Annotated in this window: 53 protein-coding genes (2 of these 53 cut by a window edge); 15 read left to right on the top strand and 38 right to left on the bottom strand. The window is 66.0% G+C overall.

The genetic code is table 11. The annotated features are described in order from the left end of the window. Both F595_RS13575 and F595_RS0109085 read right to left on the bottom strand, forming a co-directional pair. Positions 1–394, bottom strand: the 5' portion of a protein-coding gene (locus tag F595_RS13575; RefSeq protein ID WP_156873850.1) for an ATP-binding cassette domain-containing protein. 389 nt of this gene lie to the left of the window's left edge; the window shows 394 of its 783 coding nt (coding positions 1–394); the start codon lies at positions 392–394; its stop codon lies off the left edge, out of view. Continuing rightward, positions 391–1,326 carry a FecCD family ABC transporter permease gene (locus tag F595_RS0109085; RefSeq protein WP_022956555.1) on the bottom strand — a complete coding sequence of 312 codons (936 nt, stop codon included), beginning with the start codon at positions 1,324–1,326 and terminating at the stop codon, positions 391–393. Before F595_RS0109085 ends, F595_RS13575 begins: the two co-directional genes overlap by 4 nt. A gap of 223 nt (positions 1,327–1,549) precedes the next feature. Between F595_RS0109085 and F595_RS13570 the strand changes: the two genes are divergently transcribed. Then, positions 1,550–2,758 carry a patatin-like phospholipase family protein gene (locus tag F595_RS13570; protein ID WP_022956554.1) on the top strand — a complete coding sequence of 403 codons (1,209 nt, stop codon included), beginning with the start codon at positions 1,550–1,552 and terminating at the stop codon, positions 2,756–2,758. A gap of 4 nt (positions 2,759–2,762) precedes the next feature. Here the strand turns inward: F595_RS13570 and tesB are convergent, their stop codons facing one another. After that, positions 2,763–3,632 (bottom strand): acyl-CoA thioesterase II, encoded by an 870-nt coding sequence (gene tesB, locus F595_RS0109075; protein WP_022956553.1) that lies wholly within the window; start codon positions 3,630–3,632, stop codon positions 2,763–2,765. A 158-nt stretch (positions 3,633–3,790) separates the two neighbouring features. On the opposite strand from tesB, the gene plsB reads away from it, so the two are divergent. After that, positions 3,791–6,319, top strand: a complete 2,529-nt coding sequence (gene plsB / locus F595_RS13565; protein WP_022956552.1) for a glycerol-3-phosphate 1-O-acyltransferase PlsB — start codon at positions 3,791–3,793, stop codon at positions 6,317–6,319. 1 nt (position 6,320) lies between these two features. Continuing rightward, a complete protein-coding gene (locus tag F595_RS0109065; RefSeq protein ID WP_022956551.1) occupies positions 6,321–6,725 on the top strand; it encodes a hypothetical protein in 405 nt (134 codons plus the stop codon). On the opposite strand, the gene F595_RS13560 is transcribed toward F595_RS0109065, so the two are convergent. The 14 genes from F595_RS13560 to F595_RS0108990 form a co-directional block, all read right to left on the bottom strand. Further along, entirely contained in the window at positions 6,689–7,543 is an 855-nt protein-coding gene (locus tag F595_RS13560) for a class I SAM-dependent methyltransferase (protein ID WP_022956550.1), read from the bottom strand. The genes F595_RS0109065 and F595_RS13560 overlap by 37 nt on opposite strands. Positions 7,544–7,547: 4 nt before the next feature. Further along, on the bottom strand, positions 7,548–8,372 hold the full coding sequence (locus F595_RS0109055) for an undecaprenyl-diphosphate phosphatase (RefSeq protein WP_022956549.1): 825 nt from the start codon (positions 8,370–8,372) through the stop codon (positions 7,548–7,550). 37 nt (positions 8,373–8,409) lie between these two features. Then, positions 8,410–8,874 carry an acyl-CoA thioesterase gene (locus F595_RS13555; protein ID WP_022956548.1) on the bottom strand — a complete coding sequence of 155 codons (465 nt, stop codon included), beginning with the start codon at positions 8,872–8,874 and terminating at the stop codon, positions 8,410–8,412. A 2-nt stretch (positions 8,875–8,876) separates the two neighbouring features. Then, positions 8,877–9,605 carry a tRNA (adenosine(37)-N6)-threonylcarbamoyltransferase complex dimerization subunit type 1 TsaB gene (tsaB, locus tag F595_RS0109045; protein WP_022956547.1) on the bottom strand — a complete coding sequence of 243 codons (729 nt, stop codon included), beginning with the start codon at positions 9,603–9,605 and terminating at the stop codon, positions 8,877–8,879. Next, entirely contained in the window at positions 9,602–11,599 is a 1,998-nt protein-coding gene (locus tag F595_RS0109040) for an ATP-dependent DNA helicase (protein WP_022956546.1), read from the bottom strand. The genes tsaB and F595_RS0109040 overlap by 4 nt, the downstream gene beginning before the upstream one ends. A 113-nt stretch (positions 11,600–11,712) precedes the next feature. Next, positions 11,713–12,036: a YdbL family protein gene (locus F595_RS0109035; RefSeq protein WP_022956545.1), complete on the bottom strand. Its 324-nt coding sequence runs from the start codon at positions 12,034–12,036 to the stop codon at positions 11,713–11,715. Between the two features lie 11 nt (positions 12,037–12,047). Then, positions 12,048–12,224 carry a YnbE family lipoprotein gene (locus tag F595_RS0109030; RefSeq protein ID WP_022956544.1) on the bottom strand — a complete coding sequence of 59 codons (177 nt, stop codon included), beginning with the start codon at positions 12,222–12,224 and terminating at the stop codon, positions 12,048–12,050. A 12-nt stretch (positions 12,225–12,236) separates the two neighbouring features. Beyond that, on the bottom strand, positions 12,237–14,873 hold the full coding sequence (locus F595_RS0109025) for a YdbH domain-containing protein (RefSeq protein ID WP_022956543.1): 2,637 nt from the start codon (positions 14,871–14,873) through the stop codon (positions 12,237–12,239). Further along, complete coding sequence (gene hemH, locus F595_RS0109015) at positions 14,870–15,880, bottom strand: ferrochelatase (protein WP_022956542.1); 1,011 nt, start codon at positions 15,878–15,880, stop codon at positions 14,870–14,872. The genes F595_RS0109025 and hemH overlap by 4 nt, the downstream gene beginning before the upstream one ends. Before the next feature lie 173 nt (positions 15,881–16,053). After that, complete coding sequence (adk, locus tag F595_RS0109010) at positions 16,054–16,701, bottom strand: adenylate kinase (protein ID WP_022956541.1); 648 nt, start codon at positions 16,699–16,701, stop codon at positions 16,054–16,056. 92 nt (positions 16,702–16,793) lie between these two features. Continuing rightward, positions 16,794–18,089, bottom strand: coding sequence for a c-type cytochrome biogenesis protein CcmI (gene ccmI / locus F595_RS0109005; RefSeq protein ID WP_084682910.1), 1,296 nt, complete (start codon positions 18,087–18,089; stop codon positions 16,794–16,796). Next, positions 18,086–18,553, bottom strand: a complete 468-nt coding sequence (locus F595_RS0109000; RefSeq protein WP_022956539.1) for a cytochrome c-type biogenesis protein — start codon at positions 18,551–18,553, stop codon at positions 18,086–18,088. The genes ccmI and F595_RS0109000 overlap by 4 nt, the downstream gene beginning before the upstream one ends. Before the next feature lie 2 nt (positions 18,554–18,555). Further along, positions 18,556–19,110, bottom strand: coding sequence for a DsbE family thiol:disulfide interchange protein (locus F595_RS0108995; RefSeq protein ID WP_026913431.1), 555 nt, complete (start codon positions 19,108–19,110; stop codon positions 18,556–18,558). A gap of 11 nt (positions 19,111–19,121) precedes the next feature. Further along, positions 19,122–21,071, bottom strand: coding sequence for a heme lyase CcmF/NrfE family subunit (locus tag F595_RS0108990; RefSeq protein WP_022956537.1), 1,950 nt, complete (start codon positions 21,069–21,071; stop codon positions 19,122–19,124). Positions 21,072–21,287: 216 nt separating this feature from the next. Between F595_RS0108990 and fabB the strand changes: the two genes are divergently transcribed. The 3 genes from fabB (at position 21,288) to F595_RS0108975 (ending at position 25,265) form a co-directional block, all read left to right on the top strand. Further along, positions 21,288–22,502, top strand: a complete 1,215-nt coding sequence (gene fabB / locus F595_RS0108985; RefSeq protein ID WP_022956536.1) for a beta-ketoacyl-ACP synthase I — start codon at positions 21,288–21,290, stop codon at positions 22,500–22,502. 111 nt (positions 22,503–22,613) lie between these two features. Beyond that, a complete protein-coding gene (locus tag F595_RS0108980) occupies positions 22,614–24,134 on the top strand; it encodes a flavin-containing monooxygenase (RefSeq protein ID WP_022956535.1) in 1,521 nt (506 codons plus the stop codon). Between the two features lie 156 nt (positions 24,135–24,290). Next, positions 24,291–25,265 carry a sulfite exporter TauE/SafE family protein gene (locus F595_RS0108975; protein WP_022956534.1) on the top strand — a complete coding sequence of 325 codons (975 nt, stop codon included), beginning with the start codon at positions 24,291–24,293 and terminating at the stop codon, positions 25,263–25,265. A 6-nt stretch (positions 25,266–25,271) separates the two neighbouring features. Here the strand turns inward: F595_RS0108975 and F595_RS0108970 are convergent, their stop codons facing one another. The 19 genes from F595_RS0108970 to rpsB form a co-directional block, all read right to left on the bottom strand. Continuing rightward, positions 25,272–25,532, bottom strand: coding sequence for a DUF3565 domain-containing protein (locus F595_RS0108970; RefSeq protein ID WP_022956533.1), 261 nt, complete (start codon positions 25,530–25,532; stop codon positions 25,272–25,274). Beyond that, positions 25,529–26,884: a tRNA lysidine(34) synthetase TilS gene (tilS, locus tag F595_RS13550; RefSeq protein ID WP_022956532.1), complete on the bottom strand. Its 1,356-nt coding sequence runs from the start codon at positions 26,882–26,884 to the stop codon at positions 25,529–25,531. The genes F595_RS0108970 and tilS overlap by 4 nt, the downstream gene beginning before the upstream one ends. Beyond that, entirely contained in the window at positions 26,881–27,843 is a 963-nt protein-coding gene (locus tag F595_RS0108960; RefSeq protein WP_022956531.1) for an acetyl-CoA carboxylase carboxyltransferase subunit alpha, read from the bottom strand. Before F595_RS0108960 ends, tilS begins: the two co-directional genes overlap by 4 nt. An 85-nt stretch (positions 27,844–27,928) precedes the next feature. After that, positions 27,929–31,390, bottom strand: a complete 3,462-nt coding sequence (dnaE, locus tag F595_RS0108955) for a DNA polymerase III subunit alpha (RefSeq protein WP_022956530.1) — start codon at positions 31,388–31,390, stop codon at positions 27,929–27,931. Between the two features lie 7 nt (positions 31,391–31,397). Beyond that, positions 31,398–32,027 carry a ribonuclease HII gene (gene rnhB / locus F595_RS0108950; protein ID WP_022956529.1) on the bottom strand — a complete coding sequence of 210 codons (630 nt, stop codon included), beginning with the start codon at positions 32,025–32,027 and terminating at the stop codon, positions 31,398–31,400. 9 nt (positions 32,028–32,036) lie between these two features. Further along, positions 32,037–33,239 (bottom strand): lipid-A-disaccharide synthase, encoded by a 1,203-nt coding sequence (lpxB, locus tag F595_RS0108945; RefSeq protein WP_022956528.1) that lies wholly within the window; start codon positions 33,237–33,239, stop codon positions 32,037–32,039. Positions 33,240–33,247: 8 nt separating this feature from the next. Then, complete coding sequence (gene lpxA, locus F595_RS0108940; RefSeq protein WP_022956527.1) at positions 33,248–34,024, bottom strand: acyl-ACP--UDP-N-acetylglucosamine O-acyltransferase; 777 nt, start codon at positions 34,022–34,024, stop codon at positions 33,248–33,250. Next, entirely contained in the window at positions 34,021–34,458 is a 438-nt protein-coding gene (gene fabZ, locus F595_RS0108935; protein ID WP_022956526.1) for a 3-hydroxyacyl-ACP dehydratase FabZ, read from the bottom strand. Before fabZ ends, lpxA begins: the two co-directional genes overlap by 4 nt. A 46-nt stretch (positions 34,459–34,504) precedes the next feature. Beyond that, the gene (gene lpxD / locus F595_RS0108930; protein WP_022956525.1) at positions 34,505–35,557 is read right to left on the bottom strand and encodes a UDP-3-O-(3-hydroxymyristoyl)glucosamine N-acyltransferase; all 1,053 of its coding nucleotides are present in this window, start codon (positions 35,555–35,557) and stop codon (positions 34,505–34,507) included. Between the two features lie 10 nt (positions 35,558–35,567). After that, entirely contained in the window at positions 35,568–36,092 is a 525-nt protein-coding gene (locus F595_RS13545; RefSeq protein ID WP_169447002.1) for an OmpH family outer membrane protein, read from the bottom strand. 5 nt (positions 36,093–36,097) lie between these two features. Beyond that, a complete protein-coding gene (gene bamA, locus F595_RS0108920; protein WP_022956523.1) occupies positions 36,098–38,440 on the bottom strand; it encodes an outer membrane protein assembly factor BamA in 2,343 nt (780 codons plus the stop codon). A gap of 14 nt (positions 38,441–38,454) precedes the next feature. After that, on the bottom strand, positions 38,455–39,819 hold the full coding sequence (gene rseP / locus F595_RS0108915; protein WP_022956522.1) for an RIP metalloprotease RseP: 1,365 nt from the start codon (positions 39,817–39,819) through the stop codon (positions 38,455–38,457). 18 nt (positions 39,820–39,837) lie between these two features. After that, complete coding sequence (gene ispC / locus F595_RS0108910; RefSeq protein WP_026913426.1) at positions 39,838–41,019, bottom strand: 1-deoxy-D-xylulose-5-phosphate reductoisomerase; 1,182 nt, start codon at positions 41,017–41,019, stop codon at positions 39,838–39,840. A gap of 7 nt (positions 41,020–41,026) precedes the next feature. Beyond that, a complete protein-coding gene (locus tag F595_RS0108905) occupies positions 41,027–41,833 on the bottom strand; it encodes a phosphatidate cytidylyltransferase (RefSeq protein WP_022956520.1) in 807 nt (268 codons plus the stop codon). After that, positions 41,826–42,605: a polyprenyl diphosphate synthase gene (gene uppS, locus F595_RS0108900; protein WP_026913425.1), complete on the bottom strand. Its 780-nt coding sequence runs from the start codon at positions 42,603–42,605 to the stop codon at positions 41,826–41,828. The genes F595_RS0108905 and uppS overlap by 8 nt, the downstream gene beginning before the upstream one ends. Positions 42,606–42,610: 5 nt before the next feature. Next, complete coding sequence (gene frr / locus F595_RS0108895; protein WP_022956518.1) at positions 42,611–43,165, bottom strand: ribosome recycling factor; 555 nt, start codon at positions 43,163–43,165, stop codon at positions 42,611–42,613. Between the two features lie 27 nt (positions 43,166–43,192). Continuing rightward, positions 43,193–43,915, bottom strand: a complete 723-nt coding sequence (pyrH, locus tag F595_RS0108890) for a UMP kinase (protein WP_022956517.1) — start codon at positions 43,913–43,915, stop codon at positions 43,193–43,195. A 134-nt stretch (positions 43,916–44,049) separates the two neighbouring features. Next, entirely contained in the window at positions 44,050–44,931 is an 882-nt protein-coding gene (gene tsf, locus F595_RS0108885) for a translation elongation factor Ts (RefSeq protein WP_022956516.1), read from the bottom strand. Between the two features lie 131 nt (positions 44,932–45,062). Further along, the gene (gene rpsB / locus F595_RS13540) at positions 45,063–45,809 is read right to left on the bottom strand and encodes a 30S ribosomal protein S2 (RefSeq protein WP_022956515.1); all 747 of its coding nucleotides are present in this window, start codon (positions 45,807–45,809) and stop codon (positions 45,063–45,065) included. A 207-nt stretch (positions 45,810–46,016) separates the two neighbouring features. On the opposite strand from rpsB, the gene map reads away from it, so the two are divergent. The 8 genes from map to F595_RS0108840 all read left to right on the top strand — a co-directional run bounded on the left by map (position 46,017) and on the right by F595_RS0108840 (position 55,825). Next, positions 46,017–46,811 (top strand): type I methionyl aminopeptidase, encoded by a 795-nt coding sequence (map, locus tag F595_RS0108875; RefSeq protein ID WP_022956514.1) that lies wholly within the window; start codon positions 46,017–46,019, stop codon positions 46,809–46,811. Beyond that, a complete protein-coding gene (gene glnD / locus F595_RS0108870) occupies positions 46,808–49,423 on the top strand; it encodes a [protein-PII] uridylyltransferase (RefSeq protein ID WP_022956513.1) in 2,616 nt (871 codons plus the stop codon). Before map ends, glnD begins: the two co-directional genes overlap by 4 nt. Before the next feature lie 4 nt (positions 49,424–49,427). Beyond that, positions 49,428–50,633: a succinyldiaminopimelate transaminase gene (dapC, locus tag F595_RS0108865; RefSeq protein WP_022956512.1), complete on the top strand. Its 1,206-nt coding sequence runs from the start codon at positions 49,428–49,430 to the stop codon at positions 50,631–50,633. Positions 50,634–50,669: 36 nt separating this feature from the next. Further along, complete coding sequence (gene dapD / locus F595_RS0108860) at positions 50,670–51,494, top strand: 2,3,4,5-tetrahydropyridine-2,6-dicarboxylate N-succinyltransferase (RefSeq protein WP_022956511.1); 825 nt, start codon at positions 50,670–50,672, stop codon at positions 51,492–51,494. A 33-nt stretch (positions 51,495–51,527) separates the two neighbouring features. Then, positions 51,528–52,442 carry a sulfate adenylyltransferase subunit CysD gene (gene cysD, locus F595_RS0108855; protein WP_022956510.1) on the top strand — a complete coding sequence of 305 codons (915 nt, stop codon included), beginning with the start codon at positions 51,528–51,530 and terminating at the stop codon, positions 52,440–52,442. Positions 52,443–52,476: 34 nt separating this feature from the next. Beyond that, complete coding sequence (gene cysN / locus F595_RS0108850; protein ID WP_022956509.1) at positions 52,477–54,135, top strand: sulfate adenylyltransferase subunit CysN; 1,659 nt, start codon at positions 52,477–52,479, stop codon at positions 54,133–54,135. 2 nt (positions 54,136–54,137) lie between these two features. After that, positions 54,138–54,476 carry an ArsC/Spx/MgsR family protein gene (locus tag F595_RS0108845; RefSeq protein ID WP_022956508.1) on the top strand — a complete coding sequence of 113 codons (339 nt, stop codon included), beginning with the start codon at positions 54,138–54,140 and terminating at the stop codon, positions 54,474–54,476. Between the two features lie 131 nt (positions 54,477–54,607). Then, on the top strand, positions 54,608–55,825 hold the full coding sequence (locus tag F595_RS0108840; protein WP_022956507.1) for an iron-containing alcohol dehydrogenase: 1,218 nt from the start codon (positions 54,608–54,610) through the stop codon (positions 55,823–55,825). A gap of 98 nt (positions 55,826–55,923) precedes the next feature. On the opposite strand, the gene F595_RS13535 is transcribed toward F595_RS0108840, so the two are convergent. After that, positions 55,924–56,472, bottom strand: coding sequence for a TIGR00645 family protein (locus tag F595_RS13535; RefSeq protein WP_022956506.1), 549 nt, complete (start codon positions 56,470–56,472; stop codon positions 55,924–55,926). A gap of 83 nt (positions 56,473–56,555) precedes the next feature. On the opposite strand from F595_RS13535, the gene F595_RS0108830 reads away from it, so the two are divergent. Further along, positions 56,556–57,257 (top strand): SIMPL domain-containing protein, encoded by a 702-nt coding sequence (locus F595_RS0108830; RefSeq protein ID WP_022956505.1) that lies wholly within the window; start codon positions 56,556–56,558, stop codon positions 57,255–57,257. 2 nt (positions 57,258–57,259) lie between these two features. Here F595_RS0108830 and pdxJ read toward each other — a convergent pair whose 3' ends face one another. Further along, positions 57,260–57,476 carry the 3' portion of a pyridoxine 5'-phosphate synthase gene (gene pdxJ, locus F595_RS0108825; RefSeq protein WP_022956504.1) on the bottom strand. The gene runs 521 nt beyond the window's last position, so 217 of the gene's 738 nt are visible here — the last part of the coding sequence; the start codon falls outside the window, past its right edge; its stop codon occupies positions 57,260–57,262.

Genomic DNA, 57,476 nt, shown 5'->3' with positions numbered 1-57,476 from the left:
GCGACAGCAGCCTGCCCAGCTCCCAGTCCGCCACCACGCGCTCGAAGGCCGTGACCAGCCGGGGATGTCGCCCGGACCACGGGAAGGACGCCAGACAAAGCATGTCGTGCACGCTGAGCTGCCCGCTGACCTCGTGCTGCTGTGACAGCACGGCACGCTGGCGTGCCCAGTCGGGGTCATGCCAGAGCGGCAGCGGCTGCCCCATCCAGCGCCATGTCGCTGTGCGCGGCGTGCCCGCGGGATGACCGGCGCAATGACGCAGAAAGGTGGACTTGCCGGCGCCGTTGGGACCCAGCACCACCCAGCGCTCGCCCGGCCGCAGCAGCAGTTCCGGCAGCTGACACAGGGCCTCGCCCTGCAGCCCCTGCAGCGCCTGTGCCGGGATATGCATCATGAGCGCCACCGACGCTGCAGCAGGAACAGGAAGGCCGGCCCGCCCAGCAAGGCCGTGACCACACCCACCGGCAGCTCCAGCGGTGCCATCAGGCGTTGCGCCAGGGTATCGGCGAACAGCGCCAGCAGTGCGCCAATCCAGACCGTCACCGGCATCAGCACGGCATGGCGCTGCCCCACCAGGCGGGCGGCCAGATGCGGCGCCATCAGACCGATGAAGGCCACGCTGCCGGCCTGCGCCACCACCAGCGCCACCAGCACGGCGCTGGCCCAGATGACTTGGCGCCGGAACCTCGGCACCGGCAGGCCGAGATGGCCGGCATCGCGCTCGCCGAGCAGCCAGAGGTCAAAGGCGCTGGCACGACGCAGGCCCCAGAGCAGCAGCAGAATGACCAGCCCCAGTGTCGGCAGCAGGCTGTGCCAGTCGGCGTAGGAGAAGCTGCCCATGAGCCAGAAGCTGCCGGCACGCAGGGTGACATCGGCAGACAGCATGAGCAGCAGCTGGGTGGTCGCGGCCATCACCGCATTCAGGGCAATGCCGGCCAGCAGCAATGATTCCGGCTCTAGCCGGTAATGTCGGGCCAGCGCCAGCACCAGTGCCAGTGCCAGCATGGCGCCGGCGAAGGCGCCCAGAGGCAGCGCCCAGACCCAGCCCTGCAGCAGCACGAGGGTCAGTACGGCCATCAGGCTGGCACCCGAGGTCACGCCGAGCAGGCCGGGTTCGACCAGACCATGACGAAACAGCGTTTGCAGCCACAGTCCGGCCAGGGCCAGGGCGGCGCCGGAGACCAGCGCCAGCACCACGCGCGGCAGCCTGAGCTCGAGCAGGATGGTGCGGCCCATCTCGCCATCGGGCAGCGTCACCACCAGGGCCCACCAGGCCAGCAGCGCCGTCGCCAGCACACTCAGCGGAACCGCCTGCCTCTGCCACATTCCAGCCGCACTCATGTTGCCTGCATCCCCTGATCAGGACTCAGGATAGGAGGCCGTCACCATCGCGTCCAGCGACACGGGTACAGGCCGTTACAGGCTGCACAAAAACTGCACAGCCATACGTCAGACGCTCACTTGTCAGCGACAGGAAACAGGTAGACAGTTTAATCAAGCCTGTCGCAGCAGGACTGCGGCATCGTGGTTGCACGCTGGGAGACTGGTCATGCTCGAGCCGCACGCACACTCGCAGGAACCCCATCCGGAGCATGGCAGCACCGCCCTGATCCTGTCCGGTGGCGGCGCACGTGCCGCCTACCAGGTCGGTGCCCTGCAAGCCATCGCCGACATGATGCCCACCGCCTGCGGCAATCCCTTTCCCATCATCTGCGGCACCTCTGCCGGGGCGCTCAATGCCACCGCGCTGGCCGTGCATGCCGCCTGCTTCAGCGAGGGCGTGGACCGCCTGCGCAGCGTCTGGGCCGGCTTCGACAGCTCGCAGGTCTATCGCACCGACTGGCCAGGCGTGCTCTCCAGTGCCCTGCGCTGGCTCAGCAACCTCGCGCTGGGCATGTTCAACAAGACCCGTCCGGTGTCCCTGCTCGACAACAGCCCGCTGCAGCAGCTGCTCAGCCAGACCCTGGACCTCAAGCGCCTGCCCGCCTCCATCCACGCCGGCCACCTGCGCGCCCTGTGCCTGACCATGTGCAGCTATACGCGAGGCGACTCGGTCAGCTTCTTCCAGGGTGCCGACAATCTCGAGGAATGGTCGCGCTCGCGCCGGCGCGGGGAACGCTGCGAACTCGGCGTGCCGCACCTGATGGCCTCGGCAGCGATTCCGCTGCTGTTTCCGGCGGTGAACATCGATGGCGAATACTACGGTGACGGCGCCCTGCGCCAGCTTGCACCGATCAGCCCGGCACTGCATCTGGGGGCGCGACGGGTGCTGGTCATCGGCGCCGGCTCCAATCAGGGCGGCCAGCCGCGACGGGCGACCCCGGGCTACCCCAGCCTGGCGCAGATCATCGGCCACATCATGACCAGTTCCTTTGTCGACAGCCTAGAGATGGACCTGGAGCGCATGCACCGCATCAACCGCACGCTCAGCCTGCTCGAACGCGAAGGCCACCAGCATGCGCAGCTGAAACCGGTGAAGTCGCTGGTGCTGATGCCCGAAGCCACCGAGATCGAGGAGCTCGCGGCGCGTCATGCCCACACCCTGCCACGCTCGATCAGCTATTTCGTGCGCGGCTCGGGCATGTTCAAGAAGGCCGGTTCCAACCTGCTCAGCTACCTGCTTTTCGAGTCCCCCTACACCCAGGCCCTGATGGACCTGGGCTACCGCGAGGCCAAGGCGCGCGAGGTCGAGCTGCGCGACTTCCTGCGGCCGGAGCTGGCGCCGCCCAGCAACATCATCTCCTTCCGCAAAGCCTGAGCCGTCAGGCCTTGCGAGGACGCTGACGCATCAGGCCTTCCTGCGCCGTCGATGCCACCAGCACGCCGTCCCGAGTATGGATCAGGCCGCGATTGAGGCCCTTGGCCGACGACGCCGACGGGGCATCCATGCTGTACAGCAGCCAGTCGTCGATGCGGAAGGGACGGTGGAACCACATGGCATGGTCGATGCTGGCGCACTGCATCCAGGGCTGAAAGAAATGCGCCTTGTGCGGCAGCATGGCGGTGCCCATGAAGGCGAAATCGGAGGCGAAGGCAAGCACGCACTGGTGCAGGAAAGGGTCGTCCGGCAGCCGGTCCTGGGCGCGCATCCAGTGCGCCCGGAACGGTTCGCGCGCTTCCAGGTTCATTGGATCGAGCGGGTCGACAGGGCGCAGCTCGATGGGCCGCTCCATCTCCAGGTAATGCCGCTGCGATTCGGGCAGCTGCAGGGCGAGGCGGCGACGCAGATCAAGCTCGCTTTCCAGGGTCTCCGGGGCCGGCGCCTCGGGCATGGGGAACTGGTGATCGAAGCCATCCTCGGCGACGGCAAACGAAGCCATCATGGTGAAGATGATCTCGCCGTGCTGCACCGCCTTGACCGTGCGCGTGGTGAAGCTGCGACCGTCACGCACACGCTCGACGCTGTACACGATGGGCGCCTCGGGATCACCAGGCCGCAGGAAATAGGCGTGCAGCGAGTGCGCCAGGTGCCCGTTCTCGACAGTGCGACCGGCCGCCACCAGGGCCTGGCCCAGCACCTGGCCGCCAAAGGCGTTCTTGCCGAAATAGTTGTAGCTCTGGCCACGGAACAGATTCACTTCCAGCGGCTCCAGATCGAGCAACGCCAGCAACTCCTTGATCACCCCGGTCATGCGAACTCCTCATGAGATACCGTCGGTGCAATCTCACCGATGGAAGACTGCACGGCAATTGTCAGCCTTTTGTTACACTCCGCTCAACCCGACCGGCCACGGACCAGCTGTCCGCCTTGAGGTCGCTGTCGGTCACTTGTCTGCTTCAGGATATTCATATGCTTCGCTGGCTTGGGTTGGACAGTATCTTCCGCGCGATCTCCCGTCGTCTCATGTATCTCTGGGTTCGCACCCAGGTCCTGCCCAACGACCTCACGCTGCTGGGCATAGATCCCGACAAGCCCATTTGCTACGTGCTGCAGAACCGCCTGCTGTCGAACGTGCTGGTGCTGGACACCGAAGCCGGCAAGCTCGGCCTGCACCGTCCGCTGAGCTCGATGCGCAGCTTCGGTCTGCGCGAGAAGCACTCCCTGCTCTGCCTTACCCGCGGCGAACAGCCCGGACCGCTGTCCCGGCCACGCCACCAGCACTCGCCTCGCCTCGCGGCGCTGATCGAGGCCGTATACGCCGATCCGACACTGGACGTGCAGCTGGTACCGGTGACCATCCTCTGGGGGCGCTCGCCGGAAACCCAGAACAGCTGGTTCAAGGCCCTGTTCGCCGACTCCTGGGCCACCCCCACCCTGCTGCGCCAGATCATCACCATTATCGTGCATGGCCGCCAGACCATGATGCGCATCAACGCGCCGCTGTCGCTGCGCCAGTTCTGCCAGCCCGACACCGATCACGAGCGCGTGCTGCGCAAGGTCTCGCGCGTGCTGCGCGTGCACTTCCGTCGTGAACGCACCGCCGCCATCGGTCCGGACATGTCGCACCGTCGCACCCTGCTCAACGAGATCATTCGTGCAGATGTCGTGCAGGAAAACATCGCCCGCGAGGTCGCGGAGCGCGGCATCAGCCGCGAGAAGGCCGAAGCCCGTGCCCGCCTCTATGCCAACGAGATCGCCTCCGACTACTCCTACCCGGTGGTCAATGCCCTGCGCATCTTCCTGAACTGGCTGTGGACCCGCCTCTACAACGGCGTCACCGTGCACCACTTCGAAGGCGTCGAGACCCTGGCCAAGGATCACGAAGTCATCTACGTGCCCAGCCACCGCAGCCACATCGACTACCTGCTGCTGTCCTACGTGATCTTCACGCGCGGCCTGATGCCGCCGCACATCGCCGCTGGCGCCAACCTCAACATGCCGGTGGTGGGTGGCATCCTGCGTCGTGGCGGCGCCTTCTTCCTGCGCCGCACCTTCAAGGACAACTTCCTCTACGGCGCCGTGTTCAACGAGTACCTGCACCAGATCATGAGCCGCGGCTTTCCCATCGAGTATTTCGTCGAAGGGGGGCGCAGCCGCACCGGACGCCTGCTCTCGGCCAAGCTCGGCATGATCAACATGACCCTGCGCAGCCACCTGCGCGACAACCACCGCCCGCTGGTGTTCATTCCCACCTACATCGGCTACGAGAAGCTGATGGAGGGCAGCACCTACATCGGCGAACTGCAGGGCAAGCCCAAGGAGAAGGAGAACCTGTTCGCACTGGTGATGTCGATTCGCAAGCTGCAGAAGGTCTTCGGCAAGGTCAATCTGAGCTTCGGCGAGCCGATCTACCTGAACCAGGTGCTCGACGAGCATCTGCCGGGCTGGCGCGAAGACCCGCAGGCCGACGAGCGTCCGGAGTTCATCCGCACCTCGCTGCATCTGGGCCGCACCATCAGCACCCGCATCAATGCCACCGCCGACGTCAACCCGATCAACCTGCTCAGCCTGGTGCTGCTGTCGACGCCCAAGCACGCCATCGACGAAGAGCAGCTCGGCGAACAGCTGATGATCTGCAAGTCGCTGCTGGCCGGGGTGCCCTACAGCGCGCATGTCACCGTGACCGATCTCGACGGACCGGCCATGGTGGCCTACGGCGAAGAGCTGAAGATCCTGCAGCGGCGCACGCATCCGCTCGGCGACCTGCTCTATCTGCATGAGGAAGACGGGGTGCTGATGACCTACTTCCGCAACAACACCCTGCACCTGTTCGCCCTGCCGTCGCTGCTCGCCGGCGTGTTCCTGCAGCGCCGCACGGCGACCACGCGCGAAGCCCTGCATCGCGTGCGTTCGGTGTATGCCTTCCTGCAGGCCGAGCTGTTCCTGGCCTGGCAGGATGACGAGCTGGAAGAGATCGTGCGCCGCTACCTCGACACGCTGTTCAGCCTGGGCCTGATCCAGCAGACCGGCAGCGATCGCTGGGCAGCGCCCGACCCCAGCAGCATCGAGCACTCGCGCCTGCACATTCTCAGCCGTGCCCTGCGCCAGACCCTGGTGCGCTACCACATGACCATCACCGTGCTGAACCAGCGCGGCAGTGACCAGCTCACCCAGCAGCAGCTCGAGGAGCTCTGCCACCTGCTGGCCCAGCGCCTGTCGCTGCTGCGGGAGTTCAGCGCACCGGAGTTCTTCGACAAGGCACTGTTCAAGACCTTCCTGGACACGCTCAAGAACCAGGGCATCGTGCGTCTGTCAGAGGCCGGCAAGCTCTGCTTCGACAGCCGCCTGACGCGCATTGCCGAAGAGGCCATGGAGCTGCTGCCGGGCGGCATACGCCAGGCCATCCTGCAGGTCACCCTGATCACCGACGACGAAGTCGCCTGCGCCCTGCAAAGCCTGGAACAGGCCAATGCCCGTCGCAAGAGCAAGGTGGCCTGACATGCCGTGCAGACTCGTCAACAACGCATTGCCTGCCGCCCTGCTCGTGCTGCTTGCCGGTTGCAGCAGCATGGGTGGCAGCGACAAGGCCTACTGGGCAGTGGGTCAGGAACCGTTCTGGCAGATCACCGTGCAGGATGAGGTGCTGGTGCTGAGAACCCCCGATCAGCCGGTCGGCGACACCATCGCGGCTCGCCACCAGCCCCTGCCCAATGGCGCCCGCTGGCAAGGCAGCCACCAGTCCCGGCCGTTCAGTTTCGAGGTGCGGGCAAGCCCCTGCCGTGACGTGATGTCAGGCGCCCTGTTCACGCACACGGCGGAATGGCAGTCGGGCAATCGTCAGGCCGCCGGCTGTGCCATCAGCGGTACTCAGGCGCCGCCCTGGCGCGAGGGCGACGCGCCCTGAGGCAGTGCCTGCGGGGCATAGAGATCAAAGCGGTTGCTCTGTCCGATCATGCGCTGATGCGGAGCCTGGCCGGCCAGATCCGGCGCCAGCCGTGGCCGCTTCACCACCACGCGACGACTTGCCAGCGCCCGTGCCAGCGGCAGCAGGGCATCGGCATCGGGATCGGCACCCACCACATCACGAAACAGCCGCATGTCCTGCTTGACCTGTGCTGACTTGTCGCGATGCGGAAACATGGGGTCGAGATAGACCACCTCGGGTCGGGTGCGCTGTTCGTCAGCCAGCCAGTCCTGCAGATGACTAACGCTGTCACCCGGCAGCAGTGTCATGCGCGCGACGGTCGCTGCCAGCTCCGGCACGGCGGCGGCACGCGCCAGACCATCGGCAAGCAGGGCCGCAATCACCGGCGAGCGCTCGCACAGCGTGACCTCGCAACCCAGGGTGGCCAGAATCCAGGCATCGCGCCCCAGCCCGGCCGTGGCGTCGACGACCCGGGGTGTCGCACCCTTGCGGGCACCACAGGCCTTGCCCACCATTTCGCCGGCGGCACTGACGCCGGGACGGGTACGCCAGGCCAGCGCACCGGACACGAAGTCGACACGCACCGGTCCCGGCAACGGGTGCGCCAGCGCCTGCAGCGCCAGGCCCTCCTCGTCGCCCCACAGCAGCAGCTGCGGCCAGTCATCCCGGCGCGACAGCTCGCGCCGGGATGGCAGCGACTCGACCCGTTCGGCCCCGACTGCCTGCTGCCAGCGCTCGCGCTGCGCGGCGCTGACCGTGTCAGCAACCACCAGCCACAACGGCGCCGCCGGCATCATCGTGTCAGCTCCACTGCACCAGACCGCTGCTGGCGCTCAGCCAGATGAACAGGCCGAAGGCGATGCGATACCAGGCGAACACCGTGAAGCCGTGGTTGGAAACGAAGCGCACCAGCGCCTTGACCACCCAGGCCGCGACCAGGAAGGCGGTCACGAAGCCGATGGCGAACACCGGCAGATCAACCAGCAGGAACTGGTCCCAGCGCCGGGCCACGGAATACACCGTGGCCGCCACCATGGTCGGGATGGCCAGGAAGAAGGAGAACTCGGCAGCGGTCTTGCGCGACAGGCCGAAGAACAGGCCCCCGATGATGGTGGCACCCGAGCGCGAGGTGCCGGGCACCATGGCCAGGCACTGGGCAAAGCCGACCTTGAGCGCATCCTGCCAGCGCAGGTCATCAAGCTCGGCAACCCGCACCACATGATCACGACGCTCGGCCCAGAGAATCAGCACGCCACCCAGGATCAGCGCGGTCGCCACCACCAGCGGGTTGAACAGATGCCCCTTGATGAAGTCGATGGCGAAGAAACCGATGACCATGGCCGGCAGAAAGGCCACCAGGATGTTGATGCTGAAGCGCCAGGAGCCGGCATCGCGCTGGAACAGGCCGCGGGTGACATCCGTCAGCTTGGCACGATAGTCCCAGCACACCGCGAGGATGGCGCCGAGCTGGATGGCGATCTCGAACACGATGCGCTTCTGCGGCGTCCAGAAGTCCATGAGCTCGGCAGCGACGATCAGGTGACCGGTGCTGGACACCGGCAGGAACTCGGTCAGGCCTTCGACCACCCCCATCACGAAGGCTTGCAGGTACAGCATCCAATCCATGTCTTGTCGTCCTAGTGGTCAGGGGTGGTGATGGTGGTCAGAGCGCCGTGTCGGCGGCTGGCAGGGCAGCGGCGGCATAGGCGGCATGAAAGGCGGAGGGCATGCGGCGCAAGCGCCCTTCGGCGATGTCGACGCAGACGAAATGGGTGCTGCCGCGAAACACGGTAACGCCGTCATCCAGTCGCACGAACTGATACACGCGGTACGTCGACAGCCTGTCGACGGCGGTGAGCCAGGTTGCCAGGCGCAGACGCTCGCCGAGACGGGTGGCATGCAGGTAATTGAGCTGATGCTGCCGCACCACCATGCCGTGCCCCAGCGCCTCGTACTCCGCCGGCCCCAGGCCGAGCGCGCGTGAATGCGACCAGGCCACGTCTTCCAGCCACTGCAGGTAGACCACGTTGTTGGTGTGGCGCATGACGTCGATGTGCTCCGGGGCCACCTGCACATCCAGCGTATGCGGGCAGGGATAGTCCCAGACCGGTTCGGAAGAAAGGCTCATGCTCAACGCCCCGGCAGTTTCTGCCAGACATCATCGCGGAGATAGACCGGCAGGGCCAGCTCCGGGGCCAGTGCCCTGCCCGCCTCGACCTCGGGCAGCGCCAGCCAGGCCACATCGGCGGCATCCGGGGCGCCATCGGGCAGCACATCACTGACCGGCAGCTGAACCTGCAGCAGATCGGCATAGGTCGCCCAGCCCGAGCCGATGGCGCCGGCAGGTTCAGCAGAGGCCGTCGTCTGCTGCTGCCAGCAGGCGGCAACCGCCTCCGGCACCTGGCCAGGCCGGCAGGCCAGCTCCGGCAGCAGGGGCTGCATGCGCTGATCGACATCAAGCCGGAACAGGCCGAGATAGATCTCCTGCATGCGCGCATCCAGGCTGGCTGCCACAACCTCGACCTGACGCTGTCGCCAGGCGCTCTGCGCCAGCGCACGCAGGCTGGATACGGCCACCACCGGCAGCTCGGCACCCAGTGCCAGGCCCTGGGCGACAGCAGCGGCGATACGCACCCCGGTGAAGGCGCCAGGACCGCAGGAATAGGCAATGGCATCGAGATCATGCAGGCTCGCGCCGACCTCGGCCAGCACGGCATCGACCATGGGCAGGATGAGCTGGGTCTGCTGGCGCGGGGCGTGCTGGCGACGTGCGACGGTGATCAGTTCGCCCGCGTCGTCACGGCTCAGCAGCGCGACCGAACAGGCTTCGGTGGCAGTTTCCAGGGCCAGCAACTTCATGCCGATTCCGACTCCAGGGTGTTGATGAAAGTGAAGAAGGCTCGCACCTCGTCCAGGCTGCGGGTACGCCGCATCGGCGGCAGACTCTGCAGGAAGAGCTGACCATAGGGCCGCCCGACCAGACGCGGATCGCAGACCATGAGCACGCCGGTGTCGAGCACGTCACGGATGAGACGGCCGGCACCCTGCTTCATGGCGATGATGGCCGCCGGCAGCTGATAGGCCGTGAACGGATTGCGCCCCCGCGCTTTATACGCATCCAGGCGGGCGGCGACAACCGGATCCACCGGCGAGGCGAAGGGCAGCTTGTCGATGATCACCAGCGACAGCGCCTGGCCGCGCACGTCGACCCCCTCCCAGAACGCGCCGGTGGCCAGCAACACGCATTCCGGCGTGCTGGCGAAGCGGCGCAGCAGCTCGGCCTTGGGCTGGGTGCCCTGCACCAGGAAGGTGTAGTCGAGCTGCCTGGGCAGCCACTCGGCCGCCTCCTTGAGGGCGCGGTGCGAGGTGAACAGGAAGAAGGCTCGCCCGCCGCTGGCACGCAGCACCGGCAGTGCCGCCTCCAGAGTGGCACGGGTGTACTCGCGCGCTCCCGGGTCGGGCAGGTCGCGCGGCACGTAGAACAGGGCCTGCTGCTCGTAGGCGAAGGGGCTGGGCAGCTGCAGGGTGTCGATGTCGTCGGGCAGGCCGAGCTGGGCGCTGATGTGACGGAAGTCCTCGCGTACGGCCAGCGTCGCCGAGGTCAGCACCCAGGCCATGGGCTCCTGGTCGAGCAGGGCGCGGAACGGGCCGGACACTTCCAGTGGCGTCCACTGCAGCACGAAGCCCTTGCGGAAGGTCTCGAACCAGTGCACCTGGTTGTCGGGTGTCGGTCCGGTGAGTTCCTCGAAGGCCTCGCCCAGATCCTCGGCGCGCCGGTGACAGCTTTCCAGGCCCTTGCTGCGGTCCTTGAGCGCGGCCAGGGCATCGGTGACGGCTGCGAGACCAAGCTGAACCGCCGTGATCGCTGCCGGCAGCTCCGCCTGGCCGGACAACTCCGACCAGATGCCCTTGCGGGCGTCCTCGCCCATGAGCAGGCGGAAATGCGCCAGCCGGGTCTCGACCTGCTGCACCAGGTCGTTCATGCCGCGCAGGTCACCGCCGGCTGCCAGCACCTCGCGCAGGGCATCCTGCAGCAAGTCGTGGATCTGGCGCGAGGACAGGCTCTGGCCGAAGAACATGGCGGCGGTTTCCGGCAGCTGGTGCGCCTCGTCGAAGATCACCGCGTCGACCTCAGGCAGCAGATCCCCGAAGCCCTTGTCCTTGAGCGCCTTGTCGGCGAAGAACAGGTGGTGGTTGACGACGATGAGCTCGGCCTCGGCGGCCATCTCGCGCGCCTTCATGAGCGGACAGTCGGCCAGCTTCGGACACTCCTGGCCCAGGCAGTTGTCGGCGGTGCTGGTGACCAGCGGCCACACCGGCGAGTCCTCGGCGATGTCGAGCAACTCGGCGATGTCACCAAGCTGGGTCTTGTTGGCCCAGGCAGCCACGCGATTGAGGTCATGCACTGCCTGCCGCGAATCCAGCATGCCCTCGCCCAGGTGCTGCTCGAGCCGGTAGGGACAGAGGTAGTTGCTGCGGCCCTTGAGCAGGGCCGTGCGTACCGGCCGGCCGAGCAGGCGGCGGACGTTGGGCAGGTCGCGGTGAAAAAGCTGGTCCTGCAGGTTGCGGGTGCCGGTGGAGATCAGCACCTTGTGTCCTGACAGGATGGCCGGGACCAGGTAGGCATAGGTCTTGCCGGTGCCGGTACCGGCCTCGACCAGCAGCAGGCGGCGCTTGGCCAGTGCCTGCTCGACCGCCTCGGCCATGCGGATCTGCGGCTCGCGCGGCTGGTAACCGGGCACCTGGGCGGCGAAAACGCCATCCGCACCCAGCGCCTGGCGGGCATTGCCGACCGGCACGGGGGACTTGCCCGGCACATCGCGTGTGTCAGGAGGGATCAGCAGGTCGGACATGAGGAAGAACTCCGGCGAGGCCACCGGAGTGTAGCAAAGGTTGGCGGATTCCGATGGCGAGACGTGGCGCGGATGGCGCCCGGATCAGGCGGCCGGGGATGGCCGCCACCGTGTCACTTCTTCTGCCACTGCCCCTGCGGCGTCTTGATGTAGGTGCCGGCAGCGGCCTTGGCGATCACCTTCTCGCCCGTCATGGCAGCGACCTGGGCCAGGGTGGCGCCGTTCTTGCGCGCGATCTCCTCGTAGGCCGCCTTGCGCTTGGCATTGATGTCGGCGGCCAGTGCCACCGCATCCGGCGTTGACTGCACCACGCCGAGATAGCCGTCCGGCTGCTCGCCGAGCAACCCCTGGGCCTTGGCGGCATCGAGGTCGAGAGCCATCACCAGCGGGCTGATGCTCAGGAACAGGATGGCGAGAAACCCCTTGAACCGTGTCATGTCACGTCTCCTCAGAAAAGCGTGCTGTTGGTGGTGAGCTGATCGATGTCCTTCTCCACCTTGAGGCGGATCTCGTGATCGATCTTCACGTTCATGTTGATGGTGATGGGCTCCTTGGGAGCTTCCAGCGCGATGCGGGGCATGCAGGCCGCCAGCGGCACCACGGCAAGCAGACAAAGCAGTCTCATGGTCAATTCCTTTTACTGGGTGACACCGTTGCCGCCATGGCGGTCGATGACCTGCTGCGAGATCTCGTCACTGATGCGCAGGCTGCGCAGCAATTGCAGCACGTTTTCACGATGACTGTAGTTCAAAACGACGGGTGGCTGCATCGGTTGAACGCTGTCGCCACGAATTTTCACACGCGCATCCAGCCAGCCGTCATCGGCCATGTCGAGACGGGCATCGAACTCGCTGACACGCATGTCGCTGAGGGTATCCATGGCCAGCTGCACGGCACGGTTGGACTGGCTCATGGCCTGCACCGCCGGGGAGCGCGGCACCTGCAGGGTGAGCCCGCCCTCGTTGCGCAGCACGCCATCACGAATGGCCAGCGAGCGCTGCCCCAGACGCAGCGGCAGGGTGCCGCCAACCCGGCCGCCAAGACGTACCGGAGGCGCTTCCTTGCCCTCCAGCGCGACCAGCTGCGCCAGATCGAGTCCGCGCAGCGTCACGGTCTGCCACTCGCTTGAGGGCCAGGACAGCACCGCAGCCGACAGGCTGCCGCCAAGCAGGTTCGCCGAGGCATCACGTATCTGCCAGCGCTCTGGCGTGCCCTCCAGCTCGAACCTCGAGTCGGTGATGTCGGTACCGATGGCCACGGTGGCAATGCGCACCGGTCCGCTGCTGGCCAGCCGCCAGGCGTCCGTCGCGTACCGGCCCTGCACGCTGGCATCGAGACCGCGCAGCGTGGTGCTGCCCGAGTCCAGGCCGAGATCGCGCAATTGCAGCGAAGCATCGGCCTGCCAGCCATCCGCCTGGCGCCAGCGCCCGCTGCCGGAAACCGTGCCCTGACGCAGCACCAGGCCGAGCGCCCCTCCCATGTCGGGGTGTATCGGCGAATCGAGCGTGAAGGTGCCCTGCAGCGGCTTGCGCTGCCAGTCCGCCGTCACCGCCGCTCGGCTCTGCCAGGCCGGAATCTGCACATCCACCATGGCGCGACTGCCGTGCAGACTCAGCTCGCCGCGCCAGGTCGGAACGCGCTGGCGCGGCATGGTCGCGCCCTCACCGGCAAGCTGCAAGCGGCCGCTGAGCGTGCCGTCCCGCCAACGCATGGCCGTTGTCGCCTGCGCCGTCACCGGCTGCAGCAGCACGGTGCCAAACAGTGACCGGCGCAGCTCGACACGGGCACCGGAAAGCAGCTCGATGCTCCCGTCAGCATGCTGGCGCCAGTCGCCACGCAAGCCCAGCTCGCCACCGGAAGTGGCCATGATCAGGCGCGAGCCGGCCTGCAGCCGGCCTTGCCAGAGGTCGCCAGCCCGTCTGGCCGTGACCGTGCCCTGTACCGGCCAGCCCTGCCAGCGACCGTTGAGTTCGGCCTGCAGCGGCCAGTGCGGGGCACGCACCGCGCTCACCGGCAGGCGAATGGCCAGATCGCGATCCGGCGCGCGCAGACGCAGCTGCAGGTCGGGCCCGCTGGCGCCCTCAACACCCACCTTGCCCTCCCACTGCCCGCTGAGCGCCATGCCCTGCTCGCGCCCGGACAGGATCACGCTGCCCTGCCAGACCGGCAGGCCATCCTGCCAGGACAGCTGGCCCTGCGGACTCTCCAGCGTCAGCTCGCGCACGCCGAGCTGCCAGACCAGCGTACCGGGCAGGTCGCGCGCCCACGGCAGCGTGAGCGGCTGCAGCAGCTGCCAGCGCAGGCCACCCGGCAGCTGCAGACGTGCTGGCAGCAAGGTCAGCTGACGGGCATCCCAGCGCAACGGCCAGCGCCCTGACCAGTCACCCTGGTCCAGCACCAGCTCGCCATCGCCGGCACGCCCGCCCGGCGCGCCGCGCACCTGCAGGCGCGCCCGGCCCTGGGGCCCGTGCAGCTGCAGACCGGCCTGCAGCGACTCGACATGCGCGGCATTGCCCGCTGCCGTCAACACCTGCCCCGGACTCAGGCGCCAGCCGGCGGGCAACGGCAATGCATCCGGCACGGCGAGCTGAGCACGCCAGCCCAGCTGTTGCCAGATCAGGCTGGCGTGAGCGCGAGCGCGTTCCGGACGCGCCGCGAGCCCCAGATCGCTGCCGCTCACCGTCACTTCACCGTCATGCTGGAGCCCCTGCCAGCGGCCCCTGCCCTGCACCCTAACCTGTCCGCTGAGATCCTTGCGCCAGGCGGCGGCCTGCAGGCTGCCCGTCAACACCCAGGTCGCTGTGGCGCGACGATAGTCAGCCTGCAGCTGCTGACCGGGCAGTGCCGCCTGCACGCGCCAGAGCCCGTCATGGTGAGACAGCGTCAGCGCTGCTGCCGAGGGCAGGCCGGGAACCCCCTGAAGTTCGGCGATGGCGAGTCGGAACGGCGGTGCCCAGCCGGGCGCTGCCGGACGCAAAGGCTCGCTGCGCGGGCAGCTGCCCAGACGCACGCGATCCAGCTGCAGGGACACTGGCCATTGCCAGGCCAGGCGGGCGCGATCACCCGACACTGACAGGCAGTCGTCCTGCCAGAGCTGCCAGCCACCGACCACCAGCCCCTGCTGCCAGCCTGGCCGCTCCACGCGCAGCCCCGACAGCCAGGCTGCGATGGCCACGGCCAGGGCCAGCAGCAACGCAGCGGCGAGGACGATGCCACCCGGAATGCACAGCCAGGCCACATGGCGGGCCCGTGTGATCCGGGTGGCATCCGTCATGCCACGGACACCGTCTTCAGCGCTGCCTCGACGCGCGGCACCAGCAGATTGACCATGAGCTGCACATGGTGCTCGTCGACATTAAGCGCCGGGATGTATTCGTAGCGCTGTCCGCCGTGGTGCCTGAAATGCTCGCCGTTCTCGATGGCGATTTCCTCCAGGGTCTCCAGGCAGTCGGCGGAGAAGGCCGGGCACAGCACCTGCACAGACGCCACGCCGTCACGCCCCCATTGCGCCAGCAGGTCGTCGGTGTAGGGCTTGAGCCACTCCTGCAGGCCGAAACGGGACTGGAAGCTCATCACGCACGTCGACTCGTCAAGACCGAGCCGGGCGCGCAGCGCCGCTGTAGTGGCCTGGCAATGCAGGGGGTAGGGATCGCCCTTGTCGGCATACGGCTGGGGAATGCCGTGGAACGACAGCAGCAGCCGGTCGGCCGGACCGTGCTCGGCCCGGTGCGCCTCGACGCGCAGCGCCAGCGCCTCGATGTAGTCAGGATGCACGTGGTAGTCACGGACCAGCTGCAGCGCCGGGTAGCGGCGCTGGCTGAGCTGCCAGCGCGCGACCTGGTCATGCACCGGCGCGGTCGAGGTTGCGGAGAACTGCGGGAACAGCGGCAGCACGATGAGCTCGTCATGATCGGCCACGCCGGCAAGGGCCACCGACAGACGCGGATTGCCGTAGCTCATGGCTGGCAGCACGGTGAGCTCGGCCTCGGGAAAGCGCTGCTCGAGCCGGTCACGAACCGCGATGACCTGTTGCACCAGGGTCAGACGCATCGGCGAGTCGACTTCCCAGATCCCGGCATAGGCCTTGGCAACGCGCGGCGAACGCAACGGCAGGATGAACAGGCGCAGGATGAAGAACCAGACCAGGCGCGGCACCTCGATCACGCGGGGATCGCTGAGAAACTCGCGCAAGTAGGCGCGCACACCCGCTGCGGTGGGCGTGTCCGGCGTGCCCAGATTGGCGAGGATGATGCCGATGCGGGGGCGTCGGGAGGTGGTCATGGTGTTCTCTCTTCAGTGGCAGGGCCACGGCAGCCCGGGGGAAAGGCATTGGAACGAATGCGCTGCCTGCCGGGAAGACTACAACGCGCGGCGCCCTCGCCCAAGCCGTTGCCGTTGGCGCAGACACAAAAACGCCGCGACAAGCGCGGCGTTCTGCGAGCAGTTCGGCAACCTTACTGGAAGGTGGCGAGCAGGCGCTGGGTGATGTCGTCGACCGAACCCACGCCTTCGACCAGGGTGTAGCGGGCAGCACCGGGCTGACCGGCACGCTCCTGGTAGAATCCGACCAGCGGCTGGGTCTGGCTGTGATAGATGTCGAGACGCTTGCGCACGGTCTCTTCGCTGTCATCCGGACGCTGCACCAGGTCTTCACCGGTGACGTCATCCTTGCCATCCACCTTGGGCGGGTTGTGCTGGACGTGGTAGACGCGACCCGAGCCCGGGTGCACGCGGCGACCGGACAGGCGAGCGATGATTTCCTCGTCGGCAACGCGGATCTCGATGACGTGGTCAATGGCCACGCCGGCATCGATCAGGGCCTGGGCCTGGGGAATCGTGCGCGGGAAGCCGTCGAACAGGAAGCCCTTGGCACAGTCAGCCTGCGCGATGCGCTCCTTGACCAGCCCGATGATCAGATCGTCGGAAACCAGGCCACCTGCATCCATCACCTGCTTGGCGGCAACGCCCAGCGGGGTGCCGGCCTTGACGGCAGCACGCAGCATGTCGCCGGTGGAGATCTGAGGAATGCCGTAACGGCTCATGATGATCTGGGCCTGGGTGCCTTTGCCGGCGCCCGGAGCACCCAGAAGAATAATACGCATGTAACCGTCTCCCATTTCACGAGGCGGCAAGGATACCCGCCCGCCGCCCCTTCTCACAAGCAAGAAGGGGACAGGCTGAGACTAATGGTGAATCAACGGCGCACGTCGGATATGCGCAGACGCACCAGGCCGGACTGGCCGCGCTTGACCGGAACACCGGCAGCTTCCCAGTCACCGGCTGCCGGGGTGGCCGAGCCGGTGGTGGAGATCTTGGCTTGCAGCACCACGGTTTCCTGATCGGACAGACGGCGCTCCGGCATCAGGTTGTCGGCATCGGTGAGGCGCAGTCGCAGCGGGAACTGTCCGGCGTCACGACGCCAGGCCGCGATGGGCATGGGCGGACCCTGCAGAGCGCGCGCAAACACGAACACGGTGGCATCCGGCGGCAGCTGACGCGCCAGCTCCGGCGCCAGCGTCACCTCGATGTCGTAACCGACAGCCGCATCGGCCACGACAGCCCCGGTGCTGGCGCTGGTGAGCTGACGTGCTTCCGCCAGCAGCCGCTCGACCTGCAGTGCAGCGGCGCCCTCCTCCGGACTGTCCGGCTGCGGGTTGGCGGCACGCAGTGCCTGCAGGCGCTCGAAGGCCTGCACGGCCAGTTCGCCATCGCCGGCACGCAGGCTGCCCAGCCCCAGCATCAGCCACGCACCCTGATGGCCTGGCTTGGCCTGCAGCCAGCGGTTGAGCAGCGCCAGCACGGGAGGCTCGATGGCGCCCTGCTGACTCATGATGGAAGCCTGGATGTAGGTGAAGACGATCTGCTCGTCATCGGGCTTGAGCTCGGCCGCACGGGACAGCGCCTGCTTCGCCTGCGCCATGTCGCGCACCTGCAGATGGCCAAGGCCCAGCGCCAGCCAGCCGTCGGCCTGGTCGGGGCGCTCCTGCACGCGACGCTTCATGACCTGCATGAACTCGCCAAGATTGTGCTGCTGCGCCTGCGCACGCGGTGCCTGGCCGGCCAGCACGCGATCCACGTCCTCGCGGATGGCCGCCTGCAGCGCCAGATCCGCTTCCACGCCGGGATCCCTGAACAGGCCCAGATAGAGGCCGGCAGCCAGTGCCGGAACGATCAGCAGCAGCACCAGCGCCAGCGCGCGCAGCGAGCGTGCGGGGGTGACGGATGCAGCGGGGGCAGTACCCTCGGCATCCGCCAGCAGCGCCCGATCCAGCTCCAGCTTGAGCGCGGCATAGGTCTCGGCATCGATGCGCTGGCTCATGTGGTCGGCATTGAGCTCCTGCAGACGCTCCTTGTAGACGCGCGCCGAGAGCTGACGGGCCGGCAGTCCGGTGTCCGCAGGACGCCCGCGCAACGGCCAGAGCAGCCAGAAGGTGATCAGCAGTGACAGCAGCAGACCGGTGCCCAGCACCGGCCAGAACACGGGGTTCATGAACGCGACTCCGATTCGGGACCATCGGTCAGCAAGGCCTGCAGGCGCTGCTGCTCGGCCGGCGTCAGGGGCTTGCCCTTGACCGGCTTGCGACGGGCGCGCAGCACCAGCATCAGGGCGGCGATCGCGAGCACGATGCCCGGGCCCCACCACAGCAGCAGGGTGCTGCCGCGCACCGGCGGCTTGTAGGTGATGAAATCGCCGTAGCGCGCGATCAGGTAGTCACGGATCTCCTGGTCGCTGCGTCCGGCACGGACCTGCTCGTAGACGCGGTCCTTGAGATCGCCCGCCAGCCCGGCATCGGATCCGGCCAGGTTGGTGTTCTGGCATTTCGGGCAGCGCAGTTCCTCGGTCAGGGCCCGGTAGCGGGCCTCCTCGGCGTCATTGCGGAACTCGCGCACGTCCACGGCCGCCCAGGACAGGCTGGCGGACAGGCTGAGAAGCACACAGATCAGCAGGCGCATGATCAGCCCTCCTTTCCAGTGGCGGCCGCTTCGGCGAGCAGGGCCTGGTAGCGCGGCTGCACCTCGTCACGCCAGGCACGCTCGTCGAGCACGCCGACCGCGCGGTAGCGGATGCGGCCGTCACGGTCGATGAGATAGGTTTCCGGCGCACCATAGACACCGAGGTCGATGGCGAGGTCACCGCGGGCATCCTCGATGATCAGGCTGTACGGATTGCCGTTGTTTTCCAGCCAGCGCAGCGCTGCTGGCCGCTGATCCTTGTAGTTGACGCCGACAATCGGCACGCCTTCGCTGGCGAGACGCATCAGCACCGGGTGCTCGACCAGGCAGGACACGCACCAGGTGGCCCAGACATTGAGCAGCAGAACCTGGCCCTTGAGCTGATCGGCGGTCAGGGTCACGGCAGGATCGGTCAGCGACGGCAGCGCGAATGCCGGTACCGGCTGCTGCAGACGCGCCGATGGCAGCATGCTGGGATCGGTGCCGTTGCGGTTCCAGAGCAGCAGGGCCAGGGCGATGAACAGTGCCAGCGGCAGCAGGAACACGAGAAAACGCAGACGCGTGGACATCAGGCTTCTCCCCGTCCGCGGGTGCGCAGGCGATAGCGACGATCCAGGGTGGCGAGGACACCGCCGAGCGCCATCAGCAACGCGCCGCACCAGACCCAGCGGATCATCGGCTTGTGGTAGACACGTACGGCCCAGGCCTCGCCATCCAGCGGCTCGCCCAGGGCGACGTAGAGGTCACGCCAGGTGTTGCCGACGATGGCGGCTTCCGTCATGGGGTTCTGCTGCACCCGGTAGATGCGCTTTTCGGGATTCAGCTCGGCCTGCCAGTCACCTCGGCTGACCACCAGGTGGCCGCGCTGGGCCGTGTAGTTGGGCCCCGGGACCTCACGCACACCGTCAAAGCGGAAGCTGTAGTCGTTGATCACCAGCGCCTGCCCCGGCACCAGACGGACATCCTTCTCGGTGCTGTAGGCGGAGGTGAAGGCAACGCCGATGACCGTGACCAGCAGACCGAGGTGCGCCAGCTGCATGCCCCAGTAGCTGCGTGGCAGGCGACGCAGGCCCTTCCAGCGGGAATCGGCGTTGGCGGTCTTGCGCAGGATGTCGACCAGCTGCCCGCCCAGTACCCACAGGCACAGACCGACGGAAAGCACCACGTACCAGGGCGCGCCCGCCTGGAGAAAGAGCGGATAGACCACTGCCGCCAGCACGGCCGCCACCAGCACCTTGATCATGGGCATGAGCAGCGTGTCACCAGCCTGGCGCTTCCAGTTCGCTTGCGGCCCCAGGGCCAGAAACACCAGCAGCAGCATGGTCAGCGGCACGAACAGCAGGTTGAAGTACGGCGGGCCGACCGAGATCTTGCCCAGGTCCAGGGCGTCCGCCAGCAGCGGAAACAGGGTGCCGAGCAGCACCACCACGGTCGCGGTGAGCAGCAGCAGGTTGTTGATCAGCAGGAACATCTCGCGCGACAGCAGGGCGTGGCGGCTTTCGTTGTTGAGGCTGGTGCCGCGCCAGGCAAAGATCGCCAGCGAAACGCCGATCACCACGATCAGGATGCCGAGAATGAACAGGCCGCGGGTCGGGTCCGAGGCGAAGGCATGCACCGAGGTCAGCACGCCGGAGCGCACCAGGAAGGTGCCAAGCAGGCTGAGCGCGAAGGCGATGATGGCGAGCAGCACGGTCCAGGCCTTGAACACGCCGCGCTTCTCGGTCACCGCCAGCGAATGGATCAGTGCCGTGGCCGCCAGCCAGGGCATGAAGGAGGCGTTCTCGACCGGATCCCAGAACCACCAGCCACCCCAGCCCAGCTCGTAGTAGGCCCACCAGGAACCCAGCGCGATGCCGCAGGTCAGGAAGGCCCAGGCCACCACGGTCCAGGGCCGCGACCAGCGCGCCCAGGCCGAGTCCAGGCGACCGTTGAGCAGGCCGGCCATGGCGAAGGCGAACGGTACCGAGAGACCGACATAGCCCATGTACAGCATGGGCGGGTGGAAGATGAGACCGGGGTCCTGCAGCAGCGGGTTGAGGTCGTTGCCCTCGATGGGGAAGTCCGGCAGCAGGCGATCAAAGGGGTTGGAGGTGAACAGGATGAAGCTGGTGATGGCGACGCTGACCAGACCCAGGATGGCCAGCACGCGCGCCACCATGATCAGCGGAAGGTCACGCGAGAAGCGTGCGACTGCGGAGGTCCACAGCGCCAGCACCAGGGCCCAGAGCAGCAGGGAGCCTTCATGGCCGCCCCAGACCGCCGAGACCTTGTACCAGGTCGGCAGCAGCGTGTTGGACTGGCGCGCGACATAGTCGACGCTGAAATCGTTGTCGAGGAAGGCCTTGGTCAGCAGCCCGAAGGCCAGCGCGAACAGCGCAAGCTGGGCATGTGCGGCCGAGCGTGCCATGGCCTGCAGACGCGAATCCTGGCGTATCACACCCAGCCAGGGCACGGTGCCCAGCACCAGCGCGACCACCAGGGCAAGGACCAGCGCGAAGTGACCCAGTTCAACCCACATGACGTTTCCTCGTTGCAGCGACTGCTTCAGGCCGCGCCATCATACGCACCCTGTCCGGCAAGTCCAGATAGCCACAGGGACCACAGACCGTGTGCTGGCGTACACCAAAAGTCGTGAGCCGTGACAGCAGGCAGCCTGTGTGTGCCTCAGGCGAAGAATTATACTGTCAGCCTCCCCGGCCCGGCCGGCTGACAACGACTGTTCAGGAGACGTGGCATGCGTCGTGTGGTGATTACCGGTTTCGGCATCATTTCCAGCCTGGGCAACGACCCGGACAGCGTTGCCGACAGCCTGCGCGAGGGCCGCTCCGGCATCCGCTTCAACCCGCTGTTTGCCGAGCACGGCTTTCGCAGCCAGGTCAGCGGCAGCATTCGCGATCTGGATCTGGATGCGCTCATTGATCGCAAGTTCAGACGCTTCATGGGCGATGCCGCAGCATTTGCCTGTCTGGCGATGGAGCAGGCCGTAGCCATGTCCGGTCTGACCCCGGAGCAGGTCTCGCATCCGCGCACCGGCCTGATCGCCGGCTCCGGAGGGGCCTCCAGCGCCAATCAGGTCGATGCGGCCGATCTCTGCCGTGAAAAAGGCGTCAAGCGTGTCGGCCCCTACATGGTGCCGCGCACCATGGCGAGCACGGTGTCAGCCTGTCTGGCCACCGCCTTCCGCATCAAGGGCGTCAACTACTCGCTGGCCTCGGCCTGCGCCAGCAGTGCGCACAGCATCGGACATGCTGCCGAGCTCATCCAGTGGGGCAAGCAGGATGTGATGTTTGCCGGTGGCGGCGAGGAGGACAGCTGGCAGCAGGCCTGCATGTTCGACGCCATGGGCGCCATGTCGAGCCGGCGCAACGACAGCCCCGCCCTCGCCTCGCGCCCTTACGACGCCGACCGCGACGGCTTCGTCATCGCGGCCGGTGGCGGCATGGTGGTGGTCGAGGCGCTGGATCATGCCATCGCCCGTGGCGCCACCATCCTGGCGGAGATCATCGGTTATGGCGCCACCTCGGACGGCTACGACATGGTCGCGCCCAGTGGCGAAGGCGCCGAGCGCTGCATGAAACTGGCGCTGGAAACGGTCGACACGCCGGTCGACTACCTGAACACGCATGGCACCTCGACGCCGGTCGGTGATCTCGCCGAGCTGCGCGCCATCCGGGCCGTGTTCGGCGACCGGGCGCCACTGATCAGCTCGACCAAGTCGCTGTCGGGCCATGCCCTGGGGGCTGCCGGCGTGCATGAAGCCATCTATTGCCTGCTGATGATGCAGCAGGGCTTTGTCGCTGCCTCGGCGAACATTGACACGCTGGATCCCGCCGCCAACGGCTTGCCGATCGTGCGCGAACGTCTCGATCAGCAGTCGCTGACCACCGTGATGAGCAACAGCTTCGGTTTTGGCGGCACCAATGCCTCCCTGGTGTTGCGGAAATACTGACCAGCCAGTCATGCCATTGGTCGATGTCATCGTACAATGATCATTGTCAGTTATTGACCCGCGCCATGGATTTGGTTAACGTCTGTGCGTCCATTACAGCGAGAACCTCCCATGGCCACGCAGCATCAAGACATCCTCATCGTCGGCGCCGGTCTCTCCGGTGTCGGCGCCGCCTGTCACCTCAAGCGCCAGTGCCCCGGCAAGTCCGTCACCCTGCTTGAGCGCCGCCAGAACGTGGGAGGCACCTGGGACCTGTTCCGCTACCCCGGCATCCGCTCCGACTCCGACATGTACACCTTCGGCTTCAACTTCAAGCCATGGACCGAACCGCGCGTGCTCGCCGACGGCGACTCCATCCGCAATTACGTGCGAGAGACCGCCAAGGAGTTCGGGGTGTTCGACCGCATCCGCTTCGGCCGTCAGGTGATCAGCGCCGACTGGTCCTCGCGCGATGCCCTGTGGACGCTTCAGGTTCGCGACGACGCCAGCGACGAGACCGAGACCTACACCGCGCGCTACCTGCTCGGCTGCTCCGGCTACTACAACTATGACCAGGGCTTCCGCCCCGAGTTCCCGGGTGAGGCCGACTTCAAGGGCCAGATCATCCATCCGCAATTCTGGCCGGAAAATCTCGACTACAGCGGCAAGCGCGTGGTGGTGATCGGCTCCGGCGCCACCGCCATCACCCTGGTGCCGAGCATGGCCGACAAGGCTGCGCACGTGACCATGCTGCAACGCTCGCCGACCTACATCATGTCGGTGCCCGCCATTGATCCGGTCAGCAAGACCCTGCAGGCCGTGCTGCCGGAAAAGCTGGCCTACAAGCTCAACCGCGGCCGCAACGTGGCCATCCAGCGCGCCATCTACGAAGCCTCGCGGCGCAAGCCGGAAGTGGTTCGTCGCCTCATCCTCAGCCTGGTCGCCCGTCAGCTCAAGGGCACCAGCATCGAGATGCGTCATTTCACGCCCAGCTACAACCCGTGGGACCAGCGTCTCTGCGTGGTGCCCAACGGTGACCTGTTCAAGGCCCTGCGCAGCGGCAAGGCCTCGATGGCGACCGATCACATCGAGCGCTTCACCGAGGACGGCATCCTGCTGAAGTCCGGCGAGACCCTGAAGGCCGACATCATCATCACCGCCACCGGTCTCAGCGTGCAGCTGTTCGGCGGCATCAAGGTCAGCATTGACGGCAAGCCGGTGTCGGTGAAGGACAGCGTCAGCTACAAGGGCGTGCTGCTTGAAGGCATCCCCAACGCCGCGCTCGTGTTCGGCTACACCAATGCCTCCTGGACCCTGAAGGCCGACCTCGCTGCCGAGTATTTCTGCCGACTGGTCAACTACATGGACAAGCATGGCCACAGCACCTTCCAGGTGCCGCGCATTCCCGATGTGCACACCGAAGACACCGTGCTCGGCAGCCTGTCGTCGGGCTACATCCGCCGTGCAGCCGATCAGCTGCCGCGCCAGGGCACGCGGGCGCCGTTCCGCGTCGAGCAGAACTACCTTGCAGACATCCCCATGCTGCGCTTCCGTCCGATTGCCGACGACGTGCTGCAATTTGACGGCAAGGTCGCCAAGGCATCGCCGGTCGAGCGTCTGGCAGCCCCCTTGCGCGCGGCCCTGGGGCGCTGACACGCGGCACTCCTCAGGCTCCGGCAGACAGAAAAGGCCCGCACACGCGGGCCTTTTTCTTATAACCAGATCGCATAGCACTATCGAGAATGGGTATTTCATTACCGGCAGCCGGCTGATTATGATCAGCGACCTCGCGTTTGCCGTGCCCTGTTCATGAAAATCCGTCACCCCGACCTGCAAGACCAGACCATCAATCCGGAACACCAGGCTCTGGGACTTCCCCCCGTGGAATACGCGGTCACGCACGCCGGTGATCATCCGCTGCTGCGTCTGGCGTCCTATGTGGTGATGGCGGTTCTTGCCGGTCTGCTGGTGTATTTCACCTACCGCCTGTTCTGGGGAGACGCCACGGTCTCCGGCTTCACCCTGATCAGCAACGCCCTGCACGATCCGCTGTTCTGGAGCGCGGTCGGCGTCGGCCTGCTGGCGCAGATCATCGACGGTGCCCTCGGCATGGCCTACGGCATCACCGCCACCAGTTTCCTGCTCGCCTCCGGCGCGTCGCCGGCCATGGCCAGCGGTGCCACGCACCTGGCGGAAGTGTTCACCACCGGCGTGTCCGGCGTTTCGCACCTGAAGATGGGCAACGTCAACAAGCGCCTGTTCCTCAGCCTGCTGCTGCCGGGCGTGATCGGCGCCCTGCTTGGCACCTACGTGCTGAGCAACATCGATGGTGCCACCCTGAAGCCCTTCATCAACGGCTACCTGATGATCATGGGCCTGTACGTGCTGAGCAAGGCGTTCCGCCAGATCCGTCTGAAATCCGGCATCGAGCCCAGGAAGGTCGCACCCCTGGCCCTGTTCGGCGGCTTCATGGACACCACCGGTGGTGGTGGCTGGGGCCCCATCGTGACCACCTCGCTGGTGGGTGCCGGTCATGACCCGCGCACCACCATCGGCTCGGTGAACTTCGCCGAGTTCTTCCTGACCGTGACCGTGGCTGCCGCCTTCTTCACCATTCTCGAGCACGACGTCTGGCTGCTGGTCGCCGGTCTGACCCTGGGCGGCCTGTTCGCGGCCCCGTTCGCGGCCTACATCACCCGGCACCTGAAGACCCGCACCCTGCTCATCCTGGTCGGCACGCTGATCGCGGCGGTCAGCCTGTTCAACCTGCTGCGCGCGCTCTGAGTCCGTTCAGGACTCGCCGGCCGGCCTGCCATCAGGACCGGTTGGCGCTCGCGTCGATACGCCATCGCCTTCCTCGCAGCGCCGGCACGGCAAGGTCAGGCCCAGCCGGCTGGCACGCCCCTCGGGCGTGATCACCCAGGGACGGTTCTGCCACGGCGGCTGATGACGCACGTGCTGACCATGACCGCAGGACAGATCGGCGACCCAGTGGCCTTCCTCGTCCTGGTGAAAGCCGATGATGGCTCGGGCCGGCGGCTGCGTGCTCACGTGACTGCGCCAACGCTGACGGCAAGCACATCATCCCCCGCCCAGACCAGCACCACCCGCTCCCGCTGCCACGGCGGAATGCCCTGCTGCTGACACCAGTGCTTCACCGACACCGAATGCGCGCTGCCCGGCGGTCGCCAGCGCTCGCCGCCCTGACGCGGGGCCAGCCGCCACGGACGCGTCAGGCGGGGGTCGTCCTCGGCCAGATCGCTCACCAGCTCCCCGACGCGCCATGTCCGGCCAGCCCACAGCACGGGCTGACGCGGATCAGGCCAGCTCACGCCCTCGGCAGGCAGTGGCTGCACATCGGCATCCGCCAGCAGATGCACCTGCTGGCGATAGCGGCGCAGCGACCAGCCAGACCAGCTCAGCCTGGGCTGGGCATCCTCCCGCGCCGCCAGCAGCTCGCCTCGTACTCGTGGCCAGTAGCGCACCGGCAGCGGCGCTGCGCCACGCCGCACCAGCCAGCGCGCCAGCACGGCTTGCAGCGCCGCGTCATTCAGCGCCGCCAGCATCGGCAGTGGCAATGGCCCGGGTGCATCGGCGCGAACGCCCGCACTGGCCAGCAGCGCATCCGCCAGCGCATCCAGAGCCGAGGCCTGCGCCGCCAGCTGCGCGGCACTGCGCGCCAGCTGCCCCGCCGCCTCCGGCCAGCGCGAGGCCAGCAGCGGCAGCAGCTCATGGCGCAGCAGGCTGCGGTCGAAACGGGCATCATGATTGGCGGGATCGGCCACCGGCAGCAGCGCGGCTTCGGGCAGTGACGGGTCATGACTGCGCAGGCAGGCCAGCGCTCGTGGCCGCCAGCGCTCCAGCGTGGTGCGCGGCAGTGCCAGCCAGGGCCGCCAGCGCGCGATCGTGCGCCCGTCGTCGCTGCGCCAGGATGATAACGGCCGCATGCCGGCCAGGCCATGCAGGCCGGCACCGCGCATCAGGCGCAGCAGCAGGGTCTCGGCCTGGTCGTCCAGGTGATGTGCCAGCAGCAGCGCCTCATCGGACGCCAAGGCAGCCGCCAGCGCGTCATAACGCGCCCGGCGCGCAGCTGCCTCGAGGCTGGCCTCGTCGGCAACTCGAACGCGCAACACCCGGCAGGGCACGCCGGCGGCAGCCGACTGCGCCATGGCCTGCGCGGCCCAGGCATCGGCATCGGCATGCAGACCATGGTGAACATGCAGGGCACGCAGGCGCAGGCCCGTCTCGGGCACGACGGCGGCCGCAGCCAGCAGAAGGGTCAGGGAATCGGGGCCGCCGCTGAGGCCGACCACCACGCCGGCGATGCCTGGCGCGTCAAGGCGACGCGCCTGCAGGAACTGCCGCAGGGCGCCGACCGGGTGATCGCTGTCGCGGGCGCTCAAGCGACCGGCAGGGTGTTGCCGTAGCTCATCAGACGCTCGTAGCGACGGGTGAGCAGGCTGTCGTGATCCAGCGTGCGCAGCTTCTTGAGCTGGCGCAGCAGCGCCTTGCGCAGGGTGTCCGCCATCACGTCCATGTCGCGGTGGGCACCACCGAGGGGCTCCTCGACCAGCTCGTCGACAAACCCCAGGCTCTTCAGGCGGCTGGCCGTGAGATTCATGGCCTCGGCGGCTTCCGGTGCCTTGGCCGCCGTCTTCCAGAGGATGGAGGCGCAGCCTTCCGGCGAGATCACCGAATAGGTGCTGTACTGCAGCATCAACAGGCTGTCGCAGACGCCGATGGCGAGCGCGCCACCGGAGCCGCCCTCGCCGATCACCGTGGAGATCACCGGCGTCCTGAGTCGCGACATCACCGCGAGATTGCGCGCGATGGCCTCGCTCTGGCCACGCTCCTCGGCATCAATGCCGGGATAGGCGCCAGGCGTGTCGATGAAGGTGAACAGGGGCATGCGGAAGCGCTCGGCCATCTCCATCAGGCGCAGGGCCTTGCGATAGCCCTCGGGACGCGGCATGCCGAAGTTGCGACGCACCTTTTCGCGCACGTCACGACCCTTCTGGTGACCGATGACCATGACGGGCTCGCCCAGGAAACGCGCGGTGCCGGCAACGATGGCAGCGTCGTCGGCAAAGCTGCGGTCACCGTGCAGCTCGTCGAAATCGGTGAAGATGCGCGTCATGTAGTCCATGGTGTAGGGACGGCGCGGGTGACGGGAAATCTGCGACACCTGCCAGGCACTGAGGTTGGCGAAGATGTCCTCGGTGAGCTTCACGCCCTTTTCACGCAGGCGCTGCACCTCTTCCTCAATGTTCAGGCTGGTGCCCTTGCCGACGGCGCGCAGGCCTTCGATCTTGGCCTCAAGTTCGGCGATCGGCTGTTCAAAATCGAGATAATTCGGGTTCATGCGCAAATCCCTGAGTCATGACCGGAGTGTATGCAAAAGCCGTCCGGCAATAAACGGCTGATGACCCACTCTGTCTGATCCTGTGTCAATAGAGTACTTTCACGCCATCGTGACCCAGGCGCTGACGCAGGCCGCGCAGGAGCCCGTCGGTCAGGCTCATGCGCCATTGGCTGCCGGCCTGCAGCAGGGCATCGGCCGCCGGATGCAGGATGCGGAAGCGCAGGCTGGTGCCTGCAGACTCGGCCGGGGCACGGTGCGCCTGCAGCCATTCGGTGAGCTCGTGCACGCCGCGCAGCCCCAGCGCCACCGGCACCGCCAGCTCCAGCCCCTTGCTGTACTGGCTGCGTGCCGCCGCCAGCGGCATGACCTGGCGCGCCACCACCTTGAGCGCCCCGGCATACTCGTCCATGGACACCTCGCCCTCGATGACCAGCACGCCTTCGGCCGCGAGCAGCGGACGCACCTGGTCGAGCAGGTCGCCGAACACGGTGACCTCGACACGTCCGGTGCGATCATCTAGGGTCAGGAAGCAGCGGCTGCTGCGCTGGCCCTTGACGATGCGGTGGCCGATCAGCAGCCCGGCCACCGTGGTGTTCTGGCCGCGCCGGGTCGGCTGCAGATCGGCCAGGCGCGCCTGCACGAAGCGGCCCAGCTCGCTCTCGTACTGGTCGATGGGGTGCCCGGTGAGATAGAGCCCCAGCGTCTCCTTCTCGGCCTGAAGCCGCTCGTCCTCGCTCCACGCCAGCGCCTCGGCCCACTCCCCGGCCGGTCCGGCCTCATGGACATCACCGAACAGGTCGACCATGCCGATGTCGGCATTGCGCGCCTGCTGCTCGGCCGCCGCCACGGCAGCCTCGATGCTGGCCATGAGCACGGCACGGTGCGGCCCCTGCTGGTCCAGCGCACCGGCACGGATGAGGGCCTCGAGGGCGCGCTTGTTGAGCTTCCTGAGATCAACCCGGCGACAGAAGTCGAACAGGTCGCTGAAGACGCCGTCCTGGGCGCGTGCGCGCAGCAGGGACTCCACCGGCCCCTCGCCCACGCCCTTGATGGCGCCGAGACCGTAGACCACCTCGCCCTGATCGTTGGCGAGGAAACGGAAGCTGGAGTGATTCACCGCCGGCGGCAGAATCTTCAGCCCCATGGCGCGACACTCTTCGATGAAGGTGACGATCTTGTCGGTGTTGGCCATTTCCGAGGACAGCACCGCTGCCATGAACTCGGCCGGGTAATTCACCTTGAGCCAGGCGGTCTGGTATGACACCAGCGCGTAGGCGGCAGAGTGCGACTTGTTGAAGCCGTAGCCGGCGAACTTCTCCATCAGGTCGAAGATGCCGCCGGCCTGGTTCGGGTCGACGCCACGGGCGCCCGAGCCCTCCATGAACTTGACGCGCTCCTTGGCCATCTCCTCGGGCTTCTTCTTGCCCATGGCGCGACGCAGCATGTCGGCGCCACCGAGCGAGTAGCCGGCCAGCACCTGCGCGATCTGCATCACCTGCTCCTGGTACAGGATGACGCCGTAGGTGTTCTCCAGCACCGGCTCCAGATCCGGGTGCGGATAGGCCACGTCGGCACGGCCGTGCTTGCGGTTGATGAAGTCGTCGACCATGCCCGACTCCAGCGGACCCGGACGATACAGCGCCACCAGCGCCACCACGTCCTCGAAGCGGGATGGCTTGAGCTTCTTGATCAGCTCCTTCATGCCACGCGATTCGAGCTGGAACACGGCGGTGGTCCTGCCCTCCGACATGAGCTTGTAGGGCTCGGGGTCATCCAGCGGAATGCGCTCGATGTCGATGGGCGCCTCGCCACGACGGGCGCGCTTGGCATTGATGTCCTTGAGCGCCCAGTCGATGATGGTCAGCGTGCGCAGGCCGAGGAAGTCGAACTTGACCAGGCCGACAGCCTCGACATCGTCCTTGTCATACTGGCTGACCCACTTGCCCTCGTCGTCGCAGAACACCGCGGTGAAGTCGGTGAGCTTGCCGGGCGCGATGAGCACGCCACCTGCATGCTTGCCGACGCCACGGGTGATGCCCTCGAGCTGCAGGGCCATGTCCCAGATCTCGAGCGCGTCCTCGTGGTCGGACAGGCCCGGCGTGCTGAGCAGCTCGTCGAGCTGGGGCTCCTGTTCGCGCGCCTCCTGCAGCGAAATGCCGGGCGTGAACGGGATCAGCTTGGAGATGCGGTCGGCGAGACCGTAGGACTTGCCGAGCACGCGCGCGACGTCACGCACCACCGCCTTGGCGGCCATGGTGCCGAAGGTGATGATCTGCGACACCGCCTCGCGGCCGTAGTGGTTGGCTACGTACTCGATGACGCGATCGCGACCTTCCATGCAGAAGTCGATGTCGAAGTCGGGCATGGACACGCGTTCGGGGTTGAGGAAGCGCTCGAACAGCAGGTCGTACTTGATCGGGTCCAGATCGGTGATGAACAGCGAATAGGCGACCAGCGAGCCGGCGCCCGAGCCCCGGCCCGGCCCTACGGGCACGCCGTTGTTCTTGGCCCAGGCAATGAAGTCCATGACGATGAGGAAGTAACCCGCGAACCCCATCTGGTTGATGATGTTGAGCTCGAAATCCAGACGCGCCTTGTACTCGGCCTCGATGGCCGGCATGTCCGGACGGCTGCGGTCGAAGAGCTTGTCGAGGCGCTTCTGCAGGCCCTCGTGCGAGAGCTTGGCAAAATACTCGGCCATGGTCAGGCCGGCCGGCACCGGAAAGTCAGGCAGGTAGTTCTTGCCCAGGGACAGGCCCAGCGAGCAGCGTCGGGCGATCTCGACCGTGTTCGCGAGTGCCTCGGGAATGTCGGCAAAGAGCTCGGCCATCTGTGCCGGTGTCTTCAGGTACTGCTCGGGGCTGTACTCGCGTGGCCGGCGCGGATCGCCGAGCACATAGCTCTGGGCAATGCAGACACGCACCTCGTGGGCATCAAAGGCGTCGGGAGTGAGAAAGCGCACGTCATTGGTGGCCACCACGGCACAGGACTGCCGGGCCGCCAGTGCCACGGCGGCATGCACGAAGTCCTCGTCACCATCACGGCTGGTGCGCTGCAACTCGAGGTAGACGCGCGTCGGGCTCTGCCTCAGCCAGTCCGCAAGCAGACGGTCGGCCTGCGAACTGTCGCTGCCGAGCAGGGCCAGACCGACATCGCTGCCACGCCCCAGCAGGAAGATCAGCCCCTCGTGCTGCTGGCGTATCCACTCGCGACGCAGCACCGGACGACCCTGCTCCTGCCCTTCCACGAACGAGCGCGAGATCAGGGCAATCAGGTTGCGGTAGCCGCGATCATTCATCACCAGTGCTGTCAGCAGGGACAGCTGGTCACCATCCCGAACCACCAGGTCGGCGCCGAACACCGGCTTGATGCCCTTGCCCTGGGCGGCCTTGTAGAACTTGACCAGGCCATAGAGATTGCCGAGATCCGTCATCGCCAGGGCCGGCATGCCGGCGGCGGCACAGGCCTTGACCGCGTCATCAATGCGAACGATGGAGTCGAGCAGTGAAAACTCGGAATGGATGCGCAGATGCACAAAGGCGGTCATGGAGATCTCAGGCGGGAGTCAGCAGGTTGCGCACGGGTGCGAACGAGCGACGATGTTCCGGCAAAGGGCCCAGTCGGCGCAAGGCCTCGAGGTGCTCGGCCGTGGGGTAGCCCTTGTGCCGATCAAAGCCGTAGCCGGGATGACGCAGATGCAGCTGCTGCATCTCGGCATCGCGAGCGACCTTGGCAAGAATGCTGGCGGCACTGATGGCTGGTACCAGGGCATCGCCTTTGACGATGGCCCGCGCCGGCATGGCCAGCAGCGGGCAGCGGTTGCCGTCGATCAGCACTTGGTCCGGCCGCGTGGCAAGCCCGGCCACCGCCCGCTGCATGGCCAGCATGGTGGCCTGCAGGATGTTGATCTCGTCGATTTCCCGGGGCTCGGCATGGCCCAGCGACCAGGCCAGCGCCTGCTCGCGAATCTGTACTGCCAGGGCTTCGCGGCGAGCCGCGGTGAGCTTCTTGGAGTCCGCCAGACCAGCGATGGGACGCGCCGGATCGAGAATGACCGCCGCGGTCACCACCGCCCCCACCAGCGGGCCGCGACCGACCTCGTCCACCCCGGCGACCAAGGTGCCTGACGGCAAGGCGGCAAACAGGTCATCCACGGGCAGTGCTGTGCGTGTGCGACGCGTCATGGCTGGTGCTCAGCCTGCCTGATCCGGTGCCGGACGCGCCTGCAGCAATGCCACGATGGCACGGGCACCGGTCTCGCTGGCGTCCTGGCGCAGCTGCTCATGCAGCACGGCATAGCTGGCCCGGGCGTCCTGAACGCGCTCCGGGTCGGTCAGCCAGGCTTCGGCCTCGCGCGCGACATTGGCCGGCGTGGCCTGGCGCTGCAGCAGTTCAGGTACCAGACGCCGGTTGGCGAGCAGGTTGGGCAGGCTGACAAACGGGATGCGAACCAGCCAGCGCGCGATCAGCCAGGTCAGCCAGTGCAGACGGTAGGTCACCACCATGGGCTTCTTGAGCAGCATGGCTTCCAGGGTCGCCGTTCCGGAGGCCAGCAACACCAGTTCGGCCGCCGACATCACGACACGGCCGACATCATGCCCGACGCGATCATCATGAACCGTGACCTGCAGCGGCGAGCGGCCGGACCGGACGGCATGACTGGCGAGCAGCTGGTCAATGTCGCGGCGACGCTCGGCATTGATGGCGGGGATCAGGAAACGCACATCCGGCAGACGTGCCTGCAGCAGATCGGCGGCCTCAAGCAGCAGGGGCAGCAGGCTGTGCACTTCGCCGCGCCGGCTGCCCGGCAGCAGCGCGATGATGCGCCCCTGGCCGTGCTCGCCAAGACGGGCACGGGCAGCCGCCACATCCGGCTGCAATGGCAGACTGTCGGCCAGAGGGTGCCCGACAAACACGGCGCGGACGTCGTGCTGGTCGTAGAACGCCTTCTCGAACGGCAGCAGACAGAGCATCAGGTCTATGCTGGCGCGTATGCCCTTGACCCGGCCCTGACGCCAGGCCCAGACCGAGGGACTGACGTAGTGCACGGTGGGAATGCCCTGCTGCTTGAGCGCGGCGGCAATGCGCAGATTGAAGTCGGGGGCGTCGATGCCGATGAAGGCGGTGATGCCTTCGGCCTGCAGGCGCGCAATGAGCTGGTCGCGCACCTGGAACAGCTCGCGCAGGCGCCCGAGCACCTCGACCAGGCCCATGACCGACAGACGCTCCATGGGCACCAGGGTCTCGGCACCTTCGGCAAGCATCTGCGGGCCGGCGATGCCGATGAAGCGGGCGTGCGGATAATGCTGGCGCAGGGCTCGAATCAGCCCGGCACCCAGAGTGTCACCGGAGGCTTCCCCGGCGACGATCCCGAAAATGGGGCCGTCGGGGCGCATCGGACGGCTCAGCGGATGATGCCGCGGGTGGAGGCCCGCAGCGAGTCGATGAAGATGTTCACCTCGGGTGCCACGCCAGCCAGCTCCTCAAGCAGCGGGTAGGCCGCATCGAGCGTCAGGCCGTCGCGGAACACGACCTTGTAGGCCTTGCGCAGGGCCTGGATGGTCTCGGCGCTCCAGCCTTTGCGCTTCATGCCCTCGAAGTTCATGCTGCGTGGCTCGGCCGGGTTGCCGTTGGCCATGACGAAGGCCGGCACGTCCTTGTACACGGTGGTGCCGCCACCAAGCATGGAATAGGAGCCGATGTGGCAGAACTGGTGCACGCCGGAGTTGCCGCCGATGATGACGAAGTCGCCGATCTTGACGTGGCCGGCAATGGCAGCATTGTTGGCAATGGTGGTGTCGTTGCCGACCACCACGTCATGGGCAAGGTGGGTATTGACCATGAGCAGGTTGCGGCTGCCGACCTTGGTCAGACCGACATCCTGCACGGTGCCGCGGTGCAGGGTGCAGGCTTCGCGGATGGTGTTGTCATCCCCGATTTCGAGACGGGTGGGCTCACCCCTGTATTTCTTGTCCTGGCATTCGGCGCCGATGGAGGCGAACTGGAAGATGCGGTTGCGCTGACCGATGACGGTCGGCCCGGAGACCACGACATGCGGTCCGATCCAGGTGCCGGCACCGATGCGCACATCGGGCCCGATGAGACTGTAAGGTCCGACCTCAACATCGTCGGCCAGCTCGGCACGCGGATCAACAATCGCCGTGGCGTGAATCCGGGTCATAGCTTCTGCTCCGCAATCAGGATGTCTGCACTGGCTGCCAGTTCCCCGTCGACGAGGGCACGGCAGCTGAACTTGTGGATATGGCGTCGCGACCCGGTGGCGACGGCCTCGAGCGTGAGGCGATCACCGGGAATGACCATGCGCTTGAAACGGATGTTGTCGGCACCGGCAAAGACGTAGAGATGACCATCTGCCGGACGCTTGTCATGGGTCACGAAACCGAGCACGCCGGCGATCTGTGCCATGGCCTCGACCATCATGACGCCAGGCATCAGGGGCTTGCCGGGGAAGTGTCCCTGGAAGAATTCCTCGTTCATGGTCAGGTTCTTGTAGCCCACGATGCGCTTGCCCTTCTCCACCTCGAGCACGCGATCGACCATGAGAAAGGGGTAACGCTGCGGCAGGTACTGCATGACCTGCTGTATGTCCATCATCAAGCAACTCCCGGATTCAACCGTCCTGCCGGACGGCAGCACACGGTCAGGATTGGTCAGTGGCATCCTCGAGTGCTCGCACCCGCTGCGCCAGTTCATCAAGACGGCGCAGGCGCACCGCCATTTTCTTCCAGTTGTCGGTGCTGTCGAAAGCGGTACCCGACGAATAGGAACCGGGCTCCGTGATCGACTTGGTGATCATGCTCATGCCGGTGATCTGGACACGGTCGCAGATCTCGATGTGACCCACCACACCGACCCCGCCGGCAAGCACGCAGTGCGCGCCGATGCGGGTGCTGCCGGCAATGCCGCAGCAGGCCGCGATCGCGGTATGGGCACCGATGACCACGTTGTGGGCAATCTGCACCTGGTTGTCGATGATGGCCCCGGTGTGGATCACCGTGTCCTCGAGCGCACCGCGATCAATGGTGGTATTGACGCCGATATCCACATCATCATGCAGGATGACGGCACCAATTTGCGCGATCTTGTGCCACGCGCCCCGCGCCGGAGCAAAGCCGAAACCATCACCGCCGATCACCGCACCCGACTGGATGCTGACCCGCTGGCCGAGCTGGCAATCATGATGGATCACCACGCGGCTGCGGATCACGCAATCATCACCGACATGGACCCGGTCATGGATCACCGAACCTGACTCGATGATCACCCTGGCGCCGATCACCACATCCTCGCCGATCACCACCTGGGGGCCGATGCGCACGCCCTCACCCAGGCGCGCGCTGCGCGCGATGACGGCACTGGCGTGGACACCGACAGCCGGTCGCGGGGTACGGTCAAAGCGATGGGTGAGCTGGGCGAACGCCAGATAGGGATTGGCCAGAAGCACGGCCTGGCCCTCGAAGCCGACCGCATCCTCGGGCTTCATCAGCACGGCCGCCGCCTGGGTGGTGGACAGCTGGGCGCGGTAGCGCGGGTTGGCGAGAAAGCTGATCTGGCTGGGCGTGGCACGCTCCAGCGTGCCGAGACCGGTGACGCGGGTGAGCGGATCGCCTTTCAGCTCTCCGCCCACCAGGGTCGCGAGCTCGCCCAGGGTCAGTGTCGGATCCTCGTCGGGCAGCACATCGGACAAGGCCATGATGCGCCGCTTACTTGACGACGTTGAGACGATCCGTCACGCGACGGGTCAGATCAAATTCGGGAGACACGTACACGGCAGCACGGCGATCCAGGATGATGTCGTAGTTGCCGGCCTTGCGCAGATCCTCGACGATGGTCTCCATGCTCGGCAGCAGGCGGCGCAGCAGCTCCTGCTGGGCATCCTGGGTACGCTTCTGGACCTGCTGGATCAGACCGTTGAACTCCTGGGCCTTGGCATCGGCCTGGGCACGCAGGGCACGCTTGTCCTTCTCGGTCATGGTCGCCACTTCCTTCTGGAAGCGCTCCTCCATGGCCTTGATGTCGCGACGCAGCTGCTCGTGCTTGTCACGCAACGGCTTCATGTCGGCATTGAGCTTGTCCTGCGCGGCCTTGGCCACATCCGAGGCCAGCAGCGCGGCCTCGCGGTCAAACACGGCCACACGCATGCCGCCATTGGCAGTGACGGCCAGGGCCGGCGTGGCGGCCAGGAGCAGCGAGGAAGCCAGCAGCGAGGTGGCGAGAATCTTTCTCATGATCATCAGAATCCTTGTCCGAGCGAGAACTGGAAGACTTGGGTGTCGTCATCTTCCGTGTCGTTGAGTGGTTGGGCAACAGCAAAGGTGAGCGGGCCGATGGGCGTGATCCACGACAGGCCGAGACCGACGGAATAACGCAGCTCGCCGGCATCCGGCTTGAAGCTTTCGCCATTCGGGCCCTTGATGCGGGTGTCGAAGATGTTGCCGGCATCGAAGAAGGCCAAGGTGCGGACCTTGTTGTTGTCCTCGATGAACGGCGTCGGGAAGATCAGCTCGGCGCCCGCCTCGACCTGCACATTGCCGCCAATCGGTTCCGGATCCGACAACGGGCTGCCGACGATGCCGCTGCGCGGGCCCATGGAGTTGTCGCGGAAGCCGCGCACGGAGCCGAAGCCGCCGCCGAAGAAGTTGCGATAGAACGGCACGCTGTCGCCGCCGCTGTAGCCGTCGCCGTAGCCCAGTCGGGCATAGCCGCGACCGATCCAGCGCTGGGTCACCGGGAAATAGCGCTGGGCATTGTAGGTCAGCTTGTAGAAGCCCACGTCACTGCCCGGCAGGCCCATTTCCAGACCCACCGTCTGCAAGGCGCCGGCCGTGGGGAAGATGCCGCGGTTGAGCGTGTTGCGCTGCCAGGAGGCATTTCCGGTATACGTGGTGATGCTGTCGCCGTTCTGACGGACGAAGTCATCCACCACCACGGACGGGTTGCTGCCCAGCTCGATGTCGGTCTGGTCATAGCCGAGCGCGAAGCTGATGGTCTCGGTCTCGTCGATCGGGTAGCTGAAGCTGATGTTGCCGCCAAACGAGTCGGTGGCGTAGTTGCTGATGTTGAGATTGTCGAACTTGGTCTGGCGCAGGTACAGGTTGTAGCCGCGACTGATGCCTTCCGGCGTCCAGTACGGATCGACGAAGGAGAAATTGTAGGAGTCGCGGATGTCGGAACGGTTCAGGCCGATGGAAACCTTGTTGCCGGTGCCGAGGAAGTTCGACTGGCTGACGTTGGCGCCGAACACCAGACCGGCGTTCTGCGAGAAGCCGAGGCTGGCGCTGATCGAACCCGATGGCTGCTCGGTGACGGAGACATTGAGGTCGACCTGGTCGGTGGTGCCGGGGACACGGGCATTTTCGATCTTGACGTCACTGAAGTAGCCGAGGCGCTGCAGACGCAGCTTGGACAGATCGATCTTCTCGCCGGAGGCCTGGGCGCCCTCGTACTGACGCATTTCGCGACGCAGCACGGTGTCATCGGTCTTCAGGTTGCCCTTGAAGTTGACACGGCGCACCGTCATCACCCGGTTCGGGTTGATGTAGAACACCAGCTTGGCGGTCTTGGTCGCGTCATCCAGCTCGGGCACGCCCTGGATGTCCGCCAGCAGGTAGCCATCGCGGCTGAGGCGGCGGCTGATGATGTCACTGCTGAGGGTGACGACCTTCTGCGAATAGACCTGGTCCGGCTGCGCCAGCAGCAGCTTGCGCAGCTCCTCTTCCGGCACCGGCAGATCACCGGCCAGTCGCACTTCGGAAATCTTGTACTGTTCGCCTTCGCTGACATTGATGTCGAGGTAGACCTGGTCCTTTTCCGGAGACAGGCTGACCTGGGTCGAGTCAATGGTGAACTTCAGGTAACCGCGATCCAGGTAATAGGAACGCAGGGTCTCGAGGTCGGCGTTGAGCTTCTCGCGCGCGTACTTGTCATCGCCGTAGATGAACGACAGCAGATGGCGTGACTTCAGCTGCAGCTGCTTGAGCAGCTTGCTGTCACTGAACACCTTGTTGCCATTGATGCTGATGCGCTTGATGCGGGCCGACTCGCCCTCCTCGATGGTGATGCTCAGGGCCACCCGGTTGCGCGGCAGCGGCTTGGACACCGCCGTGACCTTGGCACCGTAGCGGCCCTGGGCGGCATACTGGCGCTGCAGCTCGAGCTTGACCTGGTCCAGCGCCGAACGCTTGAACACTTCACCTTCGCTGAGTCCGATGGACTGCAGGCCCTTGAGCAGGTCGTCCTTGACGATGGACTGGTTGCCGCTGAGCTCGATGCTGGAAATGCTCGGGCGCTCCACCACACGCACGATCATGGCATCGCCGTCACGCAGCACCTGCACGTCCTCGAACTGGCCGGAGGCGAACAGCGCCTTGACCACGTCAGGCGAGCGCTCGGAGTCGAAGGCATCGCCTGCCGACAAGGGCAGCAGCGCGTAGACGCTGGCAGCCGACAGACGGGCCAGGCCTTCAAGGCGGATATCCTTGACCACGAAGGTCTCGGCATGGGCGGAAGCCGAAACTGCCAGCGCAAGCGGCAGTGCGACAAACAGGGACCAGCGTGAAGCGTTTCGAATGATCAACGTGGTAATCCAGTTCAGAACAAGCGACGAATATCGTTCAGCACAGCCAGCAGCATGATGCTGCCCATGAGCACGACGCCTACCCGCAGACCCAGCAACTGCACCGATTCCGGCAGGGGCCGGCGCCAGATCGCCTCGATCGCGTAATACAACAGGTGGCCGCCATCCAGTACCGGGATGGGCAGCAGGTTCAAAATGCCCAGACTCACGCTGAGCAGCGCCATGAAGCCGAAGAAGGACTCCCAGCCCACACTTGCGCTTTGACCAGCGACTTTAACAATGGTGATGGGGCCGCTCAAGTTGTCCAGACCAATGAGTCCGACAAGCATCTTGCCCAGCGACGTGACCGACAGCGACATGATCTGCCAGGTCTTGTCGAACGCCATCACGCCGGCTTCCAGGGGACCGGGTGCCAGCACCTGCCGGTAGCGGGCCGGAATGTCAAAGGGTGCTTCGGCCACCGAGACGCCAATGCGGCCGTAGGAGGTGTCCGTCACCGTATCGGTTACCGGCACCGGGGTGACGGTGAGGGTGATGTACTCGCGCTGACGCAGGATCTGCCAGGTCATGGCACGGTCAGGGCTGGCCACGATGGCCTCGACCACCTCGCTCCACTGGCGAACCGGCTGGCCATCGATGTCCAGCACGCGATCACCCGAGGCCAGACCGGACTTGTCCGCGGCACTGTCCGGTTCGACCTCGCCGATGACGGCCGGCATGGCCGGGGTCCAGGGCAGGAAGCCGAGACTGCGGAACGGATCACCGGCACTGTCGGCCAGGTACTGGTTCAAAGGCAGGCGACGCTCCACCAGTGCCCCGCCCGCCTCCGGACGCACCGTCAGACGCAGTTCGCCGGTCTCGCCGACACGGTCAATGAGGGCGTAGCTGACCGCTTCCCAGTTGTGCACCTCGCGACCGTCCACGGCCACCAGCTCGTCACCGGGCAGCATGCCGGCACTGGCGGCAACCGTTGTCGGCAGGACGCGGCCCACCACCGGTCGCAGGCTTTCTCCACCCTGCAGGAACAGCACCCAGTACAGCAGCACGGCAAACAGCAGATTGATCAGGGGGCCGGCGGCGACAATGGCCATGCGCGCCGACACCGGCTTGCGGTTGAAGGCCAGCGGCTGCAGCGCTTCGGGAACCTCACCCTCACGCTCGTCGAGCAGGCGCACGTAGCCGCCGAGGGGCACCACGGCAAGACGGTACTCGGTACCGTCGCGACCGGTGCGCGACCACAGGGCAGGACCGAAACCGATGGAAAAGGTGAGCACACGCACGCCGAGGCGACGGGCCATCCAGAAGTGGCCGTACTCGTGAATGGCGATCAGCGGCCCGAGCACCAGCAGACCGGCAAGAACTATCTGGAAAAACTGCATGTTGCGCTCCTGGCCTGGTCAGGCCGCTGCGCCCACCAGGCGTAGCGCGCGCTCGCGTGCTTCGTGGTCGACAGCCAGAATAGTAGCCAAATCGCTGGCTGGTGACACCGGCATTTGCGCAAGTACCTGCGAAATCACCTGCGGAATGGCCGTGAACGCCAGAGCGCCAGTCAGAAAGGCCTCGACCGCCACTTCATTGGCGGCATTGAGTGCGGCCGGATGACTGCCGCCTGCGAGCATGGCGGCACGCGCCAGATCAAGACAGGGAAAGGCGCCGGTGTCGGGTCGCTCGAACTCGAGACGGCCGATCAGGGCAAGATCGAGCGGGTCGACGCCGGCGGGAATGCGCTCGGGCCAGGCCAGGGCATGGGCAATCGGCGTGCGCATGTCGGGATTGCCAAGCTGTGCCAGCACCGAGCCGTCCTGATAACGCACCATGGAATGGATGATGCTCTGGGGGTGCAGCAGCACGTCGACCTGGTCCGGACGGGCATCGAAGAGCCAGCAGGCCTCGATGAACTCCAGGCCCTTGTTCATCAGCGTGGCTGAATCCACCGAGATCTTGCGTCCCATGGACCAGTTCGGATGACGCACGGCCTGGGCCGGCGTCACCGTGGCCAGCTGCCCGGCCGTCCAGCCACGAAACGGGCCTCCGGAAGCGGTCAGCACCAGCTTCTCGATGCCGCCACCAGCCAGATCACGGCTGCGTCCGGGCGGCAGGCACTGGAAAATGGCATTGTGCTCGGAGTCTATGGGCAGCAGCGTGGCACCATGTTCGGCCACGGCCTGCATGAAGAGCTGGCCGGACATCACCAGCGCTTCCTTGTTGGCCAGCAGCACGCGCTTGCCGGCACGCACGGCGGCCAGCGTCGGCAGCAGGCCGGCGGCACCGACGATGGCTGCCATGACCGTGTCCGTTTCCGGTGCTGACGCTACCGCTGCCAGGGCGTCAGGCCCGGTCAGGATCTCGCAGTCGGCCTCGCCTCGCAGCAGCTCGCGCAGGGTCTCGCCATCCTGTTCGGTGGCGACCACGGCCTGACGTGGCTGGAAGCGTCGGCACAGGTCGGCAAGCTCGCGGACACGATGATGCGCCGACAGCGCCTGCACCTGATAGCGCTCGGGATGCCGTGCAATCACGTCCAGCGTGCTCAGACCGATGGATCCGGTGGCACCCAGCACCACCACACGTTGCGGCTTCATGGACAGATCAGAAGCCGCCGGCCAGCCACCAGCCGGTGAGGAAGACAGGGGCGGCAGCGGTCAGCGAGTCGATGCGGTCCAGGGCACCGCCGTGTCCCGGGAAGATGTTGCCGGAGTCCTTGATGCCGGCACGCCGCTTGAGCATGGACTCGAGCAGATCGCCCAGCACCGAGGCCAGCACGGTGAGCATCGACACCACGATGAACAGCAGCGCCTTGGTGAGCGGCATGTGCAGGCCGATGGCGACACCCGTCATGATCGCGCCGGTGACCACGAGACCGCCATACAGACCCTCGCGGGTCTTGGCCGGGCTCACTGCCGGAGCCAGCTTGACGCGGCCGAAGCGGCGACCGGCAAAATAGGCACCGGTATCGGCACCCCAGACCAGGAAAAAGAGATAGAGCAGCCACCACGGCGAAATCGCATGCAGCTGCACCAGACCGGCCCAGGTCGGCACCAGCAGCAGCAGACCGACCGCCGCCAGCAGCCAGGAACGATCCCAGCGTGCCGCACTGTCCGGGTAGCTGCTGACCCAGCGCAGGGCGAGCAGCCAGAACAGGCTGGTAACCGCCAGCATGGGCCCGAGAGCCTGCAGGTCCAGACCGACCTGCTGCATCAGCACGGCCGCCACCACCAGCACATAGCCCATGCGCAGCGGCAGTGACTGCAGACGCATCAGATCACACCACTCAAGCGCGGCGATCAGCACCAGCACCGCCGCCAGCAGCGGAAATGCCAGGGCAACCCCGCCAAACACGGCCCACAGCACCAGCGGCAGCAGGACCAGAGCGGTCAGTACACGTTCCTTAAGCATGAAGGGCCTCTATTTGTTCTGATGTTCGGCCAAAGCGGCGCTGACGACCGGCAAAGTCATCAAGTGCCAGCTGGAATTGCGTGTCGCCGAAATCCGGCCACAAGGTGTCACAGAAATGGTATTCGGCATAGGCTGCCTGCCAGAGCACGAAATTGCTCAGGCGCATTTCCCCACCGGTGCGAATCAGCAGATCGACGGCGGGCAGATCCGCCATCTCGACGCTGGCGCCGAAACGCTCAGGCGTGATGTCAGCAGGCTGCAGGCTGCCTTCGGAAACGGCCTCGGCCAGTCGCCGGGCCGCCTGGGCCATGTCCCACTGGCCGCCATAGTTGACGGCAATGACCAGGGTCATGCGCGTGTGCACGGCGGTGCGCTGCTCGGCCGCCGCCATGCCCTGCTGCAGCTCGGGCGAGAAAGCGCTGCGATCACCGATGAAGCGCAACCGGATGCGCGCCTTGTCGAGCTCGGCCACGCGCACGTCGAGCGCAAGCAGGAAAAGCCGCATCAGAGCGGCCACCTCATCAGGCGGACGTCGCCAGTTCTCGCTGGAAAACGCGAAAACGGTGAGCACCTCGATCTGCTGGCGAGCGGCGAACTCGACTACCTGACGCAGCGCTCTCTCGCCTTCGGCATGACCCTGGGCACCGGCCAGGCCACGCAGCTTTGCCCAGCGGTTGTTGCCATCCATGATCACGGCGACATGGCGCGGACGCGCCGCTGCCTCTGCCTCGGCATCCGGTGCCGAACTTCCGTGCCGGGACGAGCTCCCCATGTGCATCAGACCTGCATCAGTTCCGCTTCCTTGGCGGCAAGCATGCGATCGGCTTCGGCCACGAAACGGTCCGTGATTTTCTGGATGTCATCGCTGGCACGACGCTCGTCGTCCTCGGAGATCTCCTTCTCCTTGAGCAGCTCCTTGATGTCGGCGAGCACATCACGACGGATGTTGCGCAGGGCGACACGCGAGCCTTCGGTCTCGTTGCGCGCCAGCTTCTGCATGTCACGACGGGTCTGCTCGGTCAGCGCCGGCAGCGGCACGCGAATGACATCGGTAGTGACCGGATTCAGGCCCAGATCCGAGTTGCGGATGGCCTTGTCGACCGCGCCCACCATGTTGCGCTCGTAGGGCTGCACCAGCAGGGTGCGGGCATCCTCGACGTTGACGTTGGCCACCTGCATCAGCGGGGTGTCGGCGCCGTAGTATGGCACCATGACATCCTTGAGCATGGACGGATGGGCACGACCGGTACGCACGCGCGCAAACGCCTGCTCGAGGGCATCCAGGGTCTTTTGCATGCGGACTTCGCAGTCCTTCTTCAGATCATTCAGCATGGAAGCTCCGGGCTTCGAAAAACGGAATCAGCGGGTCACCAGGGTGCCTTCCGCCTCGCCCACGACGAGGTTGAGCAAGGCACCCGGCTTGTTCATGTTGAACACGCGCAGCGGCATGTCGTGATCACGGCACAGGCAGATGGCGGTCAGGTCCATGACGCCCAGCTGCCTGGCCAGCACTTCATCGAAGGTCAGCGTGTCGTACTTGGTCGCGGTCGGGTCCTTGACCGGGTCGGCATTGTAGATGCCGTCGACCTTGGTGGCCTTGATGACGATGTCGGCATTGATCTCGATGCCGCGCAGGCAGGCAGCGGTATCGGTGGTGAAGAACGGGTTGCCGGTGCCGGCGACGAAGATGCAGACATCGCCACCCTGCAGCCAGCGCACCGCCGCACGACGGTCGTAGTGATCGACCACGCCGCTCATGGGGATAGCCGACATCAGGCGGGTCTTGATGTTGTTGCGCTCGAGCGCGTCACGCATGGCAATGCCGTTCATGACCGTGGCCAGCATGCCCATGTGGTCACCGGCGACGCGATCGAGACCGGCCTGCTGCAGCGCGGCACCACGGAACAGGTTGCCGCCGCCCACCACGATGCCGACCTGCACGCCGATGCCGACCAGCTGGCCGATTTCCAGCGCCATGCGCTTGAGCACCTTGGGGTCGATACCGATGTCCGCATCGCCAGCCAGGGCCTCGCCCGACAGCTTCAAGAGAATGCGCTTGTGCGCAAGACGATGATCGGACATCTGCAAGACCTCTCGACAAGGGTGTCAACCAGGCAACAGGACAGGCCGACACGAATCAATAATTGGCGGCGAGTCTACAATAAAAAGGCCCCAATCTGGGGCCTTTTGCGACACGCTGCGCGAGCAGCAGACGCTTACTTTGCAGCGGCGGCAGCAGCCTGGGTGGCAGCCACTTCGGCAGCGAAGTCGACTTCCTTCTTCTCGATGCCTTCGCCCACTTCCAGACGCACGAAGCGGGTAGCCTTGAGACCGGCAGCCTTGAGCACATCGCCCACCTTCTGGTCCGGGTTGACCACGAAGGCCTGCTCGACCAGCGAGACTTCGCTCTTGAACTTCTTCAGGGCGCCTTCCACCATCTTCTCGACGATGTTGGCCGGCTTGCCGGATTCGGCGGCCTTGGCTTCGGCGATTTCCTTTTCCTTGGCCAGCACGTCGGCCGGCAGGTCGTCGGCATTCACCACCAGCGGATTGGCAGCGGCAACATGCATGGCGATCTGCTTGGCAACGTCATCGCTGCTGCCTTCGAAGGCAACCACGACGCCGATCTTGAGACCGTGGACGTAGGTGGCCAGAGTGGCGCCTTCAACCAGCACGGCACGACGAACCTGGATGTTCTCGCCGATCTTCTGGACCAGGGCGATACGGGCTTCCTCGACGGTCTGGCCATCGTAGTCCAGCGCCGAGATCGCGGCCGGATCGGTGACGCGGGCAGCCAGTGCGAGACCGGCAACCTTGTTGGCGAATGCCGAGAAGTTGCTGTCACGGGCCACGAAGTCGGTCTGGCAGTTCACTTCCAGCGCGATGGCGGTGCCACCGGCCGTGGCGATGATGATGGCGCCTTCGGCGGCGATGTTGCCAGCCTTCTTGGCAGCCTTGGCCTGACCCGACTTGCGCAGGTTGTCGATGGCCAGCTCGATGTCAGCATTGGCTTCCTGCAGTGCCTTCTTGCACTCCATCATGCCGAGGCCGGTACGTTCACGCAGTTCCTTCACCAGGCCGGCGGTCACTTCTGCCATGATCTTTTCCCCTAGATGTTCTTTCAGTTCAATGAGATGGGAAAAGGGGCCGAAGCCCCTTTCGTCCTGCACCTGCACGCAGTCTGCGGCGATGCAGATGTCACCGTCATGACGACGGTGACAGGTCGCGCTTATTCAGCGCCGGATGCTGCGACTTCGACGAAGCCGTCGGCATCACGACCACCGGTGGTGGCGGCGAATTCCTTGCCTTCGATGATGGCGTCAGCCATGGCACCCACGTAGAGCTGGATGGCACGGATGGCGTCGTCGTTGCCCGGAATGACGTAATCGACGCCAGTCGGGTTGGAGTTGGTATCAACCACGCCGATGACCGGGATGCCCAGCTTGCGGGCTTCGGCAATGGCGGTGGCTTCATGGTCGACGTCGATCACGAACATGGCGTCCGGCAGACCGCCCATGTCCTTGATGCCGCCCAGCGACTTTTCCAGCTTTTCCATTTCGCGGGTGGCTTCGAGTGCTTCGCGCTTGGTCAGCTTGGCCAGGGTGCCGTCGGTGGCCTGGACTTCCAGGTCCTTGAGACGCTTGATCGACTGGCGAATGGTCTTCCAGTTGGTCAGCATGCCGCCGAGCCAGCGGTGGTTGACGTAGGGCATGCCGGCACGGGAAGCGTGTTCGGCGATGATCGGGGCGGCAGCGCGCTTGGTACCCACGAACAGCACCTTGTTCTTCTGGGCGGCCAGACGGTTGGCAAAGGCCAGGGCGTCATTCAGCGCCGGAACGGTGTGCTCGAGGTTGATGATGTGAATCTTGTTGCGGGCACCGAAGATGAACGGGGCCATCTTGGGATTCCAGAAACGGGTCTGGTGACCGAAGTGAGCGCCTGCTTGCAGCAGCTCGCGCATGGAGACTTGTGCCATGATTGCTTCCTGTTGGGTTTTATCTACCACCAACCCCAGACACCAACCCACCTTTCTCGATGGGCACCCGGTGCCTGTGACGGCCGATGTGCGGATTTGACTGAATGTCATCGCCCGGGCGTTTGCCCAAATGCGGCGCGCTTTATACCATAGGCGCCCCTGCCTGCTCAACTGCGGCAACATCCACCGCCCTGCCCCGGACTCGCCATGACCACCTTGATCAAATCGCCTGCGGAAATCGACAAGATGCGCACGGCCGGCCGCCTTGCCGCCGACGTGCTGATGATGATCGGCGAACACGTGCGTCCCGGCGTCAGCACCGACGACCTGAACCGCATCTGCCACGACTACATCGTCAACGTGCAGGGCGCGATTCCGGCGCCGCTGAACTATCGCGGCTTTCCGAAGAGCATCTGCACCTCGGTCAATCACGTGATCTGCCACGGCATCCCCAACGAGAAGAAGATTCTCAAGGATGGCGACATCATCAACATCGATGTCACCGTGATCAAGGACGGCTACCACGGCGACACCAGCAAGATGTTCTTTGTCGGTCAGCCCTCGGTGCTGGCCCAGCGTCTGGTCAAGGTCACCCAGGAGTGCCTGTACAAGGCGCTGGCGCTGGTCAGGCCGGGCTGCCGTCTCGGTGACATCGGCCACGTCATCCAGCAGCATGCCCAGGGCAACCGCTTCTCGGTGGTGCGCGAATACTGCGGCCACGGCATCGGCGCCGTGTTCCACGAGGACCCGCAGATCCTGCATTACGGCCAGCCCGGCACCGGCGACACCCTGAAGGCCGGCATGACTTTCACCATCGAGCCCATGATCAACGCCGGCACGCACCACACCAAGCTGCTGCCGGATGGCTGGACCGTGGTCACCAAGGACCACAAGCTGTCGGCACAGTGGGAACACACCGTGCTCTGCACCGAGACCGGCATCGAGGTGCTCACCGCCCGGCCGGACGAGGACCTGTCCTTCCTGACCGGTCACGCGTCATGAGCCTGCCCGCCGCCAGCACGCACAAGGCCCTGCTCAAGGCCGTCCAGGGCCAGCTCTACGAGCGTCTCGCCGCCGGCCGCGACGTGCGCCTGCTGGTGCGGGAATGGACCGATGCCGTCGATGGCGTGCTGCGCGAGGTCTGGACCGGACACCAGCTCGACCAGGCAGACGATCTGGCCCTGATCGCGGTGGGCGGCTACGGGCGTGCCGAGCTGCAGCCCTGCTCCGACGTCGACGTGCTGGTGCTGCATCGTGCCCAGGAGCTGCCGGCGGATGTGGCGGCAGGCGTCGCCGCCTTCATCACCGAGCTCTGGGACCTGGGCCTGGACGTGGGCTCCAGCGTGCGTTCGCTGCAGACCTGCGAGGCGCTGGCACGCGAAGACATCACCGTCGCCACCAACCTGATGGAGTCACGCACCCTGGTCGGTGACGATGCCCTGCGCCACGAACTGCAGATACTCACCGGCCCTGACCGACTGTGGCCGGGTCGCGCCTTCTTCATCGCCAAGCGTGACGAGCAGCTCGCCCGCCATGCCAAGCACAACAACACCGAATACAACCTCGAACCCGACCTCAAGAACGCACCCGGCGGCCTGCGCGACATCCAGACCATAGGCTGGGTGGCGAAACGCCATTTCGGCGCCGACACCCTGCGCGACCTGGTCGGTCACGGCTTCCTGACCGAGGCCGAATTCGAGGAGCTGGATGCCTGCCAGTGCGTGCTCTGGCGCATCCGCTACGCGCTCAACCAGGTCACCGGTCGCAACGAGACGCGCATCCTGTTCGACTACCAGCGCCGCATCGCCGAGCTTTTCGGCCATGGCGACACCCGCGCCAACCGCGGTGTCGAGCAGGTCATGCAGGACTATTACCGCGCTGCCATGCGCATCTCCATGCTCAACGAGATGCTGCTGCAGTATTTCGAGGAAGCCATTCTGGGCGGCGACCAGCCTGCCGACATCGTGCCCGTCAACGCGCGCTTCCAGCTCCGCGACGGCGCCCTCGAAGTCACCCACGAACAGGTATTCCGCGACCACCCGTCCGCCCTGATCGAGGCTTTTGTCATTCTCGGCGAGCAGACCGAGCTCATCGACGTGCGCGCCAGCACCATCCGGCTGCTGATGCAGAACGCCAGTCGCATCGATGACGACTTCCGCCGCGACCCGGCAAACCGCGCCCTGTTCATGGCGCTGCTGCGCTGCCAGGCCGCGCTGTTCTCCTCGCTGCGCCGAATGAAGCGCTACGGCATCCTCGGCCGCTACATTCCCGCCTTCGGCGCCATCATCGGCAAGATGCAGTACGACCTGTTCCACATCTACACGGTCGACGCCCACACCCTGCTGGTGCTGAAGAACATGCGCCGCTTCCGCTACGCCGAATCGCTGCAGCGCTTCCCGGTGGTGGCCGAGGTGGCGCAACGCTTGCCCAAGCTCGAGCTGCTCTATCTGGCCGGTCTCTTCCATGACATCGCCAAGGGCCGTGGCGGCGATCACTCCGAGCTGGGCGCAGTCGATGCCCGTGACTTCTGCCTGGATCACGGCCTCAGCACCTGGGACGCCAATCTGGTGGCCTGGCTGACGCGACACCACCTGATCATGTCGGTGACCGCGCAAAAGAAGGATGTCTCCGACCCCGACGTGATCAACGAGTTCGCTCGCCTGGTCGGCGACGAGATTCACCTCGACTACCTGTACTCGCTGACCGTGGCCGACATCTGCGCCACCAATCCGACGCTGTGGAACTCCTGGCGCTCGTCGCTGCTGCGCCAGCTCTACCTGCAGACCCGGCAGGCGCTGCGTCGTGGCCTGGTCAATCCCATCGACAAGAGCGAGTGGATTGCCGAGACGCGTGAATCCGCCCGCCGTCTGCTGGCCGAGCAGGGCATCGATGCCCGTGCCGTGGAGCCGCTCTGGGATCAGCTCGGTGACGACTACTTCCTGCGCGAGTCCGCCAGCGACATCGCCTGGCACACCCAGGGCATCCTGCGTCATGATCCCGACAGCGGACCGCTGGTGCTGATCCGCGAAAGCCACAGCGCGCAGTTCGAGGGCGCCACGCAGATTTTCGTCTACACCCGTGACATGCCCAACCTGTTCGCCGCCACGGTGGCCGAGCTCGACCAGCTCCAGCTCAACGTGCTCGATGCCCGCATCATCACCTCGACCAGCCATTATTCGCTGGACACCTACATCGTGCTCGACGAGAACAACGCCCGCATCGAGGACAGCCACCGGCTCGCCCACATCGGCGAGAAGCTGCGGCGCAGCCTGGCCCAGCCGGAGCAATTCCCGGCCATCGTCGAACGTCGTCTGCCGCGCCGGCTCAAGCACTTCGACGTGCGCACCGAGGTCTACCTGAGCAATGATCTGGCACACCAGCGCACCGTGGTGGAGGTGGTCACGCTCGATCGCCCCGGTCTGCTGGCGCGCATCGGACGCATCTTCATGGAGCACGGCGTGAACCTGCAGAACGCGCGCATCGCGACACTGGGCGAGCGCGCCGAAGACGTCTTCTTCCTCACCGACAGCCAGCAGCACCCGCTGTCCGACCCGGACCTCTGCGAGCGCCTCTGCGCCGCGCTGCGCACCCAGCTGGACGAACCCTCACGGTAACCCCATGAATCCCGATCTGTCCCTGCTGCACCCCTACCCGTTCGAGAAGCTGGCGGCCCTGTTCAAGGGCCATCAGCCACCGGCCGGACTGGCGCCCATCGCGCTGTCCATCGGCGAGCCGCGTCATGCCGCACCCGCCTTTGTCGCCGAAACGCTGACGCGCCATCTGGGCGGCCTGTCGACCTACCCGAGCACGCTCGGTCTGCCCGTTCTGCGCGATGCCATCGCGGCCTGGCTTTGCCGTCGCTTCGGCCTGGCCGCAGTCGATCCGGCCAGCCAGGTGCTGCCGGTGAACGGCACCCGGGAGGCACTGTTCTCGTTCACCCAGGCCGTGGTTGACCGCAGCCGCGTGACTGCCGCCGGCAAGCCGCTGGTGCTGATGCCCAACCCGTTCTACCAGATCTACGAGGGCGCGGCCCTGCTCGCCGGCGCCGAGCCGCACTTCCTGCCCTGCACTGCCGCCAGCGGCCTGCAGCCGGACTTCGACGCAGTACCGGACGACGTCTGGGCACGCACCCAGCTGCTGTTCATCTGCACGCCGGGCAACCCCACCGGCGCCCTGCTCGGCATGGACACCCTGAAGAAGCTGATCGCGCTCAGTGACCGCTTCGGCTTCGTCATCGCCTCTGACGAGTGCTACTCGGAGATCTACTTCGACGAGGCACAGCCGCCGGCCGGCCTGCTCCAGGCCTGTGCCGAGCTGGGCCGTGACGATTACCGCAACTGCGTGGTCTTCCACTCGCTGTCGAAGCGCTCCAACCTGCCCGGCCTGCGCTCAGGCTTCGTCGCCGGCGATGCCAAGCTGCTGTCACCCTACCTGCGCTATCGCACTTACCATGGTTCGGCGATGCCCGTGCAGCATCAACAGGTTTCTGCACAGGTCTGGCAAGACGAGGCCCATGTGAGGGACAATCGCGCCCTGTATCGCGAGAAATTCGATCGCGTCTTCGACATCCTCAACCCCGTGCTGCCCTTGCGCAAACCGGACGCCGGCTTCTATTTCTGGGTAGCCACCCCCGGACCGGACGACGCCTTCGCCCGCGACCTGCACCGGGAAACAGCGGTCACCGTGCTGCCCGGACGCTATCTGGCACGCAGCGGCGATGACGGCGTCAACCCCGGCGAAGGCCATGTACGCATGGCACTGGTCGCCGGCGTCAGCGAGTGTGTCGAAGCCGCGCAGCGCATCCGCCAATTTCTTGCCCGCTGATCGCGGACACCCTTTTCTATTCATGGAGCATGACTGATGACCCTCGCCACCTTCCTCGAAGACGCCTTCGAACGCCGCGCCGAGTTTTCGCCGAAGTCGGCCCCGCAGGACGTGCGTGATGCCGTCAACGAGGCCCTGGCGCTGCTCGACAGCGGTGCTGCCCGTGTCGCGGAAAAGATCGATGGCGAGTGGCAGGTCAACCAGTGGCTGAAGAAGGCCGTGCTGCTCTCCTTCCGTCTCAACGACAACGTGCCGGTGCCGGCCGGTGGCGGCATGCAGTTCTACGACAAGGTGCCGACCAAGTTCGCCGACTGGAGCGCCGAGCAGTTCGCCGCCTCGGGCATCCGCGTGGTGCCGCCGGCCGTCGCCCGCCGCGGCAGCTTCATCGCGCGCAACACCGTGCTTATGCCGTCCTACGTCAACATCGGCGCCTACGTCGATGAAGGCACCATGGTCGACACCTGGGCCACCGTCGGCTCCTGCGCGCAGATCGGCAAGAACGTGCACCTCTCCGGTGGCGTCGGCATCGGCGGCGTGCTCGAACCGCTGCAGGCCAACCCGACCATCATCGAGGACAACTGCTTCATCGGCGCGCGCTCCGAAGTGGTCGAAGGCGTCATCATCGGTGAAGGCTCGGTGCTCTCCATGGGCGTGTTCATCGGCCAGTCGACGCCGATCTACGACCGCGAGACCGGCGAGATCAGCTACGGCCGCGTGCCCGCCGGCTCGGTCGTGGTGGCCGGCTCGCTGCCGCGCGACAACGGCCGCTACAGCCTGACCTGCGCCGTCATCGTCAAGAAGGTCGACGCCCAGACCCGCAGCAAGACCAGCATCAACGACCTGCTCCGCCTCGCGGACTAAGGTCAATCACGAGCCATACAGAGGAACGCGCGCATGTCGCTGCCCGAACACCGCATGACTCACCTCAAGGCCCTTGAGGCGGAGTCCATCCACATCATCCGCGAGGTTGCCGCCGAATTCGACAACCCCGTCATGCTCTACTCGATCGGCAAGGACTCCTCGGTGATGCTGCATCTGGCGCGCAAGGCCTTTGCGCCCGGCAAGCCCCCGTTTCCGCTGATGCACGTGAACACCACGTGGAAGTTCAAGGAAATGATCAGCTTCCGTGACCGCATGGCCCAGGAAGCCGGCATGGAGCTGTTGTCGCACACCAATCAGGAAGGTCTGGCGGCGAACATCAACCCGTTCGACCACGGCAGCTCCAAGTACACCGACATCATGAAGACCCAGGCCCTCAAGCAGGCCCTGGACAAGTACGGCTTCGATGCCGCCTTCGGTGGCGCCCGCCGCGACGAGGAAAAGTCGCGCGCCAAGGAGCGCGTGTACTCCTTCCGTGACAAGTTCCACCGTTGGGACCCCAAGAGCCAGCGCCCGGAACTGTGGAACCTGTATAACGGCCGCATCAACAAGGGCGAGTCGATCCGCGTGTTCCCGCTGTCGAACTGGACCGAGCTGGACATCTGGCAGTACATCTACCTCGAGAACATCGAGATCGTGCCGCTGTACTTCTCGGCCGTGCGTCCGGTGGTCGAGCGTGACGGCATGCTGGTCATGGTGGATGACGAGCGCCTGCCGCTGCGCGAGGGTGAAGTGCCGATGATGAAATCGGTGCGTTTCCGCACCCTGGGCTGCTACCCGCTGACCGGTGCCGTCGAATCCGACGCCGCCACCCTTCCGGACATCATCCAGGAGATGCTGGTCACCCGCACCTCCGAACGTTCCGGCCGCGCCATCGACCACGACGAGTCGGGTTCGATGGAAAAGAAGAAGCGCGAAGGCTACTTCTGAGCCAAAGCCCCGGACGTTCACAGGACATCACGACATGATCATCGAACATATCGACAACATCCAGGATTACCTGCACCAGCACGAACACAAGGACATGCTGCGCTTCATCACCTGCGGCAGCGTGGATGACGGCAAGTCGACCCTGATCGGCCGCCTGCTGCACGACTCGAAGATGATCTTCGAGGACCAGCTCGCCGCCATCACCCGCGACAGCGTCAAGCACGGCACCACCGGCGAGGAAGTCGACCTGGCCCTGCTGGTCGACGGCCTGCAGTCCGAGCGCGAACAGGGCATCACCATCGATGTCGCCTACCGCTTCTTCGCCACCGACCGCCGCAAGTACATCATCGCCGACACCCCCGGCCATGAGCAGTACACCCGCAACATGGCCACCGGAGCCTCCACCGCCGACGTCGCCGTGCTGCTCATCGACGCGCGCTACGGCGTGCAGGTGCAGACCCGTCGCCACAGCTTCATCTGCTCGCTGCTGGGCATTCGCCATTTCGTCATCGCCATCAACAAGATGGACCTGGTCGAGTTCAGCGAAGCCCGCTACAACGAGATCAAGACCGAATACGAGGCCTTCGTGGCCCAGCTCAACGTGCCGGACGTGCACTACGTGCCGATGTCGGCGCTGAAGGGCGAGAACGTCGTGCATGCCAGCACGCGCATGCCCTGGTACACCGGCACGCCGCTGCTGGAGCTGATGGACACGCTGGCAATCCAGCGTGACGCCGCGCTCGGCGCCCTGCGTCTGCCGGTGCAGTACGTGAACCGTCCCAACCTGGATTTCCGCGGCTTTTGCGGCACCCTGGCCGCCGGCAGCGTGACTCCGGGCATGGCCATCAAGGCGCTGCCGTCGGGCAAGACCTCGACGGTCAAGTCCATCGTGGTCTGGGAAGGCGAACTGCCGGAAGCGCATGCCGGCCAGGCCATCACCCTGACCCTGAACGACGAGATCGACATCTCGCGCGGCGACATGATCATTGCCGCCGACGACGACATGACCATGGGGCACAGCTTCATGGCGCATCTGGTGTGGATGCACGAGGCACCGCTGGTGCTGGGCAAGACCTACGACTTCAAGCTCGGCACCACCTTCACCTCGGGCCAGGTCACCGCGATCGAGCACCAGATCGACGTCAACACGCTGGCGCGCCAGCCCGCCGACAGCCTGCCGCTGAACGGCATCGCCCTGTGCCGCGTCCAGCTCACCAAGGCCGTGGCCTTCGATCGCTACAGCGAATGCAAGGCCACCGGCAGCCTGATCGTCATTGATCGCCTCAGCAACATCACCATCGGCGCCGGCATGATCGCCGCCGAGGCCGCGTCAGTGGCCAGTGTCGACCAGCTGCCCGATGTCACCGCCGATGCCCGCGCCCGTCGTCTCGGCCATCCGGCCCTGCGCCTGGTCATCGAGGCCAGCGGCGCCCGTCTGCTGGCCGAGCTGGTCGAACGCGTGCTGTTCCAGGCCGGCGCCCTGCCGGTGGTGGTCAATGCCGACAACGCCGCCATCCCGGCGCTGCAACAGGCCGGTCTGCTGGTCATCGTCGCCGACGAGGTGGTCGGCGAACGCGCCCTGCGCATCCGCGACGCGGCTCAGCCGATCGCCCCGGTGCAACTGGCTGCCGGCAACGATGCTGCCGCCCAGCAGGTGCTGACCCTGCTGCGTGAACACGGCGTGCTGGGCTGATCATGGCCGAGCTGCTCATTGCCGGCATCAAGGCCTGTGACAGCATGAAGAAGGCCTTCGCCCGCCTCGACGCGGCGGGCGTGGCCTACACTTTCCAGGACTTCAAGAAGGTGCCGCCCGATGCCGGCCAGCTTGAACGCTGGCTGACCGCCGCCGGCCCGGAGCTGGTCAACCGCAAGGGCACCACCTGGCGTCAGCTCGACGATGCCGGCAAGGCCCGGGCAGAAACCCCGGAGGGCCTGATCGCGCTGCTGCAGGAGAAGCCGTCACTGATCAAGCGCCCGCTGCTCTCGGATGGCACGCTGACCACGGTCGGGCTGGACTCTCCCCTGCTGCCCTGAACACGGACACGTGGACCGGCTCCCTGCCGGCCCACGTGACCGATCAGTCAAAATAGTTGGCCAAGTGCTTGTCTTGGGAAAAATCTGACGTTAGTTTGGTCTGGTTTTTTCTTCATGAGCACCAGACCACCATGCCAGCCGCCATCGTTTCCCGCTTCAAGTCCCTGCCCCGACTCAACATGCTGCGCACCCTGACCAAGGTGCTGCCAAGTCGAAAACCCCTGGTATTGCTTGGTGAGGGCTCGGCTGTCCGGCTCTGCCACAGCATGGCCGACCAGGGCTTCCAGCGCGTGCTCATCGTCACGGACGAGATCCTGCGTTCACTGGGCACCGTCGATCCCATGGTGGAAGCCTTCAAGGCCCGTGGCATCACCTGCTCGGTGTTTGACGGCGTCAAGCCGGACCCCACCTTCGCCGTGGTTGATGCCGGACTCGCCGCCCTGCGCCAGCTTCGTGGCGACGCCATCCTCGTCGTCGGTGGCGGCTCCGCCATCGATGCCGGCAAGGTGATCTCGCTGTCGGCAGCCTCCGGCAAGACTCCCCTGGAGCTGGTCGGCGTGTTCAAGGCGCGTCAGCCCGGCCTGCCCCTGTTCGTGGTGCCGTCGACCTCGGGCACCGGCTCCGAGGTCAGCGTGGCGGCAGTGATCTCGGACAGCGTGACGCACGTGAAGTCACTGGTGGCCGACCCCGGCGTGGTGCCGGTGGCAGCCGCCCTCGACCCGCTGGTGACCCGCGGCATGCCGCCCTCGGTGACGGCCGAGACCGGCATTGATGCCCTCACCCACGCCCTGGAAGGCTGGATGAGCGTGTTCGCCGATGAACAGACCGACCAGTACAACCGTGCCGCCGTACGCATGATCCTGGCCAATCTGGAAACCGCCTGCACCGAGCCGGGCAACCTGGCCGCACGTGATGCCATGGCTCTGGCCTCGCACTATGCCGGCCTCAGCCTGAGCACCACCTTCGTCGGCTACGTGCATGCCATCGCCCACCAGCTCGGCGGGCGCTACGGCATTCCGCACGGCCGTGCCAACGCCATGGTGCTGCCGCATGTGCTGGCCTTCAATCTGCCCAGCTGCGCCGACCGTTTCGCCCGTCTGGCCCGCGAACTCGGCCTGACCGCGCCCGGTGCACCGGATGCCGCCGCCGCCCAGGCCCTGCTCAACCGCATCAACGACCTGCTGGCCAGCGTGCCGGTTCGGCGCGGCGGCCAGCAGCTCAAGCCCGAGGACTTCCCGGGCATCATCGAGGATGCCTTGAAGGAGGCGCATGGCACCTACCCGGTGCCGCGCTACATGAACGAAGCGGATGTCGAACAGATCCTGCGCCAGATCCGTGCCGTGACCTGAGCGCCACGCCCGACCTGGTCGGCAGGCTTCTGACCAGGCCGGATTGCGGCGACAAAAAAGGCGACTCCGGGGTCGCCTTTTCCATGCCCGTCAGCGGATCAATGCGACGATGTCGTGCCCGAGGGCTGCGAGTGACCGAGCTGCCTGGCCTTGACCTGGATCAGCCAGTCGGTGGCCGCGATGAAGCCTGCCGAGAACACCAGCACCATGTGGATGATGACCTCCCACTTCAGGGTGTGCTCGGGAATGTTGCCGGCATCGATGAAGCTTCGCAGCAGGTGGATGGAGGAAATCGTGATCAGCGCCATGCCCAGCTTGACCTTAAGCACGCCGGCATCGACATGGCTGAGCCATTCCGGCTGGTCAGGATGGCCATGGATGTCGAGGCGACTGACGAAGATCTCGTAGCCGCCGACGATGACCATGACCAGCAGGTTGGCGATCATCACCACGTCGATCAGCGACAGCACGCTGAGCAGGATGTCGTCCTCCTGCAGGGTGTCGAGGCTCAGGGTCAGCTCGGTGAGCTTGATCAGGAACTTGTACGAATAGATGCCCAGCGCCACGATCAGGCCCAGGTACATCGGCAGCTGCAGCCAGCGGCTCCAGAAAATCAGGCGACCCAGTCCGGTCTTTGCATGCATCATGTCATCCTCCCGACGAAACGCACGTATTCTAGGGAGGTTGCGGGCACTTCGCACGCCTCCCCTGCCTGCCCCGGAGAATTTTCATGCCGTCACTGTCACGTCCCCTGCTGTTTGCCTCCCTGCTGCTGGCGCCTGCCGTGCATGCCGGCGAAACGGCCCCCACCTTCGACCGCGTCGACTTCCAGGCCGAGGTGTCACGCCAGCTGCCCAACGACCTGATGATCGCGACTGTGGCCGTCGAGCGCCAGGACAAGTCGCCGGCTGCGCTGGCCCGGGCACTGACCGGCATCGGCAATGCCGCCCTGCAGACGGCGAAGGCCTGGCCGTCGGTCAAGGTGCGCACCGGCAACCAGCGCAGCTGGCCGCTCTATGGCAAGGACAACAAGGTCACCGGCTGGAGCGGTCGTGCGGAACTGCAGATCGAGTCGAAGGACTTCAAGGCCGCCGGTGAGCTGCTCGGCCAGCTGCAGGACAGCCTGCAGCTGCAGGGCATCCAGTTCACGGTCTCGGAAGAGACGCGTCAGGGCCTGGAAAAGACGCTGACCGAGGAGGCCATCGCCGCTTTCCGCAGCAAGGCCGATACCGTGCGTTCGGCCTGGGGCGCCAAGGGCTACCGTCTGGTCAGCCTGTCCATCGGCAGCAGTGGCGGCCAACCCATGCCGCGTCCGGAAATGATGATGATGGCAAAGGCGGCCATGGCTGATGCCGCCCCGGCGATGGAAGTGTCAGCGGGCGAGTCACGCCTGTCGCTGACCGTCAGCGGCAGCATCCAGCTGGATCGCTGAGATCAGGCAAGACCCTGGCGCGCCGCGCGCATCAGGGCCTTCATGTCGCGCACCGCCTGACCCAGGCCGCAGAACACGGCGCGGGCGATGATGGCGTGGCCGATGTTGAGCTCGTGCAGCTGCGGCAGCGCCGCGATGCGCGCGGTGTTGTCATAGTGCAGGCCGTGACCGGCATTGACCACCAGACGCCCCTGCGCGTACTCGGCTGCCAGACGGATG

The sequence above is a fragment of the Perlucidibaca piscinae DSM 21586 genome (genome assembly GCF_000420045.1).
Classification (GTDB): Bacteria; Pseudomonadota; Gammaproteobacteria; order Pseudomonadales; family Moraxellaceae; genus Perlucidibaca; species Perlucidibaca piscinae.
This window is presented reverse-complemented; position numbering and strand designations above follow the sequence as displayed.

Coding starts and splice junctions, on each gene's coding strand:
- F595_RS0109085 (WP_022956555.1), bottom strand. CDS start 1,326: ATGTGGCAGAGGCAGGCGGTTCCGCTGAGTGTGCTGGCGACGGCGCTG.
- F595_RS13570 (WP_022956554.1), top strand. CDS start 1,550: ATGCTCGAGCCGCACGCACACTCGCAGGAACCCCATCCGGAGCATGGC.
- tesB (WP_022956553.1), bottom strand. CDS start 3,632: ATGACCGGGGTGATCAAGGAGTTGCTGGCGTTGCTCGATCTGGAGCCG.
- plsB (WP_022956552.1), top strand. CDS start 3,791: ATGCTTCGCTGGCTTGGGTTGGACAGTATCTTCCGCGCGATCTCCCGT.
- F595_RS0109065 (WP_022956551.1), top strand. CDS start 6,321: ATGCCGTGCAGACTCGTCAACAACGCATTGCCTGCCGCCCTGCTCGTG.
- F595_RS13560 (WP_022956550.1), bottom strand. CDS start 7,543: ATGATGCCGGCGGCGCCGTTGTGGCTGGTGGTTGCTGACACGGTCAGC.
- F595_RS0109055 (WP_022956549.1), bottom strand. CDS start 8,372: ATGGATTGGATGCTGTACCTGCAAGCCTTCGTGATGGGGGTGGTCGAA.
- F595_RS13555 (WP_022956548.1), bottom strand. CDS start 8,874: ATGAGCCTTTCTTCCGAACCGGTCTGGGACTATCCCTGCCCGCATACG.
- tsaB (WP_022956547.1), bottom strand. CDS start 9,605: ATGAAGTTGCTGGCCCTGGAAACTGCCACCGAAGCCTGTTCGGTCGCG.
- F595_RS0109040 (WP_022956546.1), bottom strand. CDS start 11,599: ATGTCCGACCTGCTGATCCCTCCTGACACACGCGATGTGCCGGGCAAG.
- F595_RS0109035 (WP_022956545.1), bottom strand. CDS start 12,036: ATGACACGGTTCAAGGGGTTTCTCGCCATCCTGTTCCTGAGCATCAGC.
- F595_RS0109030 (WP_022956544.1), bottom strand. CDS start 12,224: ATGAGACTGCTTTGTCTGCTTGCCGTGGTGCCGCTGGCGGCCTGCATG.
- F595_RS0109025 (WP_022956543.1), bottom strand. CDS start 14,873: ATGACGGATGCCACCCGGATCACACGGGCCCGCCATGTGGCCTGGCTG.
- hemH (WP_022956542.1), bottom strand. CDS start 15,880: ATGACCACCTCCCGACGCCCCCGCATCGGCATCATCCTCGCCAATCTG.
- adk (WP_022956541.1), bottom strand. CDS start 16,701: ATGCGTATTATTCTTCTGGGTGCTCCGGGCGCCGGCAAAGGCACCCAG.
- ccmI (WP_084682910.1), bottom strand. CDS start 18,089: ATGAACCCCGTGTTCTGGCCGGTGCTGGGCACCGGTCTGCTGCTGTCA.
- F595_RS0109000 (WP_022956539.1), bottom strand. CDS start 18,553: ATGCGCCTGCTGATCTGTGTGCTTCTCAGCCTGTCCGCCAGCCTGTCC.
- F595_RS0108990 (WP_022956537.1), bottom strand. CDS start 21,071: ATGTGGGTTGAACTGGGTCACTTCGCGCTGGTCCTTGCCCTGGTGGTC.
- fabB (WP_022956536.1), top strand. CDS start 21,288: ATGCGTCGTGTGGTGATTACCGGTTTCGGCATCATTTCCAGCCTGGGC.
- F595_RS0108980 (WP_022956535.1), top strand. CDS start 22,614: ATGGCCACGCAGCATCAAGACATCCTCATCGTCGGCGCCGGTCTCTCC.
- F595_RS0108975 (WP_022956534.1), top strand. CDS start 24,291: ATGAAAATCCGTCACCCCGACCTGCAAGACCAGACCATCAATCCGGAA.
- F595_RS0108960 (WP_022956531.1), bottom strand. CDS start 27,843: ATGAACCCGAATTATCTCGATTTTGAACAGCCGATCGCCGAACTTGAG.
- dnaE (WP_022956530.1), bottom strand. CDS start 31,390: ATGACCGCCTTTGTGCATCTGCGCATCCATTCCGAGTTTTCACTGCTC.
- rnhB (WP_022956529.1), bottom strand. CDS start 32,027: ATGACGCGTCGCACACGCACAGCACTGCCCGTGGATGACCTGTTTGCC.
- lpxB (WP_022956528.1), bottom strand. CDS start 33,239: ATGCGCCCCGACGGCCCCATTTTCGGGATCGTCGCCGGGGAAGCCTCC.
- lpxA (WP_022956527.1), bottom strand. CDS start 34,024: ATGACCCGGATTCACGCCACGGCGATTGTTGATCCGCGTGCCGAGCTG.
- fabZ (WP_022956526.1), bottom strand. CDS start 34,458: ATGATGGACATACAGCAGGTCATGCAGTACCTGCCGCAGCGTTACCCC.
- lpxD (WP_022956525.1), bottom strand. CDS start 35,557: ATGGCCTTGTCCGATGTGCTGCCCGACGAGGATCCGACACTGACCCTG.
- F595_RS13545 (WP_169447002.1), bottom strand. CDS start 36,092: ATGAGAAAGATTCTCGCCACCTCGCTGCTGGCTTCCTCGCTGCTCCTG.
- rseP (WP_022956522.1), bottom strand. CDS start 39,819: ATGCAGTTTTTCCAGATAGTTCTTGCCGGTCTGCTGGTGCTCGGGCCG.
- ispC (WP_026913426.1), bottom strand. CDS start 41,019: ATGAAGCCGCAACGTGTGGTGGTGCTGGGTGCCACCGGATCCATCGGT.
- F595_RS0108905 (WP_022956520.1), bottom strand. CDS start 41,833: ATGCTTAAGGAACGTGTACTGACCGCTCTGGTCCTGCTGCCGCTGGTG.
- uppS (WP_026913425.1), bottom strand. CDS start 42,605: ATGGGGAGCTCGTCCCGGCACGGAAGTTCGGCACCGGATGCCGAGGCA.
- frr (WP_022956518.1), bottom strand. CDS start 43,165: ATGCTGAATGATCTGAAGAAGGACTGCGAAGTCCGCATGCAAAAGACC.
- pyrH (WP_022956517.1), bottom strand. CDS start 43,915: ATGTCCGATCATCGTCTTGCGCACAAGCGCATTCTCTTGAAGCTGTCG.
- tsf (WP_022956516.1), bottom strand. CDS start 44,931: ATGGCAGAAGTGACCGCCGGCCTGGTGAAGGAACTGCGTGAACGTACC.
- rpsB (WP_022956515.1), bottom strand. CDS start 45,809: ATGGCACAAGTCTCCATGCGCGAGCTGCTGCAAGCAGGCGCTCACTTC.
- map (WP_022956514.1), top strand. CDS start 46,017: ATGACCACCTTGATCAAATCGCCTGCGGAAATCGACAAGATGCGCACG.
- glnD (WP_022956513.1), top strand. CDS start 46,808: ATGAGCCTGCCCGCCGCCAGCACGCACAAGGCCCTGCTCAAGGCCGTC.
- dapC (WP_022956512.1), top strand. CDS start 49,428: ATGAATCCCGATCTGTCCCTGCTGCACCCCTACCCGTTCGAGAAGCTG.
- dapD (WP_022956511.1), top strand. CDS start 50,670: ATGACCCTCGCCACCTTCCTCGAAGACGCCTTCGAACGCCGCGCCGAG.
- cysD (WP_022956510.1), top strand. CDS start 51,528: ATGTCGCTGCCCGAACACCGCATGACTCACCTCAAGGCCCTTGAGGCG.
- cysN (WP_022956509.1), top strand. CDS start 52,477: ATGATCATCGAACATATCGACAACATCCAGGATTACCTGCACCAGCAC.
- F595_RS0108845 (WP_022956508.1), top strand. CDS start 54,138: ATGGCCGAGCTGCTCATTGCCGGCATCAAGGCCTGTGACAGCATGAAG.
- F595_RS0108840 (WP_022956507.1), top strand. CDS start 54,608: ATGCCAGCCGCCATCGTTTCCCGCTTCAAGTCCCTGCCCCGACTCAAC.
- F595_RS13535 (WP_022956506.1), bottom strand. CDS start 56,472: ATGATGCATGCAAAGACCGGACTGGGTCGCCTGATTTTCTGGAGCCGC.
- F595_RS0108830 (WP_022956505.1), top strand. CDS start 56,556: ATGCCGTCACTGTCACGTCCCCTGCTGTTTGCCTCCCTGCTGCTGGCG.